The sequence below is a fragment of the Bacillus cereus group sp. MYBK139-1 genome, from assembly GCF_051916915.1.
Classification (GTDB): Bacteria; Bacillota; Bacilli; order Bacillales; family Bacillaceae_G; genus Bacillus_A; species Bacillus_A pacificus.
In genome coordinates this window covers 1,152,410-1,210,080 of record NZ_JBQAHO010000001.1, presented here as the reverse complement: position 1 = coordinate 1,210,080, position 57,671 = coordinate 1,152,410, and the positions used below count along the sequence as shown (strand labels likewise).

The following is a 57,671-nucleotide window of genomic DNA, read 5'->3' as shown; positions in this document are numbered from 1 at the left end:
TTATGTGGAGGTTTATTTTTAGATAATTTACCAATGAAAAATTTCTCATATATAGAAGAGGGAAATAAAAGAATTAATCAACTCACAGGTGCAGAATTTGGTCCTTCATATCAAAAATTGGTGGAAGAAGGTACTTTTAAAATGAATTCGAAAGATGCTGCAATTGGTTTTTCGGCATTACGCTCATTAGCTCCAGGCCGTTTGTTAGAATTCACTTCGGCTATGCAAAAAGCGTTTTATTATGAGGGACAAAGTCTAAGTGATCCTGAGACATATCGTAAGATTGCAATCGAGCATGGTTTGGACCCTGAACAAGTATTAGAACGCTTAAACGCTCAAGAAACAGTAATAGACGTCCAAAATGATTTCAATAAAGTTCGACAGCTTGGTGTTAATAGTTATCCTTCATTACTTTTACAAAAGGATAATCAAATTATTCCTATTGGTGGCGGGGTAATGACGCCAGATAAAATCGAAGCACGTTTTAAAAGTTTATATTAAAAAATCTTAAGCTACAGTATATTGCATGTAACGTTTTAAGAAAAACTACTATAAGTAAATGGACTAAACCTTTTTTATAATAGTTGGTTTCAATTTGTATTTAAATAGTCCAATTTTATTATAGGCCATAGTAATAAACATATTATCTTACGCCAACTGACATTTATCTCCCGAATAAATGTTTGTGCTGTCACACTTTCAGGTGAATTGAATAGGGAGTTTCTATTTGAACAAGAAAAAATGTGTGATTTATTTAATAACTTTAACAAAAGGAGAGAAACATTCTATGTTTAAAACAATCGATACAAATCAAAAAGATGTGAAATTAACGGTTTTTCGTTCGGATGAAAAAAGTTTTATGGTCACTGCAACCTTAGTTGAGAAAGCAGGACATGCATTTTTAATAAACTCAAAATTTACTCAGTCTGATTCGAAAGAAATTGTGGATTATTTGAAAAACAATAACTTATCTCTAGATAAAATCTTTATTATCCATGGGGATCCTGATTACTATTTCGGGTTAGAAAGTATTAAAGCTGCATACCCAGAAGCTATAGCGTATGCTACGGAGTCTACGGTTGAACATATTGTTCATTCTGTATTAGGGAAATTGAAAGTTTGGAAAGATGCGCTTGGAGAGAATGCACCAAATAATGTGGTATTACCTCAAGTGTTTAAGGGAAAATCTATTGATTTTCAGGGGCTAACATTTGAACTAGTAGGCTTAGACGATTACAGAACTAGCTTATTTAACAGAGAACTGAGATTATTAATTGGGGGAATAGATGTATTTAACGAAATCCATCTATTCTTAGCAGATACTAGTTCAAAAGCAGCAATGGAGGCATGGATTGAGAACTTGAAAGTGTTACAGGCTTTAAATGCTGACGTAATTATACCGAGCCATGGATCAATTGAAAAATCATTAGATAGTCAAGCGATTACTGCAACTATGGATTATTTAAGAACTGCAATTCAAGCTTCTGAGGAAAGTAAAACTTCAAAAGATTTTGTAGCAAAACTTGAAACAGCATATCCAGGCTATGCTAATAAGGGTGTATTAGAGTTAAGTGCAAAAGTTGTAACGAAAGAAATGCCTTGGGGTTAATGCAATGAATAAATATCAAAAATTATTACATGAAACGTATGTGTTAACTGGCGAGGGAAAAATGGATGCTTTCAAAACGTATTTAAGTGAAAAGGTATCTTGGACAGAAGCTGCTGGGTTTCCATATGCGGGCACTTATGTAGGTCCTGATGAAGTAGTGAAAAATGTACATGAACGTCTTGGAACTGAATGGGATAACTACAGCGCTAAAGATGAAATTTATGCTTTTAATAACAATACTGTTATCGTGTATGGAAAATATAGTGGAACATATAAAGTAACAGGGAAATCATTCATAGCAGATTTTTGTCATCTTTATGAGTTTGATGAGAACGATAAGGTTAAAAAGTTTATTCAAATTGTGGATAGTGCAACTGTTAATGAGGTATTAAGTTAGAGTTACTAGTTTCTAATATATCTCGTATAAGAAGTATTGTTAGGATAGATGGATTTTCCTAACAATATTTCTTACATCACATTCTGGGAATGATTTTTCCTTTATTAAGCGTGTTATTGAAGATGAATTATAAAATTAGAAGAGGTAGGTATATATGAAAGTAGAGAAAAATTTAATAGTAATAATTATTTCTGTGTTTATTTTAGGAATTGTGTCGACTTTGATATTTCAAGCTTCAACTGGTAATACCAAAGGTCACTCAATAAAGAGCGAGAATGTTGCACCAGTATCGAAAGATAATGTGACAGAAAAAGAAAAGAATAAAAAGATGGTAGTTGATTTCTATAATGAGGTTTTTAACAAACATAATATCGATATTATCCCTAAATATGTAAGTGAAGATTATAAGCAACATAATCCTTTTGTTGCTGATGGACGAAAAGCCTTCATGGATTTCTTTAAGGAGGACTTTGTAAAAAATCCAAATTCCTCTGCAGAGATTAAACGTGTAGTAGCTGAAGGAGATACAGTTGCTCTTCATGTACACTCTCGTACTAATTCTCAAGATAAGGGAGTTGCTATAGTGGATATTTTTCATATAGAGGATGAGAAGATTGTTGAACATTGGGATGTAATTCAAGAGATTCCCAATGAGGCAGCTAATAATAATACGATGTTTTAGGTAGAAGATATATCTAATAAATGTTTAATTGTTAGAGATATCTAGAATCTTGAAATTTAGACAAGTTATGTTTTAAGGTGAGTAAAAATAAAGGGATGCCCTAGATATGTTACTAGGACATCCCTTTTTGTTTTAATAAGATTTAATCTAATATGATGTATAGGGTACTTATAATATGTATTTTTTATTACTGCACAAACCATGCCTAATCAGTATTTACGAGTTGCTCTATCCTCTACAAACTCATTAGAAGATTTGAAAACAGGGCTAGAAATACTAAAACAATATCTCGGCTAGTTTAAAAAGAATACAGCAGACATTTACTAAAATAAAGGAAAAATGCTATTTAACAGTAAAATTGTAGTAAAAACTCTTCTATAGGCAAGAAGAGTTTTTGCGTGAGTCTATAGCGTTCTGGAGGGAAGTAGTTTTTTATCATTAATAACATTAAATGATTATATATAAATATAATGTATTTGTGTTATTATGTTTATTTTGGAAAATAAAGTATATTTTTGTTCGCAAAAATAATTAGGAGAAGAAGGGGAAATAGCATGAAAATAAAAAAAATGATTTTAACAGGTGCAGTACTTGCAGCAACAACCTTAACATCTTTAACAAATGTACAGGCAGATACAACATTTAAAGATGTTCCTACTGATCATTGGTCATATAAAGCAATTATGGACCTAAAAGAGAACAATATCGTAGCTGGTTATGGAAATGGCATTTTTGGTTTCGGTGATAGTATTACACGTGGTCAAGTTGCTAGATTACTTTACGTATACTTGAAACCAGTAGATGTAGATGCTAAATTTCAAAATCCATTTACGGACATAAAAGGTTCTATGTTCGAAAAAGAAATCTTAGCAATCACAAAAGCAGGGATTATGAGTGGATATGGTGATGGAAAGTTTGGACCAAATGAGGTCTTAAATCGTGAACAATTGGTAGCTGTTCTAACACAAGCATTTCAATTAAAAACAACAACTGTCACAACTTTCAAAGATGTTGACAAAAATTATTGGGCTACGAAGGCAATCAGTGCAGTGCAGGAAAGTAAAATTGCTGCTGGTACAGGAAGTAACTTATTCGAGCCAAAAAGAGTTGTAACACGTGAGCAATATGCACAGTTTCTATACAATGGAATTAAAAGTGTGAACAAACCAGAAACAAAACCAGGAGTAACGCCAATAGGTATTCCTAATACGTTAGTGACAAATGATTTTTTCTTTGATAGATACTCCATTGAAATTTCACCTGTAAGAGAGCAATCTATTTCTAAGCAAGGTCAAAATCTTGTTACTGAAGTAAATAAGAAATATAATGCGAATTTCAGATATAGATACGTTGCATCAGAAATTGATCTATATACTCCTAATTTGCCAAGAATGATTGATTCTCATGGTTCATTTTCGTTTGTTGGGAAGGATAAAGATAATTTCTATTTCGTGTTTGTCGTTGACAAATCAACTGTTGAGTTAGCGAAAAACTGGATGCATATGATAAATCCGAATTTCACGCTCGATAAAGAGATTGATACATTAGTAAATCCAAATCTAGAATTAAAAAAAGAAATTGATAGTTTTGTAAAAAATAATAAGGATTATATCAATCGTTTTGAAAAAGATAATCATAGCGTAGAAATAGCTATAAGTCCTCTACATTCAATAAGCCCTGGAGAGTCTGTAGTTACTCTAAATCCGGATTACTCTATAATACACGTTTCTGTACAAGCAAAATAATATTTAACTAATATATGGATTTTCGTACAGGAAGTATGGACAATATTAGAGGTTGAAGATTTTTCGGAAAAGACCGACTGTTATTGAAGTGCACCCCAATTGTTAGACACATAATTAACAATTGGAGGTGCAGTTCATAAGCTGCTCTATTTTTGTTTTTAGGGGGAGAGAACAAGATGACAAATCCTATCCAAAATAAACATCCAGAGGACAATTAATTACAGAGCCAAATTATCAATCAAATCATTCCAATCTTAGAGAAGTTAGTTATGCAATTCATTCAAAATCCAACACCGAATGAGGATGTGATTCCAGGTAATGACAATAAATTCATGGGAATTGATGATGTTGTAGATAATTTAGTGAATGCTGGGATTATTACCGCTAGCAATTTTAATGTTAACCTGGAGTTATTTAGAGGTAGTCCAATTACGGTTTCCATTGTCAAAGCAGGGGATCCAGCAGTAGAATTTGATGCTGGGGAATTCTATCGAGGGACATAAAGATGAGACAGATAAAAAAGAAGGAACTAAATAATGAAACGGAAAGCCAAGCGTATATAATGTAGGCTTTTTTATTTTAAATCAAATAAGAAGTCGGAAAGAGGTGGAGATAACTTTAAAATCTTACCTATTGTAATTAAATGAAGAAGCCTTAGAGTTAGGGCTCTAGGGCTTCTTGTGTTGGTATATCCTACACGATTTTATAAAAAGAATAGAACGTACTGAAGATAACACATGAATGTTTCATAAATGTATCGAAAAAGTGAATAAAATCGTTATTTGAATAAAAGAAACCCCGTTTATCTACGGGGCTTCTAAGGGTATGTGTCAAGTAATGACGTACTCGACTAATTAACCATATCATGAATTTTTTTGGTAAAAAAATGGAAAATATGTCCAAATTAATGGAACCATCAGTTTGAACAAAAACGTAACTTAGTAGAAAAAATATAAAAGAACCCACATTGGAGGGGGTGGGTCCTTTTATAAAAAATAAGCATAATAGATATTTCCTGTATATTACCAAAAATGGAGTTGATACTCTATACGATTGTTGTTGAGAAAAGTTTTTTACACAAAAAAGAGCACTATAATATATAAGTGCTCTTAAAAAGGAGACCCTATAAGCGAAAGAATACTATGCTAATAATATATATGCTCGTTTAATTAAATGGTGATAAGTTAAAAAATCATTTTGCAGAACAAAGCAGCTAGCCGAATTAGCAAACTGCTCTGTTTTACAATTTTAGAAGTACCCGATATATGCTGTAACAAAAAGTTACAACCCTAGTTTAAACAGATATCAAAATATTATGCAGAAAAGAAAGCCAAATTAAAACTTCATTCAGCACAACAAAGTAATTAGATAACTGCTTGTTGTACAAAAAATTTACGCTTATACGTAAAAATGGCAGGTAATTGACTAAGTTACCTGCCATGCACCAAACGATACGGAGTAAAGAGCTCCGATTTGAAAGAGAGTAGCTGTGGGAAGCTGACTTGCAGATAGTATGTGTAATGCAAAAAAATATATTCGTAATATAAACAGAAAAGGAGCGCCCCTTTAGCAAAAGCTACCTGCCCTGTTTTACAGAAGAAATCAAGTATTAAAAATTAGCGCATTTAAAGTATGGACATAGTTTGAAGATTTATTTAGAAAAAATTAAAAAGAGAACCTTTAAGTAGTGATCTTATCAGGTAAGGTTCCTCAGAGAATTGTGTGGCACACGTGGTAGTATATGGGGGGTAATTATGAAAGTGCAAAAATTTAATAAAAATACATTTTGCACAACAAAGCAGCTAGCTGAAGTAGCTACCTGCTCTGTTGCACAATTTTAGAAGTAGTCGATATATGCTGTAACAAAAAATTACAACTTATAGTATAAACAGATATTGAAATATCATGCAGAAAAGAAAACTAAATAAAAAGGCGGTTGTTTCCGCAACCACCTTTTTATAAAGCAGAGCAACTTTTTTAACTATAAAATATGAATAATTTCTGAAAAAGTAATAGGGCGTAATCCTATTTTTATACCGAAAGTGACGAGCTCAGGTTATAAGAAAGGACTAACTATAGTGTACGGGAGATTGTTTAAGAAGGTTACAAATAAAGGAGCAGCTAGCAAAAACTAACTGCTCAACCCTCGACCAAGAGAGTTAGAGTGGGAAGAATTTAAAGCTGACTTTTTAAAGCCCTATATAGTATCCGCAAAATTTAGAATTTTATCATTTTAGACAAGAAGACTCCTTCCTCAAGGAGCGTGAAGGGGCATAGCCCAGTGAGTAGGTGGGAGATGAATTGGCTTCGAACAAGGGATGGCAGGAAGCCATCTTAATTGTTCAACATACAGAAAGTGTTACTTTACTAGTAAATCAGTAATCCTAGGTGATTTCTTATTAATCTTTATTCTAAAGCCACAGATGGAAGTTTATCGGAAGAAGATACTAGGAATCTTAATGCAAAAAAGACGATCTGTGATAAATCGTCTTTTTGTGTATTGTAATAGTTTCTTATTTTCGAAATAAATATTTCTAATTATTTATTTCGAAATTTTTATCTCAACATTGTTTCCTGAAATATTTACAGTAGTTGCATCATCTTTACTATCTAAATTCGGATATACAGTATTACCATTTACATTAATATTTTTGAATTTTCCATAAGCCTTTCCTTCGGCGCTTGCGGCATTTTTATGAGCAATAGTAACCAGGGTTTTCCAACTATTCACGCTTTTTGCCGGTTTACCTACTGCTTCCAATATAGAAGTTAAATACGTATTTGCTCCATTACCAAGTTTATCACTATATTTTGCGTAACCACTTACAGTCAATTGTGCATTTCCATTTGTATTAGGATAAATAGTCATATTTACATCCGTTCCCGGAATAAAGCCGTTTTGGTAGCTAACTCTATCATCGTTATTCTTATACGTATTTATTTTATATTGTACACCATCATAATAATATAAAAATACTGGTCTCCAAACCTTAAAATCATTTGAATACTGTAATCCCATATCAGCTTCAATTGATTTGTTATTAGGACCAGTACCAGAAAAACCCGTGTAAATATAAGCTAAACTTTCATTTTTAGTTTCGGTTTGTTGAATTGTACCTGTTTGCACAGTTGTATTCAAGTAAGAGCCGCTTCCCGGAATGACTGCTTTACCTCCAATCCCCCCTTTAATAGCAGGTAGCATTAAGTTGTTACTAGTAGTGGGGGATAGTGTTGTATTATTTTTTTCAGGTTTCGTTGGATAGACAGTAATTGATTCCCCATTAAATGAACTTTCCTCATAGAAATATGAGTGTTCGCCATCTATTAGAGTATAATTAACAACATGGTCAATGTTATCTTCTTTAATTTTTTTGACGTCATCTTTCTTTACTTTCTCTGTTGCTGCTCTTGCCTTTTGTAAAGCCTTATTAACATCCGCTTCTAAAGCGTTTTCATTTTTGGAAGAAATTTTAACATTGGAGAACTTTGAATACATTGGAGGTACAGACTTGTCCATTTCTTCCGCACTTACATAAGTTGTAGATCCTCCAAATCCAACAGAAGCAGCTAAAGCAATTCCAGCAAACTTTTTTATTTTTTTCATGTAAAAATTCCTCCATCAAAATTCTTATAAGGTTGCACCTTACACTTAATAGTCTATATTCGACGTATGAAAGAAGTGAATATAGACTATTAGACATGAAATTGTTACGCGAATGGATTATTAATTGGTAGTCTGTTCCTAATAAATTAATTTTACTTAAGCGTAATGCGCTATAACTCCTACCGGGCTACAATAATCCAGTGCAGGAATGTGATAAAGTATTTTTCCATTAAATATAATTGAGGATTTAACATCGTCTGGATTATCATATACCCTAGTAACATAATTATCATTCCAAGTCGTATTGTTATTTGGACATGTTGAATGTAATGCTTTATTTGCACTCGGTTGTTCAAATTCAGCAGCTGATACACCTACTCCACCTGAAAGCATAATTCCTGTCGCTAACACTCCTACTACTAATTTCTTGAACATAAAAATTCCCCCTTTATTAGTTTTTATAACTTGCAACTTAAATGTATCACCTTTTCTTATTTTGTAAATAATTAGGGATATTAGAAATATTTATTTAATTATTCCTAATTTTGGGATTTGATTTTATCAAATGGAAAATAGAGGGATTTAGAGAGGCATGTAATAATGCATAATAAATCGATTAGATGTTATGCTATACTCCTAAAGAACTAATACAACATTCCTTTACATTGGAAAACAAAAGTCTTATCTACCTAAATGAGAGGCGCCTTATGGCGTTTTTTCTTTATGTTCAAAAAGACCTGCTCAATTCATGCATAAAAAAATAAATTAAATTGAATCCATTAAAATACATGAATGAACCTAGTTTTATCCTCTTATCTAAAGGAGAGACTATTATTATGGGCTTGGGTGGTAGTTGCGGTAGTTGTGGCGGAGGCGGTTTTGCTGGAGGATTTGCTTTACTCATTATATTCTTTATACTATTAATCATTATCGGATGCAGTTGCTTCTGCTAAAAACTATTAGAAAAGACGGTTCTGGTGCAAAAAAATCTATAAAACTTGGACATACTGATATTATTACTCTAGAAAAGGTGTGTGATCAGTATGAAAAAGGAAAATTTGTTCAAATGGAAGCATTATCAGCCTGATTTAATTTTGTTAACGGTATAACCTCATTTTTCGTGATTTGGTAGAAATGATGAAGGAACGGAGTTTATCTATTTCTCATACCACGATTATGCGTTGGGTTCATCAGTATGGCCCTGAATTGGATAAAAGAATTCGTCGTCACCTCAAGCAAACCAATGACTCTTGGAGAGTTGATAAAACCTATATAAGTTAAAGGGGCAATGGATGTACCTGTACCATGCTGTTGATTTGAAAGGGAACACAATCAATTTTTGTCTAAGAAAAACAAGAGACCAAAAGGCTGCAAAGCGCTTTTTCAAGAGGGATTTGCGGTCTTTTCATGTTTCAAAGCCACGTGTGATAACAGTCGATAAGAATCCGGCTTACCCTATAGCAATTGAACAGTTGAAAAAAGAAAAAAGCATATCTGATGGTATGCAACTTAGACAACAAAAGTACTTGAATAATATAGTAGAACAAGATCATTGCTTTATGTAGCCTAAAAGCTGCTTTTTTATTTTGAACAGAAAAAAGAACCTGTAGTGGTTCCTTTTCACATTGCTATCTTATACTTATTGATTTTTCGCTTAACATCCATAAAAGCTAGTAATGCTGCAATAGCGCAAACACCTTTAAACCAAAGAAATTCAGAAGAAAATAGTCCGCCAAAGAAAGCAACCGAGTGTACAAAACAAGTAATGCCAAATAACCAAAGCATGAATTTTAATTCCTTTAAGGAATACTTATAGTTTTTAAATCTTTCCCACATATGTATCAACTCCTATTATTATGAGGTTCTGTAGTTTTTCTTTTTAAAATCGCGCATGTTGAGAATAAAGAATAAAAGCTGCGATACCATTAATCCAGTAGTATGTTCGTCCTGTTGTGAATCCGTTATAGAAGGAATAGACATTCCAAATTATAAGAAGTACTGAACAGATAGTAGAGATTATTAATGAGCCAAAACTTCTCATGATTTTCACCTCGATTCAAAATATTAAAGTTTATTTATAATTTTACATTTAGATAAAAAGATTTACAAGAAGTGGAATGAAAAAGAACCCGATGGAGTTCGGATTCTTTCAGAAGTGATGATGTATTCTCGGCTTGGGAACTGAGAAAATACAAAAATATAATACATCGAGATTTAGAGAACTTCAATACTAAATTAGGGATTACCGCGAGGTGGTGAATATGGGCTAGGCAACAAAGTCTAAATTATAAGGTGAATAATTTGTTACCATATTTGATGGTTTACAAAAAATAACCATTTAATTCATATTTCAAGAAGGTTTTACAAAAAAATACATAGAAATATAAATATATGATAATGAAATGAGTCGAATTTTCATCATGACTGATATCCATAATATGTTCATTTCAATTAACATGAAATACATAAAGAGGAGAGCGATTATGAAAAGGAAAATTGGTACAGCAGTCGTGGGTTTATCTGTTTTAGGATTTGGAATTTTTGGTTTTACTCATGGAAATGGTGGAGGGGTTGTTCAAGCGGATTCAGTAGGGGATGGAGGAGGAGCGCCTGCATATGCACATGGACATACAGGTGGTGCGCCGTCCTATACTCATGGGCATACAGGAGCACCAGTTTATGGATATGGAGACTATCCAATACCTTCTTTTAATGTAGGAGATACTCCTGCACTAAAGTTAGAAGCTGATGGGGATCATGGGGGAGCGCCAACTTATACTCATGGATATTTCCCTGCATCGAAGTTAGAGTCGGATGGGCATACAGGAGGGGCGCCTTCTTACAATAAGGGAGATACATGGTCCCCGAGTTACGCACATGGAAATACAGGAGCACCAGTTAATACAGAGCCTGGTGTGGGGATTTAACTAATACTAATATTAAAGTTATAAATTTATATAGAAGAAAAAAAGATGCTCTATTTAGAGCATCTTTTTTAATAGTTTACAGGATCAAATAAGCCTTTTTTGTATGTTCTATAAATCATAGTGACAACTTCAGCTCTTGTAGCAACGTTCTGTGGACGAGAACCATCAAAAATTCCATTTCCAGCTGCCCAATTAGTTGTTGTACCGAAACCAGGCCATGATTTATTAAATGTCCAATTCATTTGTGTATCCGCCCAATGTGCTGATGCTGCTTGAGGCGAAATTGTTGCGAAACTGTCTCTTTTTTATTTTCAACAAAATACGGATTTTGTATGGAATTTCTTGCAATGAATTCACCATAAATAAGGTTGTCTCATATCATGTAAAGATTGCTTTATTAAGATTATAAAAGGATGTGAACATATTGGAAGATATTTATGTGAAAATAGACAGTTTAAAAGCAGAACAAAAAGAAATTATGCGAGATATTCGTAATTTAGAAACTCGCACAACAATTAATGAGAAAGACATCGCTACAATTAATAAGCAATTAGAAAAGATTAGCATGAATACAACTTGGATTCTACGAATTATTATTAGCGCAATCACTATGTCGGTTTTGGGTTTAATATTAAAAGGCATGATTTAAAATTAAAAAGTAAAAGTACTTATGGAGAGGGGGATAAGTGTCTCTCTTTATTTTTATCGTTTTAGACAAGAGAGTTCTTTTAGAACAAGGCATAGGTAACCTATACGATTTGAATGAGAGACATTAGTCATTTCTTATCGATGGTAAAGTAGACGTATATAATTTAAAAGGAAACCGATACAACCATACTAATATCAAGTTCTTTAATTCAATCGTTTCAATTTCGCAAGTGTATTCTTCATCTTCCACATATCGGTAGATAATCTTTGTATAATCTAATCTTATCCCTAAATCATAACTGTTACCTCATCACCATTAAGTTAAAGTTTTATAAAGCTCCAAAATGAAAAATACGCTATTCTTTTTGTAGTATCATAGGAATGGCTGGCGTATTTTTCATTTTGTTTTGCTAACTTGATGTTGATGTGACGTACCTTATGCATTTAAAAAAGCCCCTTAATAATGTTAAAGGGGCCTTGCTCACGCAAATGATCTGTAAATCAATTCAGCTTTGATATACAGATCATTTGTATGATAATATTTATAAAGAATTGCTAAATAATGAATTTACATAAATGCTTTTAGAAGTTCTTGAATTAATGGGATTGCTCCACCTATAAATTTTAAAACTGCCATTGCGATTTCCATAGTATTCTCTCCTCTGTTTTTGTATTAAGATGTGTTAATCTTTATAACCTTATTATAGTAAGCGCTTACATTTATAACAATACATTTTTGTATGCAATATTGCATATTTATACGTTTAGACAAAAATTTGGCCCTATTAGTCATTCTTTAATGGTAACATAGCGAGGTGTGAGTCTTTAAGGGTTTTCCCTAATAGGAGGAAATATGGAAAGAGTAAAAGTGATTTACAGTAATCTGAAAATTAAAAGTTGGGCTAAACAGGTATTAGCTGTAGGAGGAATATTAGGGTTCTGCTACTTGGTATTATATGTTTTTTGTATCTTAGTTGTTACATGAATAGTATGCAACTAACTCAACTAGTAGAGTCTTGCCTAGATAGGTAAGGCTCTTTTGTTGTAACTGAGATGAGCAAACTAGATATAAAACCTCTCAGGTTTGTCAGAGTACTTTGTATGGTGCCATGTTTCTCTATGTTTTAGAACACTAACGCATATCATTGAAAGTAAATAAACTTCTATTTAAAAGTTTCCAGTTGTATTGAAAACACTATTGTATTGATAAAAAATGTGTTTTTACTAAATACATCATAAAAAGACAAGCATAAGTTATATTACGTTTGGGTGAAATTCTTTTATCTTTGAAAAGGATTTAAATCTTAATAATAGATTTAATCCTTTTTGTATATCGTAATTTCTATATTGCCATATGGATATAATATATTGAAAGTGATTTAAAAGCAAGAATATTTAGCATGGAGCAGCCATATGTCCATCAACTTAAGATTTTAAATTAGCCCCTAAATGAAAATTTTTCTTTTTTTTAATTGGTTGATAGTAAAAAAAATTGGAAAATCACCAACTAAAGAAATTTCTTCAGGTAAGCTAATAAGTAATGTATCAAAAGGTTCTTTACGAAATTTGTAAAAATAACCTAAAAATAGGTATATGAACAAAGAGCATCGGCTAGTAATAAGTCATATTTTGTTGGTGTACGTATTGAACTTAGTTTATAGCGTTATTTCTACTTAGATTTAACGAATAGAAATATAGGGAAGCATCGATAGGGTTGTAATTTATAAAGCGGAGGTCATGAAAATGAATCAGTTTCAACAAGAATTACAAGCGTTAAGTTTTAATGATTAACATTCTGGAAATATTGTGTATTAGGAACAGCAAAATAAATCTTCATATTACTATATTGAAGATGCTGCTCGTCGATGTGGTGGCTGTGGTGGTTGCTCCAATTGTTTTAGTGGTACTACTGATACAATTGTAACGTATGAGTATTGATAAAAGAAAAAAGGAATCCATTTTGAAAAAGATTAATCAAAATGGATTCCTACTTTTTGAAGCATTACACAATTGTTATAAAAAAATGTTAGCAAGTTTGGAAATGCACTTGCTAACACTTCAGAATAGACGTAAATTATCGCTAATATGCCATCACTGAAAATAGCCTTAGTGAGTTAAATCCTACTTATACGAAATGCTCCAAAAACAGTCTTAATATAATAAATAAAAGGCTCAATTCCCAGAAGGGAGAGTTGAGCCTTTGGATGTAGCTACTAAGTTCACGGATTGATGAAAACTAGTAACTAAATAAAGCAGTCCTAGGCGTAGAGGGGCTAGTGTTTCTATCTCACAAGACATTATAAAAAGATTAGAACGTACTGATATTCGCGTTCTTTTATATATATTTGTACCACAATTATTTTTTGTATGTGGTTAAAACTAGTTTTTAAGAAGCATATGCTTTAGCAACTGCAGAAATTCTTTATCACTTTTATCATCTTTTATATAATCCTGTTCATAGTTAAAAATCATTCGTACTAACATAAATGCTGTTAGCGGTAAAGGTACCTCATGCAAAGCTCCTTGCTGATAACCTTTTTCAAGTAAATTACTTATCATTTTAATTGCTTCTTCTTCAGATTTTTTAAAGCAAGCGGTAATTTCAGCTGAATGGTATTCTTTATATTCTTGAAAGAGTGTAGAAACAAAGGGATCCTGATGATATTCTAGGCTGATATAATGAAGAATTTTTTGTATTTGAACTAAAACATCTTTTTCCTTTTTATATAAATCAAATAATTGTGAGCGTTTAAGCTGAATATGACGCATATAGCAGTCACATAATATTTCAGTTTTATCTGTATAGTAATAATAAATAGTTCCTTTACCAACTTTTGCTTTTTTTGCAATTTCATCAACCGTTGTGTTACGGACACCACGCGTAGAGAACAGTATTGTGGCAGATTGAATGATTTTCTTTTTTTTATTCTCTTTTTCTAATTTTATCATTGTCTACACCCTATCCTTGAAATATTTAGCGAAGTTTTCTTTCATTACATTATCTATCAGTCTATTTATCATTTCTTAATGCCTAATAGAAAGTCCCCTAGTTGCTTCTTATAGAATAACACACATCATTCTTATTTCTAATATATAACTATAATAGAATGCAACTTTATAGATTAGGATAAAAGTGAAAGTATAAGCTAATAACTTTTTAATTGGACGATGGGAATTCAAGTAAAATGGCAAAGTGATTTCTTTATCGGTTGAATTATTTGATTTTTTATTCAATTCATTTTATTATATAAACATGACTAAAAGATGTTTTTAGTCGGATTTTTTTTACGGAAAACCGACTGATTTTTGATTTTAGTCGATTTCTATACTATTTGAGAGAAGGTAGACACTATGTGTGGAATTGCAGGGTGGATAGACTGGTCTAGAGACCTGTCTAATGAACAAGAAACGTTAAAAAAAATGACAGATGCTATCATTCACCGAGGACCTGATGCAGAGGGGCATTGGTTTTCAAAACGAGCGGCATTAGGTCATCGACGTCTCATCGTCATTGATCCTGAAGGTGGCCTTCAACCTATGCTGTATAAAGATGGAAATGATACGATTGGCCTTACGTTCAATGGAGAAATTTATAACTATCAAGAATTACGTAAAGAACTTGAGGAGAAAGGTCATGAATTTCAGACAAAGTCTGATACAGAGGTATTACTACATGCTTATTTAGAATGGCAAGAAGATTGTGTTCAACACTTAAATGGGATTTTTGCTTTTGGTATTTGGGATGAACGATTTGGGAAATTGATGCTTGGTCGTGATCATCTAGGGGTGAAGCCTTTATTCTTTGCTCAAAGAGGGAGTGCAATTCTCTTTGGTTCAGAGTTAAAAGTTTTACTTTCGCACCCGCTTGTAGATGCAGAAGTAGATAAAGAAGGACTTTCTGAGATATTTTGTCTTGGACCAACACGTACTCCAGGTCATGCGGTTTTCAAGGATATACACGAAGTGCGTGCTGGTCATTATATGACGTTTACCACTAATGGCTCGAATACGACACAGTATTGGAAACTTGAAAGTAAAAATCATATAGATGATATTGATACGACAGTGGAGACAATCCGCTCCATTTTACAAGATACGGTTAAACGTCAGTTAATTGCTGATAGACCGGTAGTATCTATGCTTTCCGGAGGTTTAGACTCAAGTGGTCTAACAGGTTTAGCAGGAAACGAATTTGGGAATAAAGGGGAACGTCTTCATACATATTCCCTGAATTTCATCAATGATGAAAAAGACTTTGAGCAAGACTTCCTTCGTTTTGATCGTGATGAACCTTGGGTGAAACGTGTAGCTGAATATGTAGGGACAAAGCATCATTCTATAGAGTTAGGATCAGATAGTTTAATAGAGCATTTATTAATTCCAATGCGAGCGCGTGATTTACCAGGAGTTGGAGAACTAGAAACGTCTCTTTATTTGCTATTTAAGGAAATGAAAAAAGACGCAACAGTTGCACTTTCAGGCGAATCTGCAGATGAAGTATTCTCAGGATATCCATGGTTCCATCAAGAGAAGTTTTTAGATGCAGAGATATTCCCTTGGAGTGTTAATTTATGGTATAGTACCGAAATTTTATCTGAGGATCTTAAAGCGAAGATTAGCCCTGAAAAATATCAAAAACAAAAATTTGAAGATGCAGTTGCTGAAGTTCCCTTTTTAGAAGGTGAAAGTGATCTGCAAAGGAAGCAACGTCAAATGTCTTACATGTTTATTACACGTTTCTTGCCATTTATGCTAGAACGAAAAGATCGCACAAGTATGATGAATGGCTTTGAAGTACGAGTTCCATTTTGTGATTACCGGCTTGTAGAATACTTATGGAATGTCCCATTCGAAATGAAGAGTATAGACAATATTGAAAAAGGTATTTTACGTCGAGCTTTTGAAAATGTACTTCCAGAGGATGTACGTTATCGTAAAAAAAGTGCATATCCAAGCACAAAGGATGCCTCTTATCTACAAGGTATTAGTGATTGGATGTTACATGTGTTGAACGATCCTCAATCACCTATTTTGCCATTAATTAATATAGAAAGAGTTCGTGCTATTGCAGAAGGAAAAGACGAAGTAATTTCAGGTAATGATGCACGAGGTATAATAGATTATTTACTTCAAGTTAATAGTTGGCTTCAGGAATATAAGATTAAATTAGTATGATGGACGTAATTTTCAAGTAAAAAGGGTAGATGAATCCTCAACGACCTAAGTGAACCGCATCTCCAATGTATTAGATAGTTATCTAACAATTGGAGATGCGGTTTTATTATTTTGATTTGCAATAACGCTAATCAGTTAGTAAATTAGAATTGAATAAGGGACATGGAAAGAACTAGGGGGAATAATATGAATTGGAGGTCCCACGTAAAGGAGAATATGATGAACCTTTTAATTAGAGAATTAGAAGTAGATGATTTAGACAATTTACCGGAGATCGATGATAGTTTTATAGTAAATTCTCGGTTGATTTTTTCTCTTTCAAAAATAAATAAGCAAATAGAATATACAGTAGAAGACGTTCCAAGTTATGAGAAAAGATATTTACAAGACCAATATGATGATAAACTAGCATACACTGAGTATATAAATAAGCCTGAACAAGTAATTTACATAGCAATTTTACATGACCAAATTATAGGAGTAATGGTATTGAAAAAGAATTGGAATCACTATGCTTACATAGAAGATATAAAGGTGGATAAAAAATATCGTTCACTTGGAGTTGGTAGGAGGTTAATTGCCCAAGCAACACAGTGGGCAAAAAAAAGCAATATGCCAGGTATAATGCTTGAAACACAAAATAATAATGTAGCAGCATGTAGGTTCTATGAAAAATGTGGGTTTGTAATAGGTGGGTTGGATTTTTTAGTATATAGAGGGATACATGAAGAAAGCAATGAAGTTGCAATGTATTGGTATTTGCATTTCAAATGAAAGTAAACCAAAACTCGAATATATAAATTCCTCGCTGTTACATTCGGGACAAGCAAATAACTAAAAGAAAAAGAAGGTTTCTTTCCGAGAGTAGGGGCATCTTTAATCTTGCTACCGATAATCAAATGATATGTTAATTAGATTTTGATATTGTATGCATCGTCTTTTCTTCAATTAAATAAAAAATACATCCTTATAGGGATGTATTTTTTATTAATAATAATGTTATAAATTATTCTACATGAACCGATATACTTTTAGATAATACTTGCATTGAGAAAGGAACTCTAGCTTCAAAAGCTATAGTGTTTGTTGAATTTGGTGTATTTGAGAAGATGTAAGAATCCTTAATACGTAATCTAAATGTTTTTTCAGATCCGAATGGACCAGTATAAGAACCGACTTCGTCTAAAGAACTTCCTGAATATCTAACACCATTAATAGTTAAAGCCTCAGAATATGAATCCGGTGTACCTACTTCACTAACTTTCACATAAAGGTAATCGCCTTTAAGAACAGGAATAGATAAGTAAGAACTTGCACTATACATTTTGTTATTATCGCCTACAGCACTAATGCTAACACTTCGTAGTGGAGAAGAATCCGCTTTTGAAATAGTTGGTAAAAAAGCTAGTGTAAGTGCAAAACACATAGCTAACATGCCCATAAATTTTTTCATATTAACAACTCCTTAGGTATTTATTTAACATCCTGTATTTTACAGGTTAAAAATGTAAATTTCAATATTGTTATATAAAGAATAATTATGTAATTATGCATATTTAATATAAAGTACGCCAAAATTCGGATACATAAATCCCTTGCTGTTACATTAGGGTTACGAAAATAACTAAAAGAAAAAGGAGATTTCTTTCTGAGAATAGGAGCCTCTTTGCTCTTGGTACCGATAATGACACGTTATACTAACTTGACATGTATAGAGTATACAACCAAAATCAAACAATAAATCACTTCTCATAAATGGTAAAATAGGGAAAAGGAGGTTCTGTATAATGCCTTTAGAAAACTCTATTTATTATATTGGAGTTGCTATTATTTTATTGATCATCGGTGCACTGCTTGGGGGGATTATACGTTTAATTCAACATACTAGTAATTACAAAAAGCAAGATTCAGTTGAGCAAAAGTTAGATAAAGTTATTCAACTTTTAGAAAAACAAAACAAAGATTGACCTTACTCAAAATATAAGTAGTTTGCAATAGCTCCCAATAACAAAAATAAAATGAGCTGTCCATATGGAGGGCTCATTTTATTTTTTCTTATCATGGGTGTTCTTTGAAATGTGGAAGATAACCAAACACTATTAAGCTAACAAAAGAAAATATCCTTAAAATAATAAATAAGTAGGTCTTTGTCAGAAAGTAGGTGTTGTAACAGTCGTATGGTCCCCTTATTAAACCGTTGATTTAGTCACTCCGGGCTGATGAGGAATTTTGTTGATACTTCTAAGCAGCTAGATAATTGGGCAAAAGAAGCTATATTTTGGCCAACTCATACACATAAATCTTTTGCTTGGTACTGTCTGTTTTGTTGCACAAAACCAACATCTCTAGCAAGATACTGCAAGATATTTGGAGATAAAAAATTTGAATCCCTTGAGCAAATAGTTCTAATTCATCATACACAGAAACATACATAAAAAAATCATCCTTTTCTATGATCCTACAAAAAATTTACTTTTATATTTGTAGGATAGTTTTAGACACAAAAATAAAGAGATTAGCAATGTATATGTGTCTTAATGTAAAATATATATTGCATTTATTAGATTGATAATTTAATATATAGAATATAAGATTTATTTAATGTTTGTAAGTAAAGAGAAAATTGCAAGAGTTAAAAGAGTCTAACTCAACAGGAGTTGGCCAATGTTGTAAACGTTACGCGACAAACCAGTAGCCTTATTGAAAGCAATAAGTGTAACCCTTCTTTAAAGGCTTGTATGCATATAGCTAAACATTAGATAAGAGTTTAGCTAAATTATTTTGGGAGGAACTCTAAAATGGAAAAACTAAAAAAATGGTTTTCACTCAGTACACACTCAGATGAAAGAATTCAACAAATCGAAATGAAAATTTGGGCGCAATCTGGAATTATTGTCCTACTTTTAGCTTTTATAGATGTTATCATAAGAGGAGCATATCTACACCGCCCATTCCTAGAATGGATTGCTTCATTAGCCATTATAATTTGTTATATGATATTCTTTTTTACTAAATCAATTCTGACTGGCGTTTATGAAACAGATATTATTAATAAAGAACAATTAAATGAAAAATTAAAAGAAAAAATGAGTAATACCTTTATTTTTTGTTTTGTCGCAATAGGTGCTACTACATACAAATATTACTTCCCTGAAGATTTCGGTGGATGGTTAGCAGCAATAGCAAAATTCATTATACTTTTCATTTTCTTATTTGGTATTCAATATCTTATTACAGTAATAGCTTGGAAGAGATCCAATAAGATTTAATAGATATACAAAAAGCTTATCCTTTAGCACTTAATGATAAGCTTTTTTATTATTTTCTTCATTATTTTCTGTTTTTGTGTACGTACTTCTCTTAGGTTGATGGCAATGTGGTGGTACCCCTTATAAATGTTACAAAAATCTTTCAAATAGCTCTAACTTGCACAATGCTTCCCGTTAATATAATATGCTGATTCAGTGAAAACCGTAAATACAACCTCTACTTCTGGAAGTCCAAAATCCATTACATATGTAGTAATGGCCTTGGCAAATCGATCACGAATTTCCTGTCCACGCTCGAACCATTTCACTTCAATAAGAGGAAACGCTTCTATTTCTTCTCCATTGAATATAAACGTAGAACTTGGTAGTTCTAAGGTAAAATTATCCGTACCACACTCACAAATCTCTGCGAGCTCTTCTACTAATGGCTTGCTTATACGTTTTAATTGTTCAGTAGTAATTCCACGAAACACAACATGCGGCATGTGAATCCCTCCGTTATATAGCTTTATATTTGCTCACATCATAACACAATTTATTTTGCTGCACTAACATCTTTTGGTACATTTCAATGTCATTCTTAAGAATAATCATATGTTATTGAAGCAATACATGTATTGTAACTATTTAAAACATTTGAGAGCTCGGTAATTGGATAAATATAAAAGTCTTACCATTCTCCATGTAAGGAGGCATGAGGGGAGGCCTCTATTAGGAAAGGGATGGTGCGCTTATATATTTTAAAAAGAAAAGACACCATAAGGTGCCTTCCTCCGACTTGATAACCACTTTACTTTTAATAACATTGGATTTCCATCCGAATACTATTTTACCACGTTAAGTAATGTTGGTCATTGAGAAAGTCAAATACGTAGTGTTCATATATAGTGACCCCTAGGAGCATGCAAGATTTAATACAGTTTTTTATTGTTTCTTGCAAGTAAATTATTTGAATTCTTGTCTATATAATTTAAACGAATAAATAGCTCCAACGAAGAATACAAAAGCTTCAAATAATATAAAGATTTGACGGAAATTCTCGATATCTTTACCAACTAAAGAAATAAATATACAATTCATTAGAATTTGAGTAGTAAACATACAAGAAATAATTTTAAAATAAATAGGATTTGTTCTTTTATCTGGTTTACCAATTTTTTTGTAAATAATAATAAGTGCAGTATATGTCAATGAAACGTAAGATTTTATCTTTTGTAGTAGTTCCAATGTTAATGTTAACTGGAGTGGGATGTGAGACTAAGGTTAAGAAAGGTGAAGCAATGGAAGCTTCTGTTAAACAGAATAAAAAAGAAGATTTCAGTAAGAACCTAGCATATTTAATGAAAGATTTCTCTGAACAATCTAAAGAAATAGACGGTATTGTAAAAAGTAGCAAGTCAATGAAGAAAAAGTCAGAAGAATTAAAAGAAGTATCTAAACCTTATTTAGAGTTAGTGGACAAAATAAGTAAGTTAGAGTATGAAGTAGAAGATTTCCCAGTACAACAAAATGTAGGTTTAGCGATGATTCATGTAAAAGATGGGGTAGAAATCATACAAGGCGGTTTAGATAAGGGTAAAGAATATGAAGTTGATGGTGGGGTTGAAAGATTAAAGACTGCTTCTAAATTAATAGATAAAGCAAACAAAGAATTGAAAAAATCTAAAAAACCTAAAGAGAGTGTGTTATATCTACAGGTTATCCTATAGTTAATGCAATAGAAATTTAAGTTAAAGAGGGATAGTAGGGGTACCGCCACATCGCTATCAAGACGGTTGAACTTGGGGAAACATGGTATCACCCAAGTGTACTTCGTACAAGTATAAATACTGAGTGTAAGTATATGTTATTGCAATATGCTTTTGAAGCATTACATATGTTACGTTTATAAATAAGGAGGTATCATTTAATCTATATTGGATGATACTTTTTGTTTTATGCAAAAAAGATATTGAAAAGGTTTTGGTATGAATATCAAGACCTTTTCAATATGTATAATTATTTCACTGACACTTTTAATTCTTTTCCAGCTTTAAAAGCAGGTGCTTTTGAAGCCTCGATTTGCATTTCTTCACCTGTTTGTGGGTTACGTCCTGTACGTGCAGATCTTTCACGTACTTCAAATGTACCAAAACCAAGAATCTGTACTTTCTCTCCAGTTGCTAACGCATTTGTTATTGTATCTAATAAAGCTTGTGTTGCTGCTGCTGCATCTTTTTGTGTAAGGTCAGCTTTTTCTGCTACTACTTTTGTTAATTCTGTTTTATTCATTTTTTGCACCTCTTCATATGTAATTAGGTGACTATTATAACGTGTGTACTCACGATGCAATTATACTGTACGTAGAAAAGGATATAGCAAGGGGACAATTTCTGTGTAAAAGGCATACGAAGGAAATTAATTATCGCGCTAAACTCTGTTCATATTTCTTTACATCTTCCATAGTTTTAAATATTAACACATCAAAAACTCCTTTTTCATTCCCACATACGACAACAAAACCATCCGTTGCTTCTAGAACTCTACCGACGCCATCATCTGTAAGCGTAATACTGGTGAGATATTTTACGTTCAGTTTTTCTTCTTTTCGAATGTAGGTAGTTATGGGTATCCCAACAGGAAATGTGTCTGTGATCTCTTTTGTTGTATAAGTGCCATCATCTATTGATTGAGTTTTAGCTGTAATAGAATCAGTTTGAGTGGCACATCCTGTTGAACATATTAAAAGAATCCCAGTAATCATACTTACACAAGCTGTTTTTACCATTCACAAAATCCTCCTATAACTGTTCGTATTGTCAACCCATTTAGGGTAACAAATTATATATACGAAGTTTGTTGGTTTATGTGAGTCGTAAATCAGCAAAGATACAGGTATTTTGCCAGAATGTGTTTCAAACAAAAGAAAAGACACCCAAAAGTGCCTTACTGGGACTGGCACCAGTGTAATATGGTATTGGGTGCCAACCCAATTGTTATTTTACAATGTTAAGTAATTTTGGTTGTTGAGAAATATAATTTAAATCTATATCTTGTTTACTTTTACTTTGTTAGCTTTTTTGTAGTGAATTCTTCAATCTGTTCAGATGTACTTTTAATTTCATCGGTAATTGTTATTTTGCTACCCGGGTGTACACAGTAACAGTATTTGTTGCGCCAGAACCAACAACAGTAATTGAATGTAAAAAATAGTTGAAAGACAAAATGTATATTATTATATTGAGAATAATAAATTTAAGGTGGCATCTGGAAGGGAATAGTTATAAATGAAAACAATAAAGGGGAAGTTATTTCTTAGCATTGATATTATAGGTTGTATCCTTTGTATTATAATGCTTATTATAAGTCCTGTTAATTTTAGAACATGGGTGCACCTTGTTTATTTCTGGTCTGTTGACTAACTTTCCTTATTAATACAGTAAATAACCTTAAGGGAAAAAGGTGTAATTTAAATTAAAATAAATTTCTATTCATATAGCCCCAAAAAATCACTATTCTTTTTGTAGAAATATACAGGAAGGATGGCTTGATCGATTGGAGTTTGATAGCATTTTTTACATAAGAATCCCTCACTTTTAAACAAAGTGAAATTGGGGCAATCGATGCCAATTTTGGAATGGAATTGTCATTTTTTGACCTCACAGTCCTTGGAAGTAAAATAATTGGGGAGCTTATTAATGAATCAGAAAAAGATATTCAAATTGAACTTAGAATAACTAGAAGAATTCTTAGAGTTACTAGACAAAGAACGTATTTTGATTATTTAACTAGTGAATGACTAAAGTTAACAAACTAAGATTATGTAAATGAGCTGTCCATATGGACGGCTCATTTTTTTACTTAGCATGTGTTTTCTCCGAAATGCTGAAGGTACGATATCGTTATCAAGTTAAGAACAGCAAATATCCTCAAAATGAAAAGCTAAGCGGTTTTTTATTAAAAATCCATGGGGTTTTTAACCCAGAGGTGTTATAAAATATGGTTTATCGGAAATCTACGATTATGCTTGCTCTTCTTTATATACTTTTATCAAAACTCTAGAATCTAAATTTCATGATTGTTTTTATGTTCTCTTATAACTGATAAATGAGTATTTCCTAAAACTTGAATTCCAATTATCAATATGAGCATGAGTAACATTATACAGGCAAATAGCCAGAAAGTAATTTGGGTAGGGTACTTATCCATACTTTGTCCTATAATAATTGGGATTAATGATCCACCTAGGCCGTTTGTAGCTAATAATATACTAGTTGTCTTTTCTGTTTGACCAGGAAAATATAGGTTTGTGATAATTAAGGCAATCGCGAACATTGCTGCCATAAATAAACCCAGAAAGAAGCACAGAAAGAAACCTAACCAGACATTACCGCTAATGGCTAGCAAAATAAGTACAACTAAGCCGCCGATATTAATTGAAAGTAAAAACTTGTTATAGGTAAGCTTTTCAGAGATAACACCTGTTAACGCGCGCCCTATTACCATTGCCGTCCAGTAAACAGTTACAGTCAGTGTTGCAAGAGAATTAGGGACTTCCCACTCTTCCATGAAAAGTGAAGGTAAAAAATGAACAATAGATACTTCGCTCCCACCATAACAGAAGAAATATATCGCAGAAAATGTAATGATTAAAAACGTCTTTTTAGTATAAGAACCAGTTGTTTTATTAATAGGTGTATTGGGATTGGTATTCTTTATAAGAAATTCATCTATTTCACCAAAAGACAATACCTTCCATCCAATCATAACTAAAAATGAGCTCAACCCCAATATTAAAAATGCATACTCCCAAATACCCTTACTTATAAGTATGCTCGAGAAAAGTGGCATGAATAGTGCACCTAATCCAAATGCAACCTCTAGTTTACCCATTGCTGAGGCTTGTTTTTCTTGAAATGTAACTAAGATGATTGTGCCAATACAAGATTCTGCTAATCCAGCCCCGAATCCTGCTAATCCAACTAATGGAAAAAGAAAATGCCAAGTTGGTAGGAAAAATGAAAAAAGTTCAAAACTAATCATAATTAAACCTAGGAGAACAACATTTTTACGTCCTAGTTTTCTAACTAGGATAGGCATGCTAAGTACACCAAATAAAAAACCAACAAATTGACCAAAGATGAGTAAACCACCATTACTATAATTTTGGTTATAGTGAAGTAGAATCTCAGGTAGCATTGCACCAATGATGACTAAGGTAAAAGCGATTAACATGTAAGAAAAGAAGCTTATCCAAAGTAAACGTTTTAACAACTATTTCTCCCCCTTATAAATAATTTATTATTGTTTAAATCAATTGCATATACTAAATATTTAATATCTAGATATTACCGATATTGTTATGTAGAAAAAATTTTAATTTTAAAATTAAATTTTTAAATGTTAATAATTTTTAATTATACTACCTTTTATTTTATTTTTTCTAAAAATTCATTATTTTTTACTTTCTCAACATAATTTACTTTAAATTAACTTGTAGTATGGATATTTCACATTATATTATGAGACTGTTATTTAATAACAATTTTCAAATTTTGGTGCATAAGTAAATACAGTCATAATCCATTATTTGTTAGGTGGGGCCCCTAACAAACAAATTTTAACATTACTAAAATAATAGGAGTGTTGTAAAAATGAATGGTAAAGTTAAAAGTTTAACAAACCCTGACAGTCTGTATTACAAAGTAGACGATGTTGTAATGGAGAGAGGGGAAGGCATCTACCTTTACGATCAAAATGGAAATAAATATTTTGACTGCGCATCAGCTACATTCAATTTGAATTTAGGGTACAGTAATAAAGAAGTGATCGACGTAGTAAAAAATCAAATGGATAATCTTATTCATGTTACTTCATCCTATCAAACAGACCCCGTAAATAAATTAGCAGAGAAACTTGTTGAAATTGCTCCTAGCAATCTCACAAGAGCACACCCAAAAGTTAGCAGTGGTTCAGCAGCGAATGAAGGTGCTATTAAAATGGCACAATACAAAACTGGGAAACGTGATGTTATTTCTTTGTTCCGCAGCCATTTGGGACAAACATATATGATGTCAGCTCTTTCAGGAAATGCTTTTCGAAGAGAACCATTCCCACCTCAATTTTCCTTTGGATTGCAAGTCCCAGACCCTTATTGCATGCGTTGTTTTTATAATCAAAAATCTGATTCTTGTGGAATGCTATGTGTGGAGAGGATTAATGATTTTATTGAATATGCAAGTACTGGGAATGTTGCAGCTATTATGGTGGAGCCGATCTCAGGAAATGGAGGAAATATTGTTCCACCAAAAGGATATTTCAAAGCGTTAAAAAAATTATGTGAAGAACACGATATTGCATTAATTTTTGATGAAATACAAACTGGATTTGGTAGGACAGGTAAGATGTTTGCTGCTGATTACTTTGATGTACAACCGAATATGATGACAGTAGCTAAAGGTTTAGGTGGAACTGGATTCCAAGTTGCAGCTATTCTTACCGAAGAGAAGTATGTGGGAATGCCTGGGCATCATCACTCTTTTACTTATGGATCCAATGTAATGGCGTCTGCTGCAGCATGTACCACAATTGATATATTACAAAGACCTGGATTTTTGGACAACGTGACTGTCGTTGGAAATTATATAATGGAACGTTTAGAAAAAATGAAAGATAGATTTAAGTTTATTGGAGATGTAAGGGGTGTAGGTTTAATGATTGGGGTTGAAATAGTAAAAGATAATAATGAACCCGATGTTGAGCTTACAAATCATATTGCAAAACGTGCTATGGATCATGGCATAATTATCAGAACGTCTAGATATGGCTACGGAAATGTTTTTAAAATTCGTCCACCTCTTACTATTACTCTAAGTGAAGCAGAAGAATTGTGTTATAAATTAACTCATCTATTGGAGGAGATCAAATGAAAACCTATATTATTGAGTTAGGAAAATACGTATATGATAAGGTGAAAAGTCAAAAGGGAATTTTGAAAAATCGTTTGGTTAATGGATATTCCCCAGGTGGAGACGCACAGTTTAATATTGATGCTGCAGCAGAAAATGCGGTTCTAGATTATATAGCAGATAAGAAAGAACCGGTTGCATTCTATACTGAAGATGGTGGACTTAAGATTTTTGGAGAAAATCCACAATATATTTTAATTGTAGATCCAATTGATGGTACACGTCCTGCAGCTGCAGGACTTGAAATGTCTTGTATTTCTATTGCTTTAGCAAAATACAAGGACAACTCTAAAATTAAAGATATTGAATATGCGTTTTTAATGGAACTGAAAACAGGTAACTACATGTATAGTGATATTTTTTCAAATTCCATTGAATTTGAAGGCTATAATAGCCAATTACCAAACTTAAGTCAGGGTAAAGATATTAAGAATATGTTTTGGAGTTTTGAATTTAACGGTCATCCTACTAATTTAATGATTGAAGCTTATGGACATCTAATTGATGAGTCAGCAAATAATGGTGGCGTATTTATATTTAATAGTGCATCTTATTCTATTTCACGAATTATTACAGGTCAAATGGATGCATATGTAGATATCGGGAATAGACTTCTTAAAGATTATCCAGATTTGTTACCAGATTTTCAAAGGGTAGGAAATGGTCAAGTCTTACACCTCTTTCCATATGATATAGCTGCTAGTGTATTTCTAGCGAAAAAAGCAGGAGTATTTATTACTGACGCATATGGTAATTCTTTAGATGAAACTCTTTTAACAGATCTCAGTTATACTAACCAGCAGTCATGTATAGCAGCTTCTACCAAAGAATTACACCAAAATTTATTGGAGAAAATTAATTGGAAACGGAGCGTGAAAAAGTATGAAGGCATTGGTATGGACTGAAAATAAAGCGTTAGAATATAAAGAAGTGGAAGAACCTCAAATACAAAAAAATAATGATGTAAAAGTCAAGATTTATGGTACTGGGATTTGTGGGACCGATCTAAATGTATTAAAAGGGAAGATGTATGCCGCTCCAAATATGGTTATGGGACATGAATCGGTTGGAGTCGTAGTGGAGGTAGGAGAAGAGGTTAGAAATGTAACCGTGGGAGATCGTGTTGTAATTGATCCTACCCAGTTTTGTGGGAAATGTTATTACTGTAGAAAAGGTTTAACATGCTATTGCGAAGAGTTTGATGAATGGCAGCTAGGAATTGGTGCTCATGGGACTTTTGGAGAATATTACGTTGGAGAAGATAGATTTATTTACAAATTACCTGAATCAATGGAATGGGAGAGAGCAACATTAATTGAACCTCTTTCATGTGTTCTTAGCGTTATAGAAAAAGCTAATATAAAACCAGATGACTCTGTTCTAGTTTTAGGGTCTGGGCCGATTGGACTATTAGTTCAGATGATTGCTAGAAAACTTTCTAGAATTACAGTTGCCACGGAAATTGGTCCCTTTAGAACAGAAGCTGCACGAAAAATAACTAAATATGTATATCATCCGCAAAAACTTACTTTAGAAGAAATCTACCGGATTAATCAAGGAAGAAAGTTCGATGTAATTTTTGATGCCATAGGTAATCAACTAGACTGGGCATATCCGTTAATTGAAAAAGGTGGAAGGCTTATTCCGATGGGGTTTGATGATACCTATGAGTTTAAGATTAAACCGTTTGAATTACTATCAAAAGGGATTACAATTATTGGAACTGGAGAAGCGCATCATATGATGGAAAAGGCTTTATCCTGTGCTATAGATCTTCCAGAATTATCGAATTTAATTACGGAAAAGGTAGCTCTTGAAAATTTTGATACAGCTATTGGTAACTTAATGGGATTTGACCCAACTACTAATGAAAGAAAAGAGATTAATTCCATTAAAACAATATTAGTCTCTGAACCTACTAGTATCTAAGAAAGGTTCTGTACAAGTTTTTTTAGGAACAGATAATCCCATTGAATAATTGTCTATGTATGAAATTGTCAAATATTGCTGTAATTTTTCTGCAAAAAGTTGTAATTCATGTTGAATCGAAAAATTCATAAAAACGTTATTCTTTCTAGTATCTTTTTAGAAAGAATAACGTTTTTTACACTTCTTTTATTCAGAATCTCTAAAACATCAATTCAGGAATGTGCAAATCGTTTTTTAATAAGTTCCAAGTCTCATCTAGAATCGGTTTTGGTGGGATGTAAATAATTGTTCCATCACGACCTCTTGTTAAAATAACTCTATATGCATAGAGCTTAATTTGGAACGGATCTTTAACACCCCATTGATAGTGCTGTCCCTTCCAAGTCCCCTTCTGTAGATATAGATCATCATCCCAATGAACAAGCGTCATATCTAGTTCAAGTCCCTGTGTTTGAAATTCAGTTGAGCTATAGTTGAGCGCCCTACAATAGTACTAGGATTCGGGATAGTTAAAGTATTGAGCGATCTTACTAGGCCGTTCATACCGTTCATCCCTTGGTAAAACAGGGGCTTCCTTTTGACGATTAGCGCCACCAGCACAGACAACGCTAACAGTTTTTGTATCATCCTGATAAAGCTGATGTAAAGTAAGTGGGGCTTTGGCTAAATCACGCGTAATAAAAAGTTGATAATGTTCTTTTGGTAGCCTATGAATAAGCTGTTTTGTTTGTTCAAAATTAGTATCTAATAAGGTATTAATAATTTCATAGTATTTTAAAGCTGCATGAGCACGGAAAGATGAGTTTAAATGTAGCTGAGAATGTGTTCTATAATGTGCTGTATTTGTAAATATAGAATTAGGATGTTTAGAGTGAACAGTCACGTTTTTTCCAGCGATCGCAGTATTCCATAAAGCAAGGCCGCCTTCTTCACCAGAATAAATCTCTTGTCCTTCACCAATTAAGCCAATTGTTACACTCCACGGTTTATTGTTTGTTGTAATATTCATTATAATATCAGGTTCACTTAAGTTTTGGGCTTTTCGATTTCTTTTAGTGATTGATCGACCCTTTTGTATCCCATGTCCGTTGAGCTTCATCAAAAATGATAATCTGTTCTTTGGGAATCATTCTCTTTTCGAGAAAGTCCATTTTATATCCATATAAACCTTGTACGAAAGTTCTATTTTTCAACGTATCTTGTAATACATCTACTAATGGTCCGTTGCCAGATAAATAAACTGCATTTTTCATCTCATGTGCAATGGTCAGACCCAGGTATGTTTTACCTGCTCCTGGCTCGCCAGATACTAAAATGAGATGATGGGTATTTGTATGTTGGGCCTCTTCAATAATTGAACGTACAGTTTGTTGTATTTCTGAAAAGTTACTGCTTGATACAGCTTTAATGTCAGGAAGCGGTTCATTATTTAAAATGGATCGAGCAGCTTCTAACATAGACACTATTGATTATATCCTCTAGCGTTAAAGTTGGTGCTTCTGTTTTATTTAACGTATTCCCCGAAAGAATTCATTAAAAAATTCCTTTTGTGTACCAAGAAGCAAAATATTTTTATGATAAAATATAGAAAAAGATGATGAAGAAGGGATAATTAAAGTGAAACCAACAATTTATGATGTTGCGGAAAAAGCAGGTGTATCAATAGCGACTGTATCCAAGGTAATTAATCAAACTGGGCGTATTAGTGAAAAAACAATAAACAAAGTAAATCAGGTAATGGATGAACTAGATTACCAGCCAAGTAGTGTAGCGGCAGCGTTAACAGGTAAAAAAACATATGCAATTGGGGTACTTGTCCCAGACATCTCAAACCCTTTTTTTGCAGAAGTAGCAAGAGCTTTTGAAAATAGTGCACGAGAATCAGGGTATACACTCATTTTATGTAGTACAGACCATCAAACCAAACGTGAGCACGAATACATTGATTTACTATTTAAAAAGCAAGTAGATGGCATTATTATTGCAACGGAGCTAAATGATTATAAACTTGTTAAAAAAATCGTGAATCGGGATTTGCCACTAGTATTATTCACTGTAGATCATCCTTCTATCACGACTCATGTTGTGACAACTGATGATATGAGGGGAGGCTATCTAGCTGGAAGTTATCTAACGCAGAAAGGCCATACATCTTTAACGATTATGATGGAGAAGGATAGAAAAAGTAGCTTAGGGAGATTGACTGGTTTCAAACAAGCTCTTACGGATTCAGGAATTTCGTTAGATGACGATGCTATTATTAGTTGCTATTCGACAGTGGAAGATAGCAAACGTGCAAGTAAAGAGTTACTTAATTTACCTAACAGACCTACAGCGGTTTTTGCTTGTACAGATTTGATTGCTATATGCCTTATGAATGAAGCAAGAAAACAAGGGCTTTCAATTCCAGAAGATTTATCAATTATCGGATTTGATAATACAATCTATGCTGAGATTGCAGATCCGGGGTTAACGACAATTGAGCAGCCAATTAAACAAATGGCAGCCTGCACGTTTGAACAACTGCTAAAAACGATGGAAATGAAGGAGCATGCTAAGCAAAAAATTACAATTATTCCTCAGTTAGTAGAGCGATCCTCAGTAAAGGATATTACATGATAGCTTTTTTCAAGTCTATTTGAGTGTAACAAAAGAAGGTCATCGTAACTAAGTATAGTTAGGATGACCTTCTTTTATATATAGGATTTATACAGAGTATTGCTCACCGCTTTTCGTATTTAAATCCTGTTCCATCTCATTTTCCTTTGGAATAGTAAGGAAATGAGTTAAAAATGCACCAAAGAAGTACAAACCAGCAAAGATCCACATCACGCCACCAACACCTAAAGGACCGATGAAGGCAGTTACTACTAATGGTCCAACGAATGCTGATAATCCTGAACCTAAATTTAAGACAGACATTGCAGCTCCTTTATTTTCAGGAGATAAAGATGGGACTAATGCTGTAAGAGGTACATAACCAGCAAGTGTTGCTCCATAGCAACAGGCAACAAATAATATTACCCAATAATTATGTCCTACCATTTGTGGTACATAATAGAGTGCAAGAGTTACAATGCCGCAACCGACTCCTCCGAACCATTTAATCGTATTTACCCAGCCAAACTTGTCTCCAACAATACCAAAAATAATATTAAACACCATATTTACAAAGAATAGAGTACCCCAAATTTGAAGCCATTCAGTCATCGTAAAATTATATTTCATCATATAGGTAGGTAGGAAAACAACAAATCCAAACTGAGCCGCCGAGTTTATAATTTTTACAATACCGCCTATACCAACTTTAGGATTTTCAAATGCAATGGTAATGCCTTTTAGTAATTCACTTGATTTGTTAGCGCTTACGGTTTGTGCTTTAAATCTGTCCTTATTTACAACAATTGAGAACAATCCTCCGACGACAACAAAAATTAAAGCGCTCCATAAAGTAGCGATTTCTCCGATTTTCGGAACCATATAGCTAGAATAAAAGGCTCCTATAACACTAAGACCTAGCTGGAATACGAACCAGAACCAGCCAACTGCTCTTGAAAGCATTTGTTGAGGCGTACTGTAAGATACCCAAACTAGGAACGAATAAGCAAATAAGGGATAACCAAACCCGCGTAGGGCATAGCAAATTAATATTACGGGATAATTCATATGCTGAATTCCTATACCGATGAACCCAATTGAACCTAAAATGAATGATACTAAACCAAACGTCATGACTTTTCTTGGTCCCCACATTTGTACAAATACCCCTGAAAACCAAGAAGAAGCAGATACAGTAATTCCGTAAATAGTAAACAAAAATGCAGCGTGTTCTAGCGTTAATCCTTTTTCAACGAGATAAGGGGATAACCATCCCTGTTCTAAACCGTCTCCAATCATAAAAACAATAATCCCTATGTATCCCCAAGTTAAATTAGAAGGGATCCCAATCCTGTCCATAAATGTTTTGTTTGAACTAATAGCGTTCATTCTCCCACCACCGATAAGTTATTTTTGGTTAAGCGCTTAATTCTTTTTGATAAAAAAGTATACGCTTACATTATGAGGTCGTCAATTAAATTTTTGACAATTTACAACTTTCTTTTATAGAACATTCTATTTACTTATTGGAGAATAAAATAATGGTGAGTATGAAAAGAAAGAAATCCCTCATAGATGTGGGATTTCTATTTAAAGGCTTGGTTTTCTTTGTTATATCAGTATTTTAAAAGAGTATATTTGTAGCTTTTTAGAGTTTTTATTTCTAATTATTAATTTTTATTTTTATGTAATACGTATATTGAGGGAATGCAAAATTCGGATGAAAAGAGGAGTGTTCAAAAAAATAAAAATGTTTCCAATTTAGAATCAAGTGTGTATAATGAAGAAAAATAGGGAAAGCGCTTAACTTAATTTAATACGCTAAACCCTATAGACTTTCATTTCGTTTCTTAAATTTTAATATAGAGGGAGAAATCATATGAACGTTTTAAAGATTGGGATTATTGGTGCTGGACGAATTGGGAAACTACATGTTGATAATTTGCAGCTTATGCCACAAGTGAAAATTAAAGCGGTTTCAGATGTAGTAATTAATCATCTAGAAAAGTGGGCTCAAGATAAAGGGATTTCCACTCTGACTACAAACTATCAGGATTTATTATCAGATTCAGAAATTGATGCTGTCTTTATTTGTTCACCAACAAATACACATGCGCAAATTATAAAAGAAGCAGCTCTTGCGAAAAAACATATTTTCTGCGAAAAGCCTGTTAGTTTCTCGGTAGAAGAAACATTAGAAGCATTAGAAGTGGTGAAAGAACAGGGGGTATCACTTCAAGTAGGTTTTAATCGTCGTTTTGATCCGAACTTCAGGAAAGTGTATGATCTGATTCAACAAGGAGAAGTGGGACAGCCACATATTTTAAAAATTACGTCACGCGATCCACAACCGCCAAGTATAGAATATGTTCGCTCTTCAGGCGGATTGTTTATGGATATGATGATTCATGATTTTGATATGGCTCGTTATGTGATGAATAGTGAAGTCGTTGAAGTATTTGCATATGGAACAACATTAATTGATCCATCCATTCAGGAAGTAAATGATGTTGATACAGCAATTGTCACATTAAAATTTGCGAATGGAGCTTTAGGGGTAATTGATAATAGCCGCCAAGCTGTTTATGGATATGACCAGCGTGTGGAAGTGTTTGGTGAAAAAGGCGCGGTTGCTGCGGATAATTGCTGTCCGACAACAGTACAAGTTTCTAAAACAGAAGGTGTTGTAAAAGATAAACCGCTTTATTTCTTCCTAGAGCGCTACACGCAGGCTTACATTGAGGAAGTAACACAATTTACAAAGTCAATTATTGAAGGACAAGCTGTTATTTGCAGTGGTAATGATGGATTACAAGCAGAGCGAATTGCGAAGGCTGCGAAGGAATCTTTACTAACAGGAAAACCTGTACAAATTGAACATAAACAGCCTGCATTAAATCAATAAAGCATGGGAGGTAGTAACAATGAATCCACTTATTTTTAAAGAAGATTGTCCATTAGACCTAATTGCAGTTGGACGTTTATGCGTTGATTTAAATGCTAATGAAACACAACGTCCTATGGAAGAAACAAGAACATTTACTAAGTATGTGGGAGGTTCTCCTGCGAATATTGCGATTGGTGCGGCACGTCTTGGCTTACAAACAGGATTTATCGGTAAAGTGTCTGATGATCAAATGGGCCGTTTTATTACAGGGTACCTCAAGGACAATAAGATTAATACAAATCAGATATGTATCGACCGTACAGGTGCAGTGACAGGTCTAGCATTTACAGAAATTAAAAGCCCTGAGGATTGTAGTATTTTAATGTACCGAGACAATGTCGCAGATTTAAATCTTGATCCAACAGAAGTATCTGAGGACTATATTAAACAATCAAAAGCACTCTTAATTTCAGGAACAGCTTTAGCGAAAAGTCCTTCTCGCGAGGCGGTATTTTTAGCACTAGAATATGCGCGTAAGCATGATGTAGTTGTATTTTTTGATGTGGATTACCGCCCTTATACATGGCAGTCAGAAGCTGAAACGGCTGTGTATTATAATCTAGCGGCTGAAAAATCTGATGTCATTATTGGAACGCGTGAAGAATTCGATATGATGGAAAAACTATTAAACTATGAACAGTCTAATGACCAAGTTACGGCTGAAAGATGGTTTTCTCATCATGCGAAAATCGTTGTAATTAAACATGGCGGGGATGGTTCAATCGCTTATACGAGAGACGGTCAATCTCACCGAGGCGGTATCTTTAAAACAAAGGTGTTAAAGACGTTTGGCGCTGGCGACTCGTATGCTTCTGCGTTTATTTATGGACTAATGCAAGGGCTTGAGATTCCTCAAGCGATGCGATTAGGTGGTGCTTCTGCTTCAATCGTTATTTCTAAACATAGCTGTTCTGATGCAATGCCAACACGTGAAGAGATTTCTGCATTCATGGAGACGGCTGAGGAATTGGTATAGAAACGTTATGAATCAATAATCAAGTAAGGGCGTATCCTATTGGACGCTTCTACATTACATAAAAGGGAGAGAATGAATATGACAGTACAAACAGCACAAATTGTAAAAAACTACATTGGCGGCGAATGGGTAGAATCCATTTCAACTAAGATGGAAGCTGTATATAATCCTGCAACAGGAGAAGTAATCGCTCAAGTACCACTTTCAACAAAAGTAGACGTTGACCAAGCTGTATTAGTAGCAAATGAAGCATTCAAATCTTGGTCTAAAACGGCTGTACCAAAACGCGCTCGTATTCTATTTAAATATCAACAACTACTAGTAGATAACTGGGAAGAGTTAGCGAAACTCATTACGATTGAAAACGGAAAAAGCTATAACGAGGCTTACGGTGAAGTTCTTCGTGGTATTGAGTGCGTGGAGTTTGCAGCGGGTGCTCCTACATTAATGATGGGAAAACAGCTACCTGATATTGCAACAGGTATTGAGTCTGGTATGTATCGTTACCCAATTGGTGTTATTGGTGGGATTACACCATTTAACTTCCCAATGATGGTTCCATGCTGGATGTTTCCACTTGCAATTGCTTGTGGTAATACATTTGTATTAAAACCTTCAGAGCGTACACCACTTCTAGCAGCAAGATTAGCAGAATTAGCTGAAGAAGCAGGCTTACCAAAAGGTGTATTAAATATCGTAAATGGCGCTCACGATGTAGTAAACGGTCTTCTGGAACATAAATTAGTGAAGGCAATTTCATTTGTAGGTTCTCAGCCTGTCGCAGAATATGTATACAAAAAAGGAACAGAAAACTTAAAACGCGTGCAAGCACTAGCGGGTGCGAAAAACCATTCCATTGTATTAAATGATGCGAATCTAGAACTAGCTACAAAGCAAATTATTAGCGCTGCATTCGGTTCAGCTGGTGAGCGTTGTATGGCTGCTTCTGTTGTAACAGTAGAAGAAGAAATTGCAGATCAATTAGTTGAAAGACTAGTAGCAGAAGCGAATAAAATTGTAATTGGCAATGGTCTTGATGAAGATGTATTTTTAGGACCAGTTATTCGTGATAACCATAAAGAGCGCACAATTGGTTATATCGATTCAGGTGTAGAACAGGGCGCTACGTTAGTTCGTGATGGAAGTGAAGATACAGCTGTAAAAGGAGCTGGTTACTTCGTTGGGCCAACAATTTTTGACCATGTTACAAAAGAAATGAAAATCTGGCAAGATGAGATTTTTGCTCCTGTTTTATCTATTGTTCGTGTGAAATCATTGGATGAAGCAATTGAAATTGCGAATGAGTCTCGTTTTGCAAATGGAGCTTGCATTTATACCGATAGCGGGGCAAGTGTACGTCAATTCCGTGAAACAATTGAATCAGGCATGTTAGGTGTGAATGTTGGGGTTCCGGCTCCAATGGCATTCTTCCCATTCTCTGGCTGGAAAGACTCTTTCTACGGTGATCTTCATGCGAACGGTACTGACGGCGTTGAGTTTTATACAAGAAAGAAAATGCTTACATCTCGTTGGGAAAAGTAATCATTAAGAGAGAAGTAGAATCTGTCTAGTTGCTTGGAAGCGAAAGTAATGCAAGTAGTAAAACATAAGAAGGAAGTATTAGGAGTCTATCATATTCCTAATACTCCTTTTTCATATGCAGAATGACTGTTAGAGATAGAAAGGAGCAAATCATATGCAAACGGTTAAAATGACGACGGCGCAAGCATTGGTAAAGTTTTTAAATCAGCAATATGTAGAGTTTGATGGAAAGCAACAAAAGTTTGTTAAGGGAATCTTTACGATTTTTGGTCATGGCAATGTAGTAGGCCTAGGTCAAGCTTTAGAAGAAGACGCAGGGGAATTAGAAGTATATCAAGGGAGAAATGAGCAAGGAATGGCAAATGCTGCGATGGCTTTTGCGAAACAAAAACATAGAAAACAAATTATGGCATGTACTTCTTCCGTTGGTCCTGGATCAGCAAACATGATTACCTCTGCAGCAACAGCTTCTGCAAATAATATTCCCGTTTTATTACTTCCAGGAGATGTATTTGCAACGAGACAACCTGATCCTGTTCTTCAACAAATTGAACAAACACATGACTTATCTATTTCTACAAATGATGCTTTTCGTGCAGTAAGTAAGTATTGGGACCGGGTGAATCGTCCTGAACAATTGATGACAGCTATGATTCAAGCGATGCGGGTTTTAACGAATCCAGCAGATACAGGAGCTGTAACAATTTGTTTACCACAAGATGTCCAAGGAGAAGCATGGGATTTTCCAAGTTACTTCTTCCAAAAGCGTGTTCATCGTATTGAACGCCGTATACCTACAAAAGCCAGCTTAGCGGATGCAGTGGAAATGATTAAGAGAAAGAAAAAGCCAGTTATGATTTGCGGTGGTGGTGTAAGATACGCAGAAGCGGCAGAAGAACTCAAACAGTTTGCTGAAACATTCCACATTCCATTTGGAGAAACACAGGCCGGAAAAAGTGCAATTGAAAGTAGTCATCGATATAATCTAGGTGGCATTGGGGTAACGGGAAATATAGCAGCTAATACAATTGCAAAGGAAGCGGATCTTGTTATTGGGATCGGGACGAGGTTTACGGATTTTACAACGGCATCGAAACAATTATTTCAAAATGAGGAAGTTGAGTTTTTAAACATCAATATTTCAGAATTCCATGCGAATAAACTGGATGCATTAAAGGTTATAGCAGACGCGAAAGAAGCGCTTCTTGCTCTAATAGATGAACTGCAAGAAATTGATTATCGATCTAGTTATACAGTAGAAATTGCTGATGCAAAAGAGGCTTGGGAAACAGAATTATCACGTCTACATAATATTCGCTTTACAGGTCAAGATTTCACACCAGAAGTAGAAGGCCATTTTGATGAAAATTTAAATGAGTATGTAGACGCACTTGGTACACAATTAACACAGACTGCAGTCATTGGACAAATCAATACATTACTTGATGAAGATGCAATTATCGTTGGAGCGGCAGGAAGTCTTCCAGGTGATTTACAAAGAATGTGGGCATCAAGAAAAACAAATACATATCACATGGAGTATGGATACTCTTGCATGGGCTATGAGGTTGCGGGCGCACTAGGTGTAAAGCTAGCTGAACCATCGAAGGAAGTTTATGCAATGGTAGGGGATGGTAGTTACCAGATGCTTCATTCTGAACTTGTCACAAGTCTTCAAGAAAACAAAAAAATTAACGTCTTATTGTTTGATAACTCCGGATTTGGCTGCATTAATAACTTACAAATGAGTAATGGAATGGGAAGCTTTGGAACAGAGTTTCGCTACCGAAACCAGGAAACTCGTAAATTAGACGGGGGAATTATGAAAATTGATTTTGCAGCTAGCGCAGCTGGATATGGTGTGAAAACATATCATGTTACATCACTAGAACAATTACAAGAAGCGCTTATAGATGCGAAAAAACAAACAGTTTCTACATTAATTGATATTAAAGTATTACCAAAAACAATGACAAATGGATACGAGTCATGGTGGCATGTAGGTGTTGCAGAAGTATCTAAAAGTCAAAGTGTACAAGCTGCGTACGAGAGTAAAGTAAGTAACTTGCAACAGGCAAGATCTTATTAGAGTAGGACACAAAGAGAGCTTTTTATCTACATGCATATTGTTAAGGAAGCTCTCTTTTTAACAAATAGATAAGAGAAGTGGGCGAAATTCTATCACATTTTAAAAAGAGGAGAGACAAGGGGATGTTTAAAGAGAATACGATTAAGCTTGGAATTGCACCAATTGCTTGGACAAATGATGATATGCCGGAGCTAGGGGCAGAAAATACGTTTGAACAATGTATTAGTGAGATGGCACTAGCTGGATTTAATGGAAGTGAAGTAGGGAATAAATATCCGAGAAATACAGTTGTATTAAAAAAATCTTTGGAATTACGAAACTTGGAGATTGCTAGTGCATGGTTTAGTACGTTTTTAACAACGAAGCCGCTTGAAGAGACGGTAGAAGAATTTATTAAGCATAGGGATTTCTTGCATGACATGGGTGCAAAAGTCATCGTTGTTTCAGAGCAAGGGCATAGTATTCAGGGGTTAATGGATGTACCACTATTTAAAAATAAGCCTGTTTTTACAGAAGAAGAGTGGAAAAAGCTTGCAGATGGATTACATCACCTCGGTAAATTAGCTCAGGAAAAGGGGCTACATATTGTATACCATCACCATATGGGGACGGGTGTTCAAACAACGGCAGAAATTGAAAAGTTAATGGACATGACTGATCCAGCGCTTGTATCTTTGCTTTTTGATACAGGTCATCTTGTTTTTTCAGGAGAAGAGCCTCTTTATATTTTGAAGAAATATTTACCTCGGATTAAACACGTACATTTAAAAGATATTCGTCAAGAAGTAGTAGAAGCTGTAAAGGAAAACGGATTAAGCTTCTTACAGGCAGTGAAGAATGGGGCATTTACAGTCCCTGGGGATGGCGTAATTGGATTTGATGAAGTGTTTACTATCCTTGCAAACTCTGATTATCAAGGGTGGTTTGTGGTAGAAGCAGAGCAAGACCCAGCTTTAGCGAATCCTTTTGAATACGCATTAAAAGCCCGAAAATTTATACAAGAAAAAGCAGGTCTGTAATTTCCGCATTTTGAGACTATCTCTAAGTTGATGATTGTGCAATCAACATTTCCTCTTACAAATGGAGTAAAAAGACGAGACGGTTAATTCTACATTTAATAAATAATTTTGAAATAGGTGAATATGTAATACCATTAGTTCAAATGAAAGATATTTTATTAAAAGCAAATCAAGAGAATTATGGGGTTGGGGCTTTCAGTGTTGCGAATATGGAAATGGTCATGGGAGCTATCAAAGCAGCTGAAGAGTTAAATTCGCCGCTTATTCTACAAATTGCGGAAGTTCGTTTGAATCATTCTCCAATTCATATGATTGGTCCGTTGATGGTAGCTGCAGCGAAAAAAGCAATTGTTCCAGTAGCGGTTCACTTTGATCACGGTATGACATTTGAAAAGATTAAAGAGACGTTAGAAATTGGTTTTAGTTCGGTTATGTTTGATGGCTCTCACTATCCGTTAGAAGAAAATATACAAAAGACAAAAGAAATTGTAGAACTTGCGAAACAGTACGGTGCGACGGTAGAGGCTGAGATTGGCAGAGTTGGTGGTAGTGAGGACGGATCAGAAGATATTGAAATGTTGTTGACAAGCACTACAGAAGCAAAACGATTTGCAGAAGAAACAGAGGTAGATGCGTTAGCTGTTGCAATTGGAAATGCGCATGGTATGTACAATGGCGATCCTAATTTACGATTAGACCGCCTACAAGAGATTAATGAGGTAGTCCATATCCCACTCGTTTTACATGGTGGATCTGGCATTAGTCCAGAGGATTTCAAGCAATGTATTCAACATGGTGTTCGTAAAATTAATGTAGCAACAGCCACATTTCAGAATGTAATTACTGCGGTTAGCAATACCGTCCTAAACACTCCGTATTCAGATTATTTTACGTATCACCAGGATGTTATTGAGGCCGCATATGAAAACGTTAAAAGTCATATGCAAATATTCGGAAGTGAAAACAGAGCATAATCAGAAAAAATTTCTTCATTACTAGTTAGAAGAAATTCGGAATGTAGTTAGCTGACAAAAGTGGAGAATGCTAGTGAAGCCATTAATTAAAAGGAGGAGAAAGCCATGTTAGGAAAATTAGGTGAATTAAATGAAGGATATAATGTATTAACAGAAATGAACGGTCAATGCAGTGATATGTTAATGGATATAGGCATATATAAGATGTCTAATGGAAAAGAAGAGTTGCTATTTGATAAAAAGAATGAAACAGCAGTTCTTTTACTAGAAGGGGCAATACGTTTAGAGTGGGAAGGAATGGAACAAGTTATTCAAAGACAGTCTGTGTTTGAAGAAAACCCTTGGTGCTTACATGTGGCTAAAAATGTGAAGGTTACCATTACTGCTCTTTCAGATAGTGAAGTGCTTGTTCAAAAAACAGATAATGATCAAGAATTTGCTTCTAAGTTATATACTCCAAATGAGTGTCAAAGTGTTGTGGCTGGAGAAGGAGTATGGGAGGGCACTGCACAGCGTGTCATTCGTACGATTTTTGACTATAACAATGCAGCATATTCTAATATGGTAGTAGGAGAAGTTATTTCTTATCCAGGGCGATGGTCCAGTTATCCACCTCATCACCATGATCAACCGGAGGTATATTATTATCGCTTTAACAAGCCACAGGGATTTGGATGTGCAATGGTTGGTGAGGATGCTTATCGCGTTGTACATAATAGTTTTATTACAATTCCAGGTGAGCTAGACCATCCACAAGCAACGGCGCCTGGATATGCCATGTATTTTTGTTGGATGATTCGACATCTTGAGAATAATCCATGGAATGATCGTATCATGGAGGAAGACCACATGTGGTTATTAGAACCAAACGCGAAAATTTGGCCAGAAAAGGAATAGACGAAAATAAAAACGAGCAATCCTATTCATAGTGATAAGGTGCTCGTTTTTTTATTTGTGTGTGGAAAGGAAAATTCTTCTTACTGTTATCGCCGGATTATTGTCCTGCGAACATTTAAAGAAGGAGAATTCTTTCAGAAATTATGTAAAATAAATCTTTTATTTTGGTCTGTGTTTTTGAATTGTTAGTTATTTATTTTTTTGTTTGTTGTTCTATCTACATCTGAAATGGGTAAGTCTGTGCCATATAGGTCTTGGTTAATAACTTTATTGCTAATGTTTGGATTATGTTCCACTTGAGATGATGTTTCTAGCATTTGTTCTTGTTCCTTACTAGGGGTGTTCAGAGCATCCGATGGGACACGATTCATCTGTTTGTTTACTAGCTTTTCTTTATCCATATAATACAGCTCCTTTTTGAGATGAGATTAAAAACAATGGAATTATGAATAGACACTTCGATATTTTGAGCCTTTGAATGGAATTATATACAAACTTATATTGCAAAGATTGCTTTTATTCGTTTCTTGTTTTGGTTTACATTTTGTTTCGTTACAAGTTTTGTTGTTAAATTGGCACAAGCAACAACAGATATGATAACCAATAGGTAGTGAAGGATAATATTTTTTCATAGAGAATAATGCTAGAGTAGGAATTAATCTATTTTGCTTTTAGATGAAAGGGGAATTCTCATGAATACACTTGTTAATGATAAGTTTTATGATACACGAAATCATTTATTTGAGGAAATTACTTTGTTAAGTGATACTCAATTTAATAAGAAACCAGATAAGGATAAATGGAGTATAGCACAAGTATGTCATCACTTAGTGTTATTAGATGAAAGGGTTATAAAGGTCATTTCATCTGGATTAAAAAAGATGGATAGTACACAAAATGAGCGTAAAGAAATTCAATCTATATTATTAGATAGATCTATAAAATTTATAGCCCCAGAAATGATTCAACCAAACATAGAGCCATTTGAAGTGCAGCAAATGGTCGATTTGTTAAACGACGCTAGAAAAGAATTAATGCGTTTCCTAAGTACAATAGAAGATGAATCTATATTAGAGAAAAAATCAGTGATGCATCCAGCTCTTGGAGAATTACTTCTTGATCAGTGGATAGAACTGATTTATTTGCATGAACAGCGCCATATAGAACAAATTAAGGAGATAAAATTACTTTGTGAAGTTGGAAAGTAAAAATCATTGTCTATTTTTAGAGAAATGTATGCTATTAAATTATATAAAAAAGAATTCAAATAATTTTTATACCAAAAAGTAGTGTAAATTCACTACTTTTTTATTGCTCTAATTATTAAAATAAAAGAAGTGAAAGTGGGGGGAGTTTAATTTCTCAGGATGATGAATTTCATACTATCGGATAATTATGGAATACAAAAATGCAACAACTATTAAGCAACGATATTGAAATCCATCTTGTAGAGATACCGAAATTAGTAAAACAATGGCGTGAAGAAAAAGTAAACCCTTGAGAAAATTCATTTGTTTGTTGGATGTTATTACTACCAGCGCATGGAGATGAACATTTAACTCAAACATTGTATTGGAGGGGATTGATATGAATCAAGATCCAATTTTAAAAAAGGAAATAAGTAAATGGGAAAATATGAGCCATGATTCTTCTTTCAGAACAGCATATGAAGCTCGCGAGAAATTGCTTTTAGATGAACAAGCTAAGCTAGCGCATGCTGAACAAGAGGGCATAGAAAAAGGAATTGAACAAGGTAAGATGCAAATGATCCGAGGGATGCATGAAATAGGTGTACCGCTTGAAACTATTGCAAAAGCAAGTAAGTTGAGTGTAGAGGAAATAGAACGTATCTTAAAATTAAAGTGAACATATATGAACCTATAGTACTCATGAATAAGAGAAAGTAGACACTCATTGTTATAGTACGTTTAATAGAAAAGCATTGCTGAACAATTCGGCAGTGCTTTTTCTATATCTTTTTTTGTTTTTCATACAGAATCCCCCGCAAAATTACTTTTTGCAGTTGAAGTTTTCCGAATAATAAGTTACATTTTTAAAGTTCAAGCAACTATATGACAGTACAAAAGGGGAGAAATATTGTTATTATGCAAAAAATGAAATGGAAGAACTATTTATGTTATTTTGTTATTCTTATACTTCTTGGAACAGCGGTAACAGTCAAACCATCTACTTCAAAAGCTGAGGAATCTGGTGTTAATATTACACTGTTAGGTACTGCAGATATTCATGGTAGATTTATGCCCTGGGATTATGCGCTTGATGGTGCAAATACGAGTGGAAGTTTAACGCAACTCTATACAGTTATAAAGAAGGTACGTCAGGAAAATCCAAATACCATATTAGTAGATGCTGGGGATACAATTCAAGGAAACTCAGTAGAATTATTCAATGATCAACCACAATCGCCAATGATGGTAGCGATGAATGCCATGGGATATGATGCTTGGGCATTTGGAAATCATGAATTTAACTTTGGCCTAGATACATTGAAAAAAGTTAGTGAACAATATAAGGGAAAGACATTATTAGGAAATATTTACAAGGAAAATGGAGAACGCTTTCTTCCTGCATATACAATTGTTGAAAAAGGTGGAATTAAAGTCGGGATTATTGGTATGAATACACCAATGATTAGTGATTTTGAAAAAGGGACAGATCATCTGGATGGTTTAGTGGTGAAAAATCCAGTAGAAGAGACAAAGAAGGCCATTAAAGAGTTAGAAGGTAAAGTAGATGTAATGGTAGGCGTTATGCATATGGGATTAGAAAATGAGAATGGAATCCCTGGTACTGGGGTTCAAGATATTGCGAATGCTTGTCCGGAACTAAGCGCTATTTTTGCAGCTCATATGCATAAACTTGTTAAAAAAGAAGTTGTAAATGGCGTTATTATTACAGAACCAGACAAGTATGGAACACATATCTCGCGTATTGACCTTACTTTTACAAAGCAAGATGGAAAGCTGGTTCTAAAAGATAAAACTGCTACCGCTATACCTGTAAAAAATACTGATGGAACAACAGTAGTATCTGATCCTACACTTGAAGACACACTGACACCTTTTCATGAGTATGCGAGGGGAGATGCAAATGTTGTAGTCGCTCAATTAAAGGGAAGAAACCTTGTTCTTGAAAATGAAATAAAGGGTATTCCAAGTGTGCAGATTCAAGAGACACCTTTATCAGATTTCTTTCATGAAGTCATGCTCTACTACAGCAAAGCAGATGTAGTCGCCCATCAAATTGATAACGATAATGCCCGTTTGGATGTAGGTCCTATTAAGAAAAAAGATATTGCATATAATTATCAATATGCTTTGGGTGAAATTACGGTATATAAGGTAACTGGAAAAGACTTAAAAGACTATATGGAATGGGCAGCGGGGTACTTTAACTCATCTCGTCCTGGAGATGTAACAGTTAGTTTTGATAAAACCCGTCGTGCATCTAAATACAGTACGAACGATTTCTTTGGAGGCGTAAAATACGAAATTGACTTAACAAAACCATATGGAAGTAGAATAACAAATTTACGTTCTATTCGTACAAATAAACCAATCAAAACGAACGATGTTATGACGCTGGGAATGAATGCATATAGAATGGAGGCTCTTCAGGCAAAAGGTGGAGCTTTAGAGGGGCGTAAGTTTGAACAAATTTGGTCATCTAAACAAGAGAATGCATTCGGGGAAACTGGTGGAACCATTCGTAACCTTGCTATTACATATTTAAAAGAGGTAAAGAACGGTGTTTACACACCAAAAGTTATGCATAATTGGAAAATTACTGGTGTGAATACACATTCTTCAGAGCATAGGGCTGTAGTGGATCTGGTGAATAAAGGGATATTAGAAATTCCAAAAACTGAAGATGGAAAATATACAAATATAGCTTCTATAAATACTAAAGATTCAATTACAAAAGAAGAGATTGTAGCACTCTCACAAAAAGCAAATATTAATCCAAATCAGTTTAAGCATATAAAAACGAAAGGTGAATTTTACAAAAAACTTAGTAAAAGTGTGAAAAAAATATAAGAAAAATGACTCTGGTGCAAAAAAAATTAAATATAAAATTGTGATTTTTCTAAGTAGTAGATTTAAATTTTTAACTGGAATTGTAAATATATATAAACGAGCACCCTATCCCCATACATGGCGATAGGGTGCTCGTTTTCTATTTATGTATAGAAAAACTTGTCTACTTTTAGACTATCATCCTACACACAATTATAGTAACGTGAATAGTCCGAAACAAATCTGTTTCGGACTGAGGGTTCAATATTTTATCCACTTTATTCAACGTTTTTATAATTATAGTTCGAATTTTCTGTTTTTTCTAGGTAAGAAAACTGGATTACTTTATTTAATAGATACTCCACCAGAGACACTCAGTTTTGTTGGTGCTGGCGTATCTCCACCATTAAATGAAGATTGTTGTGATACATTTAAACTAATCATACTACAAGCTAATGTACTTACTATTATCGTACTGAATAACACTTTTTTTATTTTTTTCATTACTTTAACGCTCCTTTTCTTAAATGTTTCTTATCAGCATGATTGCTAATATAGAAATACTTGCTCGCTTTAACATGATTATTTGCCTCGTAAAATTGTAGTGCTAAAATCTCTGCATATTCTTTTACACAATCCCACATTTCCTCTTTTTCAAAATAAGAAATGGCATCAGTAACTACTTTTTCTAGTTTAATTCTAGGCAGTTCTGTGATTAGTTCATTTAAAACTGCGAAACGGTGTTTATATTCTTCATTTCCTGACTCATTTGAATATTTCATTCCTTGCTCGATATATGCTCTTGCTGTTTCAACGCCTTCTAACTTATAATATGCTCTTGCTAAGACAAATAATGCTTTAAAATGGTTCGGTATGGTATTTATAATTTCAGAACTCTGTCTAATCGCCAATGGATATAAATCTTGAATATTATATAACCAGCCTAAATTGGATCGTACTCGTAATAATAATTGTTCTTCATCATACTTCTTAAAAACATCAATGACCATATTGAGACATTCTTCCGCTCTTTCAAATTCTCTTAGATCTATACAAGCCAGTCCGTATACATTGTCGCACAAAGCGATATTAATTTTATAGCCTACATGATTCAAATATATTTCTTTGGCTTTTACTGCATGTTGAATCGCTTCAAATGGCTGATAAGATTGATAACAGTATGTTGAAAATCTATACTCAAACTCAGCTTTTTCTATTTCGTCAGGTATATCTTTTAAAAGTCCTTCCGCCTTTTCATAGTGTGCTTTTGCCTCAGTATAATTTGCTATAATTGTAGAGTGGATTGCCTTAAAGAAATAATAATAGTAAGCTAAAAATGAAAATTCCTCTTTAATATGAGGTAGTTTTTCTATTTGATTAAAAGAATCTTTTGTAATACTCATTCCATCTACCAAAACTTTATATCTAAAATTCAGTAGGGAATAATAGAATGATACATATTGGTCTGTTTCTATTCCTTTTAAACTTTCTTTTACTTTTAGATATGTTTGTTTTGCTTCTACTACATGATATAAACGAATTTCTTCATACCATTCATGTAATAATTCCATCAATTGTTTATTACTTTTTTCTTGAACAGTCATAATATCCCCCATTTCTCTGTAAAGGCTTATTCTGATAATAACAGGAATTCGATAAATTAAATTTAATCACGATTTTTTTCATAAATATACAGAATATTCTGAATTAATAAGTTGTTCATACTTTTAAATTTGAAAAGTATAGGTAAGGTAGTACAAGTTTCGTTAATGTATTTTTTGATTTTTTTACAGTTTTCTATTAAATACTTCTTATGAGAGGGAGCGTAGGTTTTTGATAAGTATCATAGGAAGCGTAACTTTTCATAAAATGTAGGTTTATACTTCCGCTAAGTAATTATCATAATGAGATTATACAGATGTATCAAACGAAACTTCTACTTAATCAAATATGATTTTATACTTTCTTAGTTTTGGTTAGGGAAATTTATTTACTTTAAAGTAAAGAGCTTTATTTTATAAAGGGGGGATTTTGGGGTTTATAACTCATGATCTTTTGATCTAAATTTATTTTAAGTGTTGAAAAATTTGTAAAAAATACTTTACGAATTGTAAGAAATAAATTACAATTTTTCTGAGAGGTGTTCCTATTGTTACATAATAGAATTGTAGTTTGTCGAGCAGAAAAAGGTTGGACTCAAGAAGAATTGGCAAAAAGGGTTGGTGTTAGTCGACAAACTATCGCTACTCTTGAAAAGAATAAATATAATCCTTCTCTAATTCTTGCCTTTAAAATCGCAAATGTATTTGAAAAGCCGATAACTGACGTGTTTGATTATCAGGAGGAGTGAGTCATATGTTGTGGTTAAAAATTTTATTTTTAGTTGTAATATTCATTAGTCAGATGTACGTAATACAATTTCAGTCCAGTGATGAAGCAAAAGACGAAAGAGGGAGAGAAATTCAATATAAAACAAATAATGTGTTGTACAATATCTTATCTGTAGGTATCATTGCCATTTTTATTTTTCAATCAGTAGAAATAATTTCTTTAGAATTTCTACCTGATTTATTATTATATTTTGTGCTTTCATTAAGTGTACTTGGCAGTCTTATTATATTTATCAATAGACACAGCAAAAATTACTAATATAGTGTATTTGATTATGATGAAAGTAGAATGATAACGATGTACAAACTGTATTAGAATGGATATTTATATGGCAGAGGTAGAATAAGGGGACTTTCAGAATTGAAAAGTATGAATGTTGTGTAAAAGGAATGTAAATTTTTGAAAATATAAAAAATGTATAGTAAATTGAAGGTGTATGCTAGATTATAATGAACAAGAAGTCGGGTGGTTCTGATTCTTGGTGATTGATAGGTCATAAAAAGTCTTGGTTTGGTCGCCAAGGCTTTTTTTATGCTGTATTCAGGCATAAAAACCTTGTATATCTCGAATAATTTGCCAAGCTGCAGTACGTGCTTTGTTTTTTCAATTGTAAAAAACATATTTGACTTACATGGCGCGAAGTATGGTGTAACTAATACCGAGAATGGGGTAGCGTTCTACTTTGCTTAGAGAAATGGGATATAGAGTAGTGAAGTGTGATAGAAGTGATAAAGATCTTACTGAAGTGTTAAAGGGGATTTACATTCATTTAGAGTATTTAAAAAAAGGTGTAAAGTCAAATTCTATGGCTTCGCACCTTTTTATTTAACTTGGACTTTGTTTAAGCCCGTTAATATGTTCATTTTTAAGCGTTTATTGCATTTAAAATTGAAACTTTATTTGTTGTAAATAATACATAATTTTGTTTTACCGTTTTGATTACAATACGATCCGTTGTTCCATATGCAGTGCCAATACGGATTGCACTAGTATCTTCAATACCCGCATAGGTACCATCTTCAGTAACCTCAATTACATCACGTAATGGAATCGTAATCTTCGCCAATTGCCATGAAATTATTAACTCTTCTTTTGTTTTTTTTACATCAATACCTAGCATTATACCAAGACCTTTCTATAATAGAATGCTACACTTCTAATCTTATTATACAAATTTTTAGATTAAATTTCCATATGTAGGAATAGAATTGGTTTCTACGTGTTAGTATCTTTAGTGTGTCAAACGAATAGGAGGATATACTGTCTTTCTGTTAAGAAATATGTTAAGAACAAAAGTTCACTTCGAATTAATATGAATTTGATATGGTTGTAGTATTATGAACGAGAAACATTAAGAGTGGCAGGAAGGAAATGAATAATGAGAATTAAATTAGTAGGGATTTTTACTTGTATGATTATAATACTAGGTATCTTTATCTTTTACACCAATCAATCTCTTGGTAAAGAATCAAAAAAGACAAACTATGAAACTCGTGAAAACTCCATAAATAGAGAGAAAAATGGTACTTCAAATAACATAGCAAGTTCTTTTGCTAGTATACAGGCTGTAGTTAATAAGGAATATGGATTGCCCGAAGACTATAAACCGGAGGATTTAGTTGTACCAAATGTACCATTCTCATTCAGTGGGACGTTAGAAAAGAGTTATCTTCGTAAAGAGGCAGCAGAAGCACTAGAAAAGTTATTTGATTTAGCAAAGAAAGAAGGAATCCAGTTAAATGCTGTTTCAGGGTTTCGCTCCTATGATTATCAAAAAAACCTGTATGCAAACAACGTGAAAAGAAAAGGACAAGAGCATACTGATCGCTTCTCGGCAAAACCCGGACATAGTGAACATCAAACAGGATTAACGATGGATGTTTCTTCTAAAAGTGCAAATAATGAGCTAGAGCTAACTTTTGCGAATACGAAAGAAGGAAAATGGCTGAAAGAAAATGCACATCGTGCAGGATTTATTATCCGTTACCCAAAAGGTAAAGAGAGTATTACTGGATACGCTTATGAACCGTGGCATATTCGCTACGTAGGGGATATTGCTGAAAGTATATATAAGAAAAAATTGACTTTAGAAGAATATATGAATCTGTGAAAATAGAATTGAAGAATTAAATTGGTTTGCGATAGCAGTAAAATTGTAAAAGATAGAGGTATGAAATAAGATATTTCTTAATGCTTTTAAAGGGTATGTCATGGAATTGTAAACGATACTACTATTTTAGAGATGAAAGATAGCGAGTAATATCTTTACAGTAATGTGAGATGTAAGATCTTGCGTCAGGTACAGAATGACATGTATTAGGTTAATATATGATGGAAATCAGAGAGCAACGAAAAAGAATATAAATATTACGTATTCAGTTTTTTACTAAATAATAGGGCATCATTCTAATTAGAATAATGCCCTATTATTTTTAGTATAATCTATTGAAGTACTTTTCAATTTTAGGCATTACAGCAATTGGTGGTAAAGATTTGGTCCATGCAGCAGCATAAACATTTAACTGTTCACCTATAGTGTAATTTTCACCATCTGAAATAGGAACCCTTAAAATCTTATTTTGATTTACTAACTCCCACCAATCATTTTGGTAAGCGAGAGCTTCATCTTTTGTAGATGTAGAAGCAACCACTAAATAATTGTTTTCTACTGAAATGACATATCCAGTAAAAGGATCTTGTTCTTGTTTATGAATAGAATAAATAGGTTCAGTGCTTACAGACGTCTTATTAGAATCTGCAAATGCCGGTGTTAATTCGAAAGTCAATCCACATCCTAATGTTAAAGCTGTTACGGTTGTTACTAATTTTTGTTTTTTTGTAAACATAATACATATCCCCCTTATATTTTATCCCTACACTTGCCATTTTCTGGTTTTATCATATAAAACCTTTTAATATTAAGATGTTTAACATTTTTGTCACATATAATCCATAAATGTTAAAATTATCTATTAATGGAAGTGAATTTGTGTTATAATTCACTAGGTGAAATATTATTATTACATTCATCCCCTGATGAATGTATACCCTTCCTTAATTGTAAATATGTTTGATTTTATTGGTGAAGAGGAAGGAAATCCCTCTTCTTTTTTTGTTCTTTCTAAAGTTCGAAGGTGCCTTAAGGGAGTAAAAAGATGGATTGTGTTTATATATTAGTAAAAACATTTGTGGCTTTTTTCGGTGGGCATTATATTTAAAGTGGTATGTAACGGAGAATTGAATAGTAAGTCGACTTTAAAAGGCTATTTGAAAGGGTAGATAGTATAAGGTATTTTCCTAGTGAACTACTCGCCACTTAGCAAAGCTTGAAGTGGGAGCTTCTCAGTTCCACGACGAAAGTAACCTTTCGTCTCCATGAGCGTTACTTCGGGGGGGGGGCCACCCCCTAGATGTCCAACGCATAGATGCTCTTTTGGTACGGTTGATATTTTACGCAGGAACCGCTTGGTTTTTGCACTCTATTTTCTTCCGGCAACCTTCTATATCAAGTTTTATCAAAGAACTTCATATAGCTAGTTCATCAAAAGTTTTTGGCAATGCCAAACCGAAATTCATCTCCCACCTATCGTTGGGCTACGCCCTTCACATGCTTGAGGAAGGAGAATTCTTTCTGGGAATACGTTAAAAAGCCTAATTCCTCAATGTATTATAGAGAAATTAGGCTTTTTTCATCAAGTCATTAGAGTGTTTTATCGTTTAATGATTTGTTTTCCTATTATATGTTCAAGTGTTCAATTATAGCTAGATAGATATAGTTTTTGTTGCTACTGTTTGTTGAAATGCCTTATCATGCTCAACAATAACCATTGTAGGATTAAATTCTTGAATTAGCTCTTCAATTTGCATACGTGAATAAATATCTATAAAGTTTAGCGGTTCGTCCCAAATATATAAATGAGCTTTTTCACATAAACTTTTAGCGATAAGCAGTTTTTTCTTTTGTCCACCAGAATAATGAGATATATCTTTTTCAAATTGAATTCGGTCAAAGTCCATCTTTCGTAAGATGGATTTAAATAACGTCTCATCAATTTTTTGCTCTTCAATATAGTCTGATAGTGATCCCTTCAAATGAGAGGTATCTTGTTGGACATAGGAAATGGTGAGTCCTGTACCTAAAGTAACTAAGCCTGTAAACTGTATCGATTGCCCTAGAATTAGTTTTAGGATACTACTTTTCCCGCTCCCATTCTTGCCATCAAGTACAATTCGGTCACCTTGTTCAACTATGAAGCTAATCGGCTCATTCACCACTTGGTCATCGTACTTAACAGACACGTCAGCCAAAATAACCAATTCATTTGACTTAAACTTCAATGCTTCTAATTTTAATGACTCAGTTTTCTCCACATTTTTTAGTAATTTTGACTTTTCTTCAATAGCTTTTTGTTGCCTTGATTCGAGGTTTTTTGCTCTTTTCATCATTTTGGCTGCTTTATGTCCTACAAATCCCTTATCCAACTTAGAACCTGAATTCCTTGTTCCATTTTTTGAAGCTTCTACATCATGAGACCAACTTGCTGAACGCTTGGAAGACTGTTTTAATCTTCCTATGTCTTTTTGTAGACGATCATTTGTAGCCTGTTCGTGCTCTTGCTGTCTATCAAAATTTAATTTCCAAGAAGAATAGTTTCCGCTTTGAACTTCAATATTTGCTCTATTTATAGATAAGATATGGTCAACGCATCCATCTAAAAAGATTCTGTCATGTGAAATTAAAATAAACCCTTTTTTCTTCTTTAGATAATCAGAGACTATTTTTCGTGCATCAGTGTCTAGGTGATTTGTTGGTTCATCAATTAATAGAAATTGACCTTCATTTAAAAACAGTGCAGCAAGCAACACCTTTGTTTGTTCTCCATTTGATAAAGTTTTAAACGGTCTGTACATGACCTCGGCATCAACATTTAAATAGGATATTTCACGTAGAAATTCCCAGTCTTCTGCTTGGGGGCAAATTTCTTCAAGGATTTCATGAGTAAATTTGTTCTTATCTGCAACAGGGTAGGGGAAGTAATTGAATTCTACCGAAGCAAGGATTTTTCCACTATACTCATAATTTCCTAATAATAAATTAAGGAATGTCGTTTTACCTCGTCCGTTTCTACCGATAAATCCTAGTTTCCAATCCGTATCTATTTGAAAGTTTACATCTTCAAAAATATTATCAAAGCTACCTGGGTATGAAAAAGTTAAGTCTTGAACTTTTATCATTGACATAATAATTCCTCCTTTATATATCGAAACGTTTCATATAAAGTCGGAACATCCATCCATTTTTTAATTGCTCTATATAAGTTTGATGGATATTAGCGACTTATATAGAGCATTACATGTGTAACAATAGTGTCTGAATTAGCCATTTTTCTCGCTCCTTTATTTGTTCAGTAAATTTAGCGATTAATAAATTTCAACTTACATAAGAGGGAATAAAAAAATCCCCCAATTTTTAATCGGAAGGATTAGTCTGTCTTTTATACTTAATAAGTATTTATTAATCATTTGAATCATGACAAATAAAGTATGAAATGAATTATAAAAATGGATAGACTAACCCTATATTTTGTAGTTTGAAGTTATAAAATTCAACTTAAAATATAAATTAGTTAATCATTATTCATCCATCATTCCTTTCATCATTCTATTTTTAGGGTAACATTCTTTTTGTGGAGATGCAATATCATCTTCACTTAATGCTAGATCATGTATAATTGTTTGGCTAATTAGATATAACAATACATCTTTTTTTATAAACATCATATTTTGTTCAAAATGTAGCGTCTTTTGTCCATTAAAAGATGGGCTATTTGAAATTGACATTACCTCTTAGTTGTAACTATACTGATTACAGTTGGTTTGGTAATTTCATTCGAAATTCTAAGTTTATGATAGTATATTTTCCTTCTTTCTAAGTGTGACAATAAGCGAATAACTATGTTGCAATGGAAGTTTAGATTCTATCTCATATTCAAAGAACAGTTAAGTTGTATTATTCAAATTTACGGTGAGCAAATACTAAAAAAATAACATTTTCCATCGTATTCTTTTTGGAATGCTTAGTTAAAAAAGAGGAAATATCTGCAGAAAGCAAATCAGGCTGTGGTATGTAGAAAGAAATCCAATAAAAAGGTCATAATATGGAATGATAGGTAAGGCTCATTTTAATGAAAACGAGCAGTGCAGTATCAATAAAAGCCTAGAAAAAATCAAGAAGGTGAGTCTATTGCGTAAACATTCATATGTGCAATTTTATGTATTAATATTAGCTCTATTGGCTTATTTAAGCTTTTGTTTTATATTTTTATTTGTTTTTCCGAATCATTATTTTGTATCAGATTTTAATATACGACTATCATCCTTAGTTGTTGAAATTACTGTATTTATCTCATTACTCTATTCTATAGTATCCAGAAAAGTTAAGTTAGGATTGTTTTGGGCTTGTATTACTATTGCAATAGGGTGTTTCTTGATAGGGAATTTTATATCTGCTTTTCAAGTACTTAATATAGAATTACCAATACAAAATTTTAATATCTCTGATGTATTTTTGTTGTTTTTCTTATTCTTCTTTCTCTTTGCGTTCTTTTATAAAATCATGATGGAATGTAACAAATGGGAAAAGGCGTATTTGATTTGTGATTTATGTATTGTTGTTACTGCTATTTTCACCTTAGAGTGGTACCTATTTAATAAACCTTCTGCAAATATTTTATTCTTATCAATTGGAGATGTTTTTCTTTCATTTATTTTCCCGATTATAGATCTATTGCTTCTTTTACTAGGCATTAGCCTTATCTTTCGACCAGCAATTTTTAATGCGAAAAGTAAATTATTTATTTTCATCTTAGTATTAACTGGATTGTCTATTACGGACTATTTATATTTCTATTTACAAGATGATTTATCAAATCGTTCACTCATATTATTAAGGTGTTTGTATAGAGTTTTTCTATTATTTATTGCCATTGCCGCTATTATCCCAAGGAGTGCATCTTCTAGAAGAAATTATTTTATTATTAATCCGACATTTGGAAAGAAACTTCTTGTCATATTTCCTTATCTTGCAGTTGCAATTTTAATTGGTTTTATTTTAAAAGAGCAAACTTCTTCATCTACACTGATTACGGGTAATTGTATTGCCTTTGTATTTGTACTGATTCGTCATACAATTGTACGAATGCAAAACAAAGATTTAACCGACACATTAAAAGTGTTTAATAATCAATTAGAGCAAACAGTATCTCAAAGGACAGAAGATTTAATAAAAAAATCTAATGATTTGGTGAAAAATCAAGAGAGGTTTAAGTCATTATATGAGTATCATCCAGACCCTATATTAACAATTGATTCAAATGGTATCGTTTTAAATATAAACCAGTCAGGAAGTATATTATTAGGGAAAGATAGTGCTGCATTAATAGGAAAAGAGTGCTTCTCTATTTTTTTAGATGAAGATAAACCTGAATTGGAAGCAGCTCTAAAGATGGGGAAACGATGTAGTTCGTCTTCGTTACAGTTACGTGTGAAAAATAATAATGAGAAGGATATACATTTTTGGTATGTCACTATTGTTCCTATTATGATAGAAGGACAAACTTTTGGGAGTTATGTAATGGTAAAAGACATAACGAGGATGAAGCAACAACAGGATGAGATAAACTATCTAGCATTTCATGATACGGTGACGGAGATTGGGAATCGAATATTCTTCCAACAAGAATTAGACAAATCCATTGAGCGTGTACAAAAAACACAGGATAAGTTTGGACTCCTATATCTAGATTTAAACCGCTTTAAGACCATTAATGATACAATGGGTCATGCAATTGGTGACAAGGTTTTAAAAGAAGTTGCCAAACGTTTTAGGACATGTCTGTCACCGGCTATTCCTTTAGCAAGAATAGGGGGAGATGAGTTTGCAATCATTGTCCATAACAAAACAGAGCAACAGCTATTAGATTTGTGCGAAATACTATTTCGCATAACTGAAGAACCATTTGTAATAAATCAACACAGCTTTTATTTATCCCTTAGTATAGGCATAGCGTTGTATCCATTTGGAGGAACAAATGCCACAACACTTTTACAACATGCTGATATTGCTATGTATAGCGCAAAGGAAAAAGGTAGCAATGCTGTTTGTATGTATGACGAGACATTATCTCAAAAAGTAACTCGTCGATTACGATTAGAACAGGATTTACCAAATGCAATTGAAAATAATGAATTGTTTTTATTGTATCAACCACAAATTGATAGTAAGGTAGGTAAGGTTATTGGTGCAGAGGCTTTAATACGTTGGCAACATCCAGAGCTTGGGCTGATTTCTCCTTTTGAGTTTATACCTATAGCAGAAGAAACTTCGCAGATTATTTCAATTGGGAAGTGGACGTTACAGAAAGCGTGTCGACAACTGAAAGAATGGCATTCTGCGGGCTTTTCAAATCTAAAGATGGGGATAAATTTATCAGCTATAGAGTTTGAACAGAAAGATTTTGTTCAAATAATTATATCTACCATAGGAGAAATAGGAGTGCCTGCTAATTCGATTGATTTGGAATTAACAGAGCGAATAGCAATGGTAGATGAAAAAGAAACCTTAGCGAAGTTAAAAGCATTAAAATCATATGGTGTGCATTTATCAATAGACGATTTTGGTACAGGTTATTCTTCATTAGCATATCTGCCTCTTTATCCAATTGATACTTTGAAAATTCCAAGAGAATTTGTTAATAGGATTGGAATTTCTACTGACGGAGATGAAATTATACAAACCATTATTTCACTTGCTCACACTTTAAACATGAAAGTGATAGCAGAAGGGGTAGAAACGAAGGAACAATTAACAGTGTTACAACGTAATGCATGTTATCTAATTCAAGGTTATTACTACAGTAAGCCTGTAAATGAAGATGAATTTATTAATTTTTTAAATACGACACAAAATAAATAAGTCCAAAAAAATATATGAATTAAAGTGAGAAGACGTTCTACTCATATGGAGTAGTACGTTTTTCTTATGTTTACTTTCAGAAGGTATGCAGTTAGGCTTCTGTTTTTGAGAGTAAATTTAGTATTCATATTCTCATTATTAGATTTGTTGTGAACTACCCGCCACTTAACGTCCTAATGGACTGTTTGAAGTGGGGGCTTCTCGGTTAGTCTTTACTTTTGATAGCTAATGAATTCTTCCTAAGACAACCGAGCTAACTCCCTAGTTCTAAGGGTTATTTTATTGCTATCTACGC

Annotated in this window: 48 protein-coding genes and 11 pseudogenes (1 of these 59 cut by a window edge); 36 read left to right on the top strand and 23 right to left on the bottom strand. The window is 33.4% G+C overall.

Features of this window, described 5'->3' with window-relative positions:
* The 6 genes and pseudogenes from ACTFRS_RS06150 to ACTFRS_RS06125 all read left to right on the top strand — a co-directional run.
* Positions 1-501, top strand: partial view of a DsbA family protein gene (locus tag ACTFRS_RS06150; protein ID WP_048554401.1) — the 3' portion only. 120 nt of this gene lie to the left of the window's left edge; the window shows 501 of its 621 coding nt (coding positions 121-621); its start codon lies beyond the left edge, outside the window; its stop codon occupies positions 499-501.
* Between the two features lie 286 nt (positions 502-787).
* The gene (locus tag ACTFRS_RS06145; protein ID WP_098298366.1) at positions 788-1,609 is read left to right on the top strand and encodes a cytoplasmic protein; all 822 of its coding nucleotides are present in this window, start codon (positions 788-790) and stop codon (positions 1,607-1,609) included.
* 4 nt (positions 1,610-1,613) lie between these two features.
* The gene (locus ACTFRS_RS06140) at positions 1,614-2,006 is read left to right on the top strand and encodes a nuclear transport factor 2 family protein (RefSeq protein WP_070806042.1); all 393 of its coding nucleotides are present in this window, start codon (positions 1,614-1,616) and stop codon (positions 2,004-2,006) included.
* A 154-nt stretch (positions 2,007-2,160) separates the two neighbouring features.
* Positions 2,161-2,688, top strand: coding sequence for a nuclear transport factor 2 family protein (locus ACTFRS_RS06135; RefSeq protein WP_431084559.1), 528 nt, complete (start codon positions 2,161-2,163; stop codon positions 2,686-2,688).
* Positions 2,689-3,242: 554 nt separating this feature from the next.
* The gene (locus ACTFRS_RS06130) at positions 3,243-4,433 is read left to right on the top strand and encodes an S-layer homology domain-containing protein (RefSeq protein ID WP_139869151.1); all 1,191 of its coding nucleotides are present in this window, start codon (positions 3,243-3,245) and stop codon (positions 4,431-4,433) included.
* A gap of 230 nt (positions 4,434-4,663) precedes the next feature.
* Positions 4,664-4,970: pseudogene (locus tag ACTFRS_RS06125) on the top strand (hypothetical protein).
* Between the two features lie 2,005 nt (positions 4,971-6,975).
* Here the strand turns inward: ACTFRS_RS06125 and ACTFRS_RS06120 are convergent.
* Both ACTFRS_RS06120 and ACTFRS_RS06115 read right to left on the bottom strand, forming a co-directional pair.
* Positions 6,976-8,037 (bottom strand): YrpD family protein, encoded by a 1,062-nt coding sequence (locus tag ACTFRS_RS06120; protein ID WP_139869149.1) that lies wholly within the window; start codon positions 8,035-8,037, stop codon positions 6,976-6,978.
* A 156-nt stretch (positions 8,038-8,193) separates the two neighbouring features.
* On the bottom strand, positions 8,194-8,472 hold the full coding sequence (locus tag ACTFRS_RS06115) for a hypothetical protein (RefSeq protein WP_139869148.1): 279 nt from the start codon (positions 8,470-8,472) through the stop codon (positions 8,194-8,196).
* 401 nt (positions 8,473-8,873) lie between these two features.
* On the opposite strand from ACTFRS_RS06115, the gene ACTFRS_RS06110 reads away from it, so the two are divergent.
* Both ACTFRS_RS06110 and ACTFRS_RS06105 read left to right on the top strand, forming a co-directional pair.
* Entirely contained in the window at positions 8,874-8,990 is a 117-nt protein-coding gene (locus tag ACTFRS_RS06110; protein WP_139869147.1) for a YjcZ family sporulation protein, read from the top strand.
* 90 nt (positions 8,991-9,080) lie between these two features.
* A pseudogene (locus ACTFRS_RS06105) lies at positions 9,081-9,599 on the top strand (IS6 family transposase); the annotation flags it as partial.
* 58 nt (positions 9,600-9,657) lie between these two features.
* On the opposite strand, the gene ACTFRS_RS06100 reads toward ACTFRS_RS06105, so the two are convergent.
* The gene (locus ACTFRS_RS06100; protein ID WP_139869146.1) at positions 9,658-9,873 is read right to left on the bottom strand and encodes a hypothetical protein; all 216 of its coding nucleotides are present in this window, start codon (positions 9,871-9,873) and stop codon (positions 9,658-9,660) included.
* A gap of 18 nt (positions 9,874-9,891) precedes the next feature.
* Positions 9,892-10,078, bottom strand: a pseudogene (locus ACTFRS_RS06095) (hypothetical protein).
* A 442-nt stretch (positions 10,079-10,520) separates the two neighbouring features.
* Here ACTFRS_RS06095 and ACTFRS_RS06090 point away from each other — a divergent pair.
* Positions 10,521-10,964, top strand: a complete 444-nt coding sequence (locus ACTFRS_RS06090) for a hypothetical protein (protein ID WP_139869145.1) — start codon at positions 10,521-10,523, stop codon at positions 10,962-10,964.
* Between the two features lie 68 nt (positions 10,965-11,032).
* Here the strand turns inward: ACTFRS_RS06090 and ACTFRS_RS06085 are convergent, their stop codons facing one another.
* Complete coding sequence (locus ACTFRS_RS06085) at positions 11,033-11,206, bottom strand: hypothetical protein (RefSeq protein WP_240795818.1); 174 nt, start codon at positions 11,204-11,206, stop codon at positions 11,033-11,035.
* A 182-nt stretch (positions 11,207-11,388) separates the two neighbouring features.
* Here ACTFRS_RS06085 and ACTFRS_RS06080 point away from each other — a divergent pair, with 182 nt between their 5' ends.
* Positions 11,389-11,613 (top strand): hypothetical protein, encoded by a 225-nt coding sequence (locus tag ACTFRS_RS06080; RefSeq protein ID WP_087994208.1) that lies wholly within the window; start codon positions 11,389-11,391, stop codon positions 11,611-11,613.
* Positions 11,614-12,180: 567 nt separating this feature from the next.
* On the opposite strand, the pseudogene ACTFRS_RS06075 reads toward ACTFRS_RS06080, so the two are convergent.
* A pseudogene (locus ACTFRS_RS06075) lies at positions 12,181-12,366 on the bottom strand (hypothetical protein).
* Between the two features lie 983 nt (positions 12,367-13,349).
* Between ACTFRS_RS06075 and ACTFRS_RS06070 the strand changes: the two are divergent.
* Positions 13,350-13,550: pseudogene (locus ACTFRS_RS06070) on the top strand (heterocycloanthracin/sonorensin family bacteriocin).
* Positions 13,551-13,991: 441 nt separating this feature from the next.
* Here ACTFRS_RS06070 and ACTFRS_RS06065 read toward each other — a convergent pair.
* Positions 13,992-14,561, bottom strand: a complete 570-nt coding sequence (locus ACTFRS_RS06065) for a TetR/AcrR family transcriptional regulator (RefSeq protein WP_139869144.1) — start codon at positions 14,559-14,561, stop codon at positions 13,992-13,994.
* A 402-nt stretch (positions 14,562-14,963) separates the two neighbouring features.
* Here ACTFRS_RS06065 and asnB point away from each other — a divergent pair, with 402 nt between their 5' ends.
* Both asnB and satA read left to right on the top strand, forming a co-directional pair.
* Positions 14,964-16,787, top strand: coding sequence for an asparagine synthase (glutamine-hydrolyzing) (asnB, locus tag ACTFRS_RS06060; RefSeq protein WP_139869143.1), 1,824 nt, complete (start codon positions 14,964-14,966; stop codon positions 16,785-16,787).
* Between the two features lie 219 nt (positions 16,788-17,006).
* The gene (gene satA, locus ACTFRS_RS06055; protein ID WP_139869142.1) at positions 17,007-17,561 is read left to right on the top strand and encodes a streptothricin N-acetyltransferase SatA; all 555 of its coding nucleotides are present in this window, start codon (positions 17,007-17,009) and stop codon (positions 17,559-17,561) included.
* Between the two features lie 232 nt (positions 17,562-17,793).
* Here the strand turns inward: satA and ACTFRS_RS06050 are convergent, their stop codons facing one another.
* Positions 17,794-18,240, bottom strand: a complete 447-nt coding sequence (locus ACTFRS_RS06050; protein WP_139869141.1) for a hypothetical protein — start codon at positions 18,238-18,240, stop codon at positions 17,794-17,796.
* Positions 18,241-18,574: 334 nt separating this feature from the next.
* Here ACTFRS_RS06050 and ACTFRS_RS06045 point away from each other — a divergent pair, with 334 nt between their 5' ends.
* The gene (locus ACTFRS_RS06045; RefSeq protein WP_139869140.1) at positions 18,575-18,754 is read left to right on the top strand and encodes a DUF4083 family protein; all 180 of its coding nucleotides are present in this window, start codon (positions 18,575-18,577) and stop codon (positions 18,752-18,754) included.
* 242 nt (positions 18,755-18,996) lie between these two features.
* Here ACTFRS_RS06045 and ACTFRS_RS06040 read toward each other — a convergent pair.
* A pseudogene (locus tag ACTFRS_RS06040) lies at positions 18,997-19,220 on the bottom strand (IS4 family transposase); the annotation flags it as partial.
* 168 nt (positions 19,221-19,388) lie between these two features.
* Between ACTFRS_RS06040 and ACTFRS_RS06035 the strand changes: the two are divergent.
* Positions 19,389-19,584, top strand: a pseudogene (locus ACTFRS_RS06035) (helix-turn-helix transcriptional regulator).
* 1 nt (position 19,585) lies between these two features.
* Entirely contained in the window at positions 19,586-20,056 is a 471-nt protein-coding gene (locus tag ACTFRS_RS06030; RefSeq protein ID WP_139869139.1) for a DUF6773 family protein, read from the top strand.
* Between the two features lie 152 nt (positions 20,057-20,208).
* Here ACTFRS_RS06030 and ACTFRS_RS06025 read toward each other — a convergent pair whose 3' ends face one another.
* Positions 20,209-20,541 (bottom strand): DUF1904 family protein, encoded by a 333-nt coding sequence (locus tag ACTFRS_RS06025; RefSeq protein WP_018768188.1) that lies wholly within the window; start codon positions 20,539-20,541, stop codon positions 20,209-20,211.
* Between the two features lie 460 nt (positions 20,542-21,001).
* A pseudogene (locus ACTFRS_RS06020) lies at positions 21,002-21,235 on the bottom strand (6-aminohexanoate hydrolase); the annotation flags it as partial.
* 5 nt (positions 21,236-21,240) lie between these two features.
* Between ACTFRS_RS06020 and ACTFRS_RS06015 the strand changes: the two are divergent.
* Positions 21,241-21,765, top strand: coding sequence for a hypothetical protein (locus ACTFRS_RS06015; protein WP_440023952.1), 525 nt, complete (start codon positions 21,241-21,243; stop codon positions 21,763-21,765).
* 59 nt (positions 21,766-21,824) lie between these two features.
* Positions 21,825-21,944: pseudogene (locus ACTFRS_RS06010) on the top strand (GNAT family N-acetyltransferase); the annotation flags it as partial.
* A gap of 110 nt (positions 21,945-22,054) precedes the next feature.
* Here the strand turns inward: ACTFRS_RS06010 and ACTFRS_RS06005 are convergent.
* The 3 genes from ACTFRS_RS06005 to ACTFRS_RS05995 all read right to left on the bottom strand — a co-directional run bounded on the left by ACTFRS_RS06005 (position 22,055) and on the right by ACTFRS_RS05995 (position 25,309).
* On the bottom strand, positions 22,055-22,327 hold the full coding sequence (locus tag ACTFRS_RS06005; protein ID WP_139869136.1) for an HU family DNA-binding protein: 273 nt from the start codon (positions 22,325-22,327) through the stop codon (positions 22,055-22,057).
* A gap of 130 nt (positions 22,328-22,457) precedes the next feature.
* On the bottom strand, positions 22,458-22,823 hold the full coding sequence (locus ACTFRS_RS06000; protein WP_139869135.1) for a hypothetical protein: 366 nt from the start codon (positions 22,821-22,823) through the stop codon (positions 22,458-22,460).
* Between the two features lie 1,277 nt (positions 22,824-24,100).
* Entirely contained in the window at positions 24,101-25,309 is a 1,209-nt protein-coding gene (locus ACTFRS_RS05995; protein WP_431084560.1) for an MFS transporter, read from the bottom strand.
* 380 nt (positions 25,310-25,689) lie between these two features.
* Between ACTFRS_RS05995 and ACTFRS_RS05990 the strand changes: the two genes are divergently transcribed.
* From ACTFRS_RS05990 to ACTFRS_RS05980, 3 genes are read left to right on the top strand one after another with little or no spacing between them, the layout of a single operon-like run.
* A complete protein-coding gene (locus ACTFRS_RS05990) occupies positions 25,690-26,964 on the top strand; it encodes an aspartate aminotransferase family protein (RefSeq protein ID WP_139869133.1) in 1,275 nt (424 codons plus the stop codon).
* Positions 26,961-27,908: an inositol monophosphatase family protein gene (locus ACTFRS_RS05985; protein ID WP_139869132.1), complete on the top strand. Its 948-nt coding sequence runs from the start codon at positions 26,961-26,963 to the stop codon at positions 27,906-27,908. Before ACTFRS_RS05990 ends, ACTFRS_RS05985 begins: the two co-directional genes overlap by 4 nt.
* Complete coding sequence (locus ACTFRS_RS05980; RefSeq protein WP_087953781.1) at positions 27,886-28,932, top strand: zinc-dependent alcohol dehydrogenase; 1,047 nt, start codon at positions 27,886-27,888, stop codon at positions 28,930-28,932. The genes ACTFRS_RS05985 and ACTFRS_RS05980 overlap by 23 nt, the downstream gene beginning before the upstream one ends.
* Positions 28,933-29,131: 199 nt before the next feature.
* Here the strand turns inward: ACTFRS_RS05980 and ACTFRS_RS05975 are convergent.
* Positions 29,132-30,444 (bottom strand): annotated as a pseudogene (locus ACTFRS_RS05975) (DNA/RNA helicase domain-containing protein); the annotation flags it as partial.
* Positions 30,445-30,549: 105 nt separating this feature from the next.
* On the opposite strand from ACTFRS_RS05975, the gene ACTFRS_RS05970 reads away from it, so the two are divergent.
* Complete coding sequence (locus ACTFRS_RS05970) at positions 30,550-31,551, top strand: LacI family DNA-binding transcriptional regulator (RefSeq protein WP_139869128.1); 1,002 nt, start codon at positions 30,550-30,552, stop codon at positions 31,549-31,551.
* Positions 31,552-31,638: 87 nt separating this feature from the next.
* On the opposite strand, the gene ACTFRS_RS05965 is transcribed toward ACTFRS_RS05970, so the two are convergent.
* A complete protein-coding gene (locus ACTFRS_RS05965; protein ID WP_139869127.1) occupies positions 31,639-32,919 on the bottom strand; it encodes an MFS transporter in 1,281 nt (426 codons plus the stop codon).
* 490 nt (positions 32,920-33,409) lie between these two features.
* Here ACTFRS_RS05965 and iolG point away from each other — a divergent pair, with 490 nt between their 5' ends.
* From iolG to ACTFRS_RS05930, 7 genes are all read left to right on the top strand, one after another.
* On the top strand, positions 33,410-34,435 hold the full coding sequence (gene iolG, locus ACTFRS_RS05960; protein ID WP_242293647.1) for an inositol 2-dehydrogenase: 1,026 nt from the start codon (positions 33,410-33,412) through the stop codon (positions 34,433-34,435).
* Positions 34,436-34,454: 19 nt separating this feature from the next.
* Entirely contained in the window at positions 34,455-35,453 is a 999-nt protein-coding gene (gene iolC / locus ACTFRS_RS05955) for a 5-dehydro-2-deoxygluconokinase (protein WP_139869125.1), read from the top strand.
* Between the two features lie 78 nt (positions 35,454-35,531).
* Complete coding sequence (locus ACTFRS_RS05950; RefSeq protein ID WP_139869124.1) at positions 35,532-36,995, top strand: CoA-acylating methylmalonate-semialdehyde dehydrogenase; 1,464 nt, start codon at positions 35,532-35,534, stop codon at positions 36,993-36,995.
* A 154-nt stretch (positions 36,996-37,149) separates the two neighbouring features.
* A complete protein-coding gene (gene iolD / locus ACTFRS_RS05945; RefSeq protein ID WP_139869123.1) occupies positions 37,150-39,084 on the top strand; it encodes a 3D-(3,5/4)-trihydroxycyclohexane-1,2-dione acylhydrolase (decyclizing) in 1,935 nt (644 codons plus the stop codon).
* Positions 39,085-39,206: 122 nt separating this feature from the next.
* The gene (iolE, locus tag ACTFRS_RS05940) at positions 39,207-40,103 is read left to right on the top strand and encodes a myo-inosose-2 dehydratase (RefSeq protein ID WP_139869122.1); all 897 of its coding nucleotides are present in this window, start codon (positions 39,207-39,209) and stop codon (positions 40,101-40,103) included.
* A 128-nt stretch (positions 40,104-40,231) separates the two neighbouring features.
* A complete protein-coding gene (locus ACTFRS_RS05935; RefSeq protein WP_139869121.1) occupies positions 40,232-41,077 on the top strand; it encodes a class II fructose-bisphosphate aldolase in 846 nt (281 codons plus the stop codon).
* A gap of 105 nt (positions 41,078-41,182) precedes the next feature.
* Positions 41,183-41,974 (top strand): 5-deoxy-glucuronate isomerase, encoded by a 792-nt coding sequence (locus tag ACTFRS_RS05930; RefSeq protein ID WP_431084562.1) that lies wholly within the window; start codon positions 41,183-41,185, stop codon positions 41,972-41,974.
* Positions 41,975-42,159: 185 nt separating this feature from the next.
* Here ACTFRS_RS05930 and ACTFRS_RS05925 read toward each other — a convergent pair whose 3' ends face one another.
* Positions 42,160-42,375, bottom strand: coding sequence for a hypothetical protein (locus tag ACTFRS_RS05925; RefSeq protein WP_139869119.1), 216 nt, complete (start codon positions 42,373-42,375; stop codon positions 42,160-42,162).
* Between the two features lie 291 nt (positions 42,376-42,666).
* Between ACTFRS_RS05925 and ACTFRS_RS05920 the strand changes: the two genes are divergently transcribed.
* The 3 genes and pseudogenes from ACTFRS_RS05920 to ACTFRS_RS05910 all read left to right on the top strand — a co-directional run bounded on the left by ACTFRS_RS05920 (position 42,667) and on the right by ACTFRS_RS05910 (position 46,032).
* Positions 42,667-43,182 carry a DinB family protein gene (locus ACTFRS_RS05920; protein ID WP_139869118.1) on the top strand — a complete coding sequence of 172 codons (516 nt, stop codon included), beginning with the start codon at positions 42,667-42,669 and terminating at the stop codon, positions 43,180-43,182.
* A gap of 146 nt (positions 43,183-43,328) precedes the next feature.
* A pseudogene (locus ACTFRS_RS05915) lies at positions 43,329-43,840 on the top strand (Rpn family recombination-promoting nuclease/putative transposase); the annotation flags it as partial.
* 239 nt (positions 43,841-44,079) lie between these two features.
* Positions 44,080-46,032, top strand: coding sequence for a bifunctional metallophosphatase/5'-nucleotidase (locus ACTFRS_RS05910; protein ID WP_440023959.1), 1,953 nt, complete (start codon positions 44,080-44,082; stop codon positions 46,030-46,032).
* A 324-nt stretch (positions 46,033-46,356) separates the two neighbouring features.
* Here the strand turns inward: ACTFRS_RS05910 and ACTFRS_RS05905 are convergent, their stop codons facing one another.
* Positions 46,357-46,515: a Phr family secreted Rap phosphatase inhibitor gene (locus ACTFRS_RS05905; protein ID WP_000721405.1), complete on the bottom strand. Its 159-nt coding sequence runs from the start codon at positions 46,513-46,515 to the stop codon at positions 46,357-46,359.
* Positions 46,515-47,615 (bottom strand): hypothetical protein, encoded by a 1,101-nt coding sequence (locus ACTFRS_RS05900; RefSeq protein WP_440023960.1) that lies wholly within the window; start codon positions 47,613-47,615, stop codon positions 46,515-46,517. Before ACTFRS_RS05900 ends, ACTFRS_RS05905 begins: the two co-directional genes overlap by 1 nt.
* Before the next feature lie 545 nt (positions 47,616-48,160).
* Between ACTFRS_RS05900 and ACTFRS_RS05895 the strand changes: the two genes are divergently transcribed.
* Positions 48,161-48,361 (top strand): helix-turn-helix transcriptional regulator, encoded by a 201-nt coding sequence (locus ACTFRS_RS05895; protein WP_000903071.1) that lies wholly within the window; start codon positions 48,161-48,163, stop codon positions 48,359-48,361.
* A 5-nt stretch (positions 48,362-48,366) separates the two neighbouring features.
* Positions 48,367-48,660: a hypothetical protein gene (locus ACTFRS_RS05890; RefSeq protein WP_000964481.1), complete on the top strand. Its 294-nt coding sequence runs from the start codon at positions 48,367-48,369 to the stop codon at positions 48,658-48,660.
* A 607-nt stretch (positions 48,661-49,267) separates the two neighbouring features.
* On the opposite strand, the gene ACTFRS_RS05885 is transcribed toward ACTFRS_RS05890, so the two are convergent.
* A complete protein-coding gene (locus ACTFRS_RS05885) occupies positions 49,268-49,522 on the bottom strand; it encodes a SunI/YnzG family protein (protein ID WP_139869114.1) in 255 nt (84 codons plus the stop codon).
* A gap of 258 nt (positions 49,523-49,780) precedes the next feature.
* On the opposite strand from ACTFRS_RS05885, the gene ACTFRS_RS05880 reads away from it, so the two are divergent.
* On the top strand, positions 49,781-50,512 hold the full coding sequence (locus tag ACTFRS_RS05880) for a M15 family metallopeptidase (protein WP_139869113.1): 732 nt from the start codon (positions 49,781-49,783) through the stop codon (positions 50,510-50,512).
* A 322-nt stretch (positions 50,513-50,834) separates the two neighbouring features.
* On the opposite strand, the gene ACTFRS_RS05875 is transcribed toward ACTFRS_RS05880, so the two are convergent.
* From ACTFRS_RS05875 to ACTFRS_RS05865, 3 genes are all read right to left on the bottom strand, one after another.
* Positions 50,835-51,248 carry a DUF3221 domain-containing protein gene (locus tag ACTFRS_RS05875; protein WP_440023963.1) on the bottom strand — a complete coding sequence of 138 codons (414 nt, stop codon included), beginning with the start codon at positions 51,246-51,248 and terminating at the stop codon, positions 50,835-50,837.
* 916 nt (positions 51,249-52,164) lie between these two features.
* Entirely contained in the window at positions 52,165-53,643 is a 1,479-nt protein-coding gene (locus tag ACTFRS_RS05870) for an Lsa family ABC-F type ribosomal protection protein (RefSeq protein WP_139869111.1), read from the bottom strand.
* 393 nt (positions 53,644-54,036) lie between these two features.
* Positions 54,037-54,243 (bottom strand): hypothetical protein, encoded by a 207-nt coding sequence (locus ACTFRS_RS05865; RefSeq protein WP_139869110.1) that lies wholly within the window; start codon positions 54,241-54,243, stop codon positions 54,037-54,039.
* Positions 54,244-54,646: 403 nt separating this feature from the next.
* Here ACTFRS_RS05865 and ACTFRS_RS05860 point away from each other — a divergent pair, with 403 nt between their 5' ends.
* Complete coding sequence (locus tag ACTFRS_RS05860; protein ID WP_431084687.1) at positions 54,647-57,376, top strand: EAL domain-containing protein; 2,730 nt, start codon at positions 54,647-54,649, stop codon at positions 57,374-57,376.
* Positions 57,377-57,671 lie beyond the last annotated feature (295 nt).

Bases quoted from the DNA above. Each gene is read 5' to 3' on its own strand.
- ACTFRS_RS06145 (WP_098298366.1), top strand. From the start codon at position 788: ATGTTTAAAACAATCGATACAAATCAAAAAGATGTGAAATTAACGGTT.
- ACTFRS_RS06140 (WP_070806042.1), top strand. From the start codon at position 1,614: ATGAATAAATATCAAAAATTATTACATGAAACGTATGTGTTAACTGGC.
- ACTFRS_RS06135 (WP_431084559.1), top strand. From the start codon at position 2,161: ATGAAAGTAGAGAAAAATTTAATAGTAATAATTATTTCTGTGTTTATT.
- ACTFRS_RS06130 (WP_139869151.1), top strand. From the start codon at position 3,243: ATGAAAATAAAAAAAATGATTTTAACAGGTGCAGTACTTGCAGCAACA.
- ACTFRS_RS06120 (WP_139869149.1), bottom strand. From the start codon at position 8,037: ATGAAAAAAATAAAAAAGTTTGCTGGAATTGCTTTAGCTGCTTCTGTT.
- ACTFRS_RS06115 (WP_139869148.1), bottom strand. From the start codon at position 8,472: ATGTTCAAGAAATTAGTAGTAGGAGTGTTAGCGACAGGAATTATGCTT.
- ACTFRS_RS06110 (WP_139869147.1), top strand. From the start codon at position 8,874: ATGGGCTTGGGTGGTAGTTGCGGTAGTTGTGGCGGAGGCGGTTTTGCT.
- ACTFRS_RS06100 (WP_139869146.1), bottom strand. From the start codon at position 9,873: ATGTGGGAAAGATTTAAAAACTATAAGTATTCCTTAAAGGAATTAAAA.
- ACTFRS_RS06090 (WP_139869145.1), top strand. From the start codon at position 10,521: ATGAAAAGGAAAATTGGTACAGCAGTCGTGGGTTTATCTGTTTTAGGA.
- ACTFRS_RS06085 (WP_240795818.1), bottom strand. From the start codon at position 11,206: ATGAATTGGACATTTAATAAATCATGGCCTGGTTTCGGTACAACAACT.
- ACTFRS_RS06065 (WP_139869144.1), bottom strand. From the start codon at position 14,561: ATGATAAAATTAGAAAAAGAGAATAAAAAAAAGAAAATCATTCAATCT.
- asnB (WP_139869143.1), top strand. From the start codon at position 14,964: ATGTGTGGAATTGCAGGGTGGATAGACTGGTCTAGAGACCTGTCTAAT.
- satA (WP_139869142.1), top strand. From the start codon at position 17,007: ATGAACCTTTTAATTAGAGAATTAGAAGTAGATGATTTAGACAATTTA.
- ACTFRS_RS06050 (WP_139869141.1), bottom strand. From the start codon at position 18,240: ATGAAAAAATTTATGGGCATGTTAGCTATGTGTTTTGCACTTACACTA.
- ACTFRS_RS06045 (WP_139869140.1), top strand. From the start codon at position 18,575: ATGCCTTTAGAAAACTCTATTTATTATATTGGAGTTGCTATTATTTTA.
- ACTFRS_RS06030 (WP_139869139.1), top strand. From the start codon at position 19,586: ATGGAAAAACTAAAAAAATGGTTTTCACTCAGTACACACTCAGATGAA.
- ACTFRS_RS06025 (WP_018768188.1), bottom strand. From the start codon at position 20,541: ATGCCGCATGTTGTGTTTCGTGGAATTACTACTGAACAATTAAAACGT.
- ACTFRS_RS06015 (WP_440023952.1), top strand. From the start codon at position 21,241: ATGTCAATGAAACGTAAGATTTTATCTTTTGTAGTAGTTCCAATGTTA.
- ACTFRS_RS06005 (WP_139869136.1), bottom strand. From the start codon at position 22,327: ATGAATAAAACAGAATTAACAAAAGTAGTAGCAGAAAAAGCTGACCTT.
- ACTFRS_RS06000 (WP_139869135.1), bottom strand. From the start codon at position 22,823: ATGGTAAAAACAGCTTGTGTAAGTATGATTACTGGGATTCTTTTAATA.
- ACTFRS_RS05990 (WP_139869133.1), top strand. From the start codon at position 25,690: ATGAATGGTAAAGTTAAAAGTTTAACAAACCCTGACAGTCTGTATTAC.
- ACTFRS_RS05985 (WP_139869132.1), top strand. From the start codon at position 26,961: ATGAAAACCTATATTATTGAGTTAGGAAAATACGTATATGATAAGGTG.
- ACTFRS_RS05980 (WP_087953781.1), top strand. From the start codon at position 27,886: ATGAAGGCATTGGTATGGACTGAAAATAAAGCGTTAGAATATAAAGAA.
- ACTFRS_RS05965 (WP_139869127.1), bottom strand. From the start codon at position 32,919: ATGAACGCTATTAGTTCAAACAAAACATTTATGGACAGGATTGGGATC.
- iolG (WP_242293647.1), top strand. From the start codon at position 33,410: ATGAACGTTTTAAAGATTGGGATTATTGGTGCTGGACGAATTGGGAAA.
- iolC (WP_139869125.1), top strand. From the start codon at position 34,455: ATGAATCCACTTATTTTTAAAGAAGATTGTCCATTAGACCTAATTGCA.
- ACTFRS_RS05950 (WP_139869124.1), top strand. From the start codon at position 35,532: ATGACAGTACAAACAGCACAAATTGTAAAAAACTACATTGGCGGCGAA.
- iolD (WP_139869123.1), top strand. From the start codon at position 37,150: ATGCAAACGGTTAAAATGACGACGGCGCAAGCATTGGTAAAGTTTTTA.
- iolE (WP_139869122.1), top strand. From the start codon at position 39,207: ATGTTTAAAGAGAATACGATTAAGCTTGGAATTGCACCAATTGCTTGG.
- ACTFRS_RS05930 (WP_431084562.1), top strand. From the start codon at position 41,183: ATGTTAGGAAAATTAGGTGAATTAAATGAAGGATATAATGTATTAACA.
- ACTFRS_RS05925 (WP_139869119.1), bottom strand. From the start codon at position 42,375: ATGGATAAAGAAAAGCTAGTAAACAAACAGATGAATCGTGTCCCATCG.
- ACTFRS_RS05920 (WP_139869118.1), top strand. From the start codon at position 42,667: ATGAATACACTTGTTAATGATAAGTTTTATGATACACGAAATCATTTA.
- ACTFRS_RS05910 (WP_440023959.1), top strand. From the start codon at position 44,080: ATGCAAAAAATGAAATGGAAGAACTATTTATGTTATTTTGTTATTCTT.
- ACTFRS_RS05905 (WP_000721405.1), bottom strand. From the start codon at position 46,515: ATGAAAAAAATAAAAAAAGTGTTATTCAGTACGATAATAGTAAGTACA.
- ACTFRS_RS05900 (WP_440023960.1), bottom strand. From the start codon at position 47,615: ATGACTGTTCAAGAAAAAAGTAATAAACAATTGATGGAATTATTACAT.
- ACTFRS_RS05890 (WP_000964481.1), top strand. From the start codon at position 48,367: ATGTTGTGGTTAAAAATTTTATTTTTAGTTGTAATATTCATTAGTCAG.
- ACTFRS_RS05885 (WP_139869114.1), bottom strand. From the start codon at position 49,522: ATGCTAGGTATTGATGTAAAAAAAACAAAAGAAGAGTTAATAATTTCA.
- ACTFRS_RS05880 (WP_139869113.1), top strand. From the start codon at position 49,781: ATGAGAATTAAATTAGTAGGGATTTTTACTTGTATGATTATAATACTA.
- ACTFRS_RS05875 (WP_440023963.1), bottom strand. From the start codon at position 51,248: ATGTTTACAAAAAAACAAAAATTAGTAACAACCGTAACAGCTTTAACA.
- ACTFRS_RS05870 (WP_139869111.1), bottom strand. From the start codon at position 53,643: ATGTCAATGATAAAAGTTCAAGACTTAACTTTTTCATACCCAGGTAGC.
- ACTFRS_RS05865 (WP_139869110.1), bottom strand. From the start codon at position 54,243: ATGTCAATTTCAAATAGCCCATCTTTTAATGGACAAAAGACGCTACAT.